Source organism: Microbacterium sp. (assembly GCF_043427715.1).
Taxonomy (GTDB): Bacteria; Actinomycetota; Actinomycetes; order Actinomycetales; family Microbacteriaceae; genus Microbacterium.
Map to the genome: position 1 here is coordinate 1 of NZ_JBHWTD010000123.1, position 56,813 is coordinate 56,813.

General features: G+C 68.6%; 56 protein-coding genes (1 of these 56 running past the window's edge). 14 read left to right on the plus strand and 42 right to left on the minus strand.

Annotated features, from left to right (window positions below):
* On the minus strand, positions 1-443 hold a 443-nt coding region (locus ACHFGS_RS13005), incomplete at its 3' end, for a S1 RNA-binding domain-containing protein (protein ID WP_394289536.1).
* Between the two features lie 146 nt (positions 444-589).
* Positions 590-1,003 carry a YchJ family protein gene (locus ACHFGS_RS13010; RefSeq protein WP_394279441.1) on the minus strand — a complete coding sequence of 138 codons (414 nt, stop codon included), beginning with the start codon at positions 1,001-1,003 and terminating at the stop codon, positions 590-592.
* A 90-nt stretch (positions 1,004-1,093) separates the two neighbouring features.
* Here ACHFGS_RS13010 and ACHFGS_RS13015 point away from each other — a divergent pair, with 90 nt between their 5' ends.
* The 3 genes from ACHFGS_RS13015 (at position 1,094) to ACHFGS_RS13025 (ending at position 3,382) form a co-directional block, all read left to right on the plus strand.
* On the plus strand, positions 1,094-1,624 hold the full coding sequence (locus tag ACHFGS_RS13015) for a hypothetical protein (RefSeq protein ID WP_394279442.1): 531 nt from the start codon (positions 1,094-1,096) through the stop codon (positions 1,622-1,624).
* An 80-nt stretch (positions 1,625-1,704) separates the two neighbouring features.
* The gene (locus tag ACHFGS_RS13020; protein ID WP_394279443.1) at positions 1,705-2,451 is read left to right on the plus strand and encodes a hypothetical protein; all 747 of its coding nucleotides are present in this window, start codon (positions 1,705-1,707) and stop codon (positions 2,449-2,451) included.
* Between the two features lie 16 nt (positions 2,452-2,467).
* Entirely contained in the window at positions 2,468-3,382 is a 915-nt protein-coding gene (locus tag ACHFGS_RS13025; RefSeq protein ID WP_394279444.1) for a 5'-3' exonuclease H3TH domain-containing protein, read from the plus strand.
* Positions 3,383-3,400: 18 nt separating this feature from the next.
* Here ACHFGS_RS13025 and ACHFGS_RS13030 read toward each other — a convergent pair whose 3' ends face one another.
* From ACHFGS_RS13030 to trpD, 3 genes are all read right to left on the minus strand, one after another.
* Entirely contained in the window at positions 3,401-4,393 is a 993-nt protein-coding gene (locus tag ACHFGS_RS13030) for a PHP domain-containing protein (protein WP_394279445.1), read from the minus strand.
* A 4-nt stretch (positions 4,394-4,397) separates the two neighbouring features.
* Positions 4,398-4,883, minus strand: a complete 486-nt coding sequence (locus ACHFGS_RS13035; RefSeq protein WP_394279446.1) for an aromatic ring-opening dioxygenase LigA — start codon at positions 4,881-4,883, stop codon at positions 4,398-4,400.
* A gap of 82 nt (positions 4,884-4,965) precedes the next feature.
* On the minus strand, positions 4,966-6,036 hold the full coding sequence (gene trpD / locus ACHFGS_RS13040; protein ID WP_394279447.1) for an anthranilate phosphoribosyltransferase: 1,071 nt from the start codon (positions 6,034-6,036) through the stop codon (positions 4,966-4,968).
* Between the two features lie 92 nt (positions 6,037-6,128).
* Here trpD and ACHFGS_RS13045 point away from each other — a divergent pair, with 92 nt between their 5' ends.
* The 5 genes from ACHFGS_RS13045 to ACHFGS_RS13065 all read left to right on the plus strand — a co-directional run bounded on the left by ACHFGS_RS13045 (position 6,129) and on the right by ACHFGS_RS13065 (position 11,105).
* The gene (locus ACHFGS_RS13045; RefSeq protein WP_394279448.1) at positions 6,129-6,803 is read left to right on the plus strand and encodes a heme-copper oxidase subunit III; all 675 of its coding nucleotides are present in this window, start codon (positions 6,129-6,131) and stop codon (positions 6,801-6,803) included.
* 25 nt (positions 6,804-6,828) lie between these two features.
* Positions 6,829-7,629 (plus strand): c-type cytochrome, encoded by an 801-nt coding sequence (locus ACHFGS_RS13050; RefSeq protein ID WP_394279449.1) that lies wholly within the window; start codon positions 6,829-6,831, stop codon positions 7,627-7,629.
* A 39-nt stretch (positions 7,630-7,668) separates the two neighbouring features.
* Positions 7,669-8,754, plus strand: coding sequence for a Rieske 2Fe-2S domain-containing protein (locus ACHFGS_RS13055; protein WP_394279450.1), 1,086 nt, complete (start codon positions 7,669-7,671; stop codon positions 8,752-8,754).
* The gene (locus ACHFGS_RS13060) at positions 8,751-10,601 is read left to right on the plus strand and encodes a cytochrome bc complex cytochrome b subunit (protein WP_394279451.1); all 1,851 of its coding nucleotides are present in this window, start codon (positions 8,751-8,753) and stop codon (positions 10,599-10,601) included. The genes ACHFGS_RS13055 and ACHFGS_RS13060 overlap by 4 nt, the downstream gene beginning before the upstream one ends.
* Positions 10,602-10,679: 78 nt before the next feature.
* Positions 10,680-11,105 carry a rhodanese-like domain-containing protein gene (locus tag ACHFGS_RS13065; RefSeq protein ID WP_394289537.1) on the plus strand — a complete coding sequence of 142 codons (426 nt, stop codon included), beginning with the start codon at positions 10,680-10,682 and terminating at the stop codon, positions 11,103-11,105.
* 73 nt (positions 11,106-11,178) lie between these two features.
* Here the strand turns inward: ACHFGS_RS13065 and istB are convergent, their stop codons facing one another.
* The 8 genes from istB to ACHFGS_RS13105 all read right to left on the minus strand — a co-directional run bounded on the left by istB (position 11,179) and on the right by ACHFGS_RS13105 (position 19,310).
* Positions 11,179-11,994: an IS21-like element helper ATPase IstB gene (gene istB / locus ACHFGS_RS13070; RefSeq protein ID WP_394289538.1), complete on the minus strand. Its 816-nt coding sequence runs from the start codon at positions 11,992-11,994 to the stop codon at positions 11,179-11,181.
* Positions 11,991-13,319, minus strand: a complete 1,329-nt coding sequence (locus ACHFGS_RS13075; RefSeq protein WP_394289539.1) for a transposase — start codon at positions 13,317-13,319, stop codon at positions 11,991-11,993. Before ACHFGS_RS13075 ends, istB begins: the two co-directional genes overlap by 4 nt.
* A gap of 145 nt (positions 13,320-13,464) precedes the next feature.
* Entirely contained in the window at positions 13,465-14,313 is an 849-nt protein-coding gene (locus tag ACHFGS_RS13080; RefSeq protein WP_394279709.1) for a PP2C family protein-serine/threonine phosphatase, read from the minus strand.
* Positions 14,274-14,708, minus strand: a complete 435-nt coding sequence (locus ACHFGS_RS13085) for a cytochrome c oxidase subunit 4 (protein WP_394279708.1) — start codon at positions 14,706-14,708, stop codon at positions 14,274-14,276. Before ACHFGS_RS13085 ends, ACHFGS_RS13080 begins: the two co-directional genes overlap by 40 nt.
* Entirely contained in the window at positions 14,709-16,451 is a 1,743-nt protein-coding gene (gene ctaD / locus ACHFGS_RS13090) for a cytochrome c oxidase subunit I (RefSeq protein ID WP_394279707.1), read from the minus strand. It abuts the gene before it with no gap.
* On the minus strand, positions 16,451-17,353 hold the full coding sequence (coxB, locus tag ACHFGS_RS13095; protein WP_394289540.1) for a cytochrome c oxidase subunit II: 903 nt from the start codon (positions 17,351-17,353) through the stop codon (positions 16,451-16,453). The genes ctaD and coxB overlap by 1 nt, the downstream gene beginning before the upstream one ends.
* Before the next feature lie 115 nt (positions 17,354-17,468).
* Positions 17,469-17,834, minus strand: a complete 366-nt coding sequence (erpA, locus tag ACHFGS_RS13100) for an iron-sulfur cluster insertion protein ErpA (protein ID WP_394279705.1) — start codon at positions 17,832-17,834, stop codon at positions 17,469-17,471.
* Positions 17,835-17,915: 81 nt separating this feature from the next.
* A complete protein-coding gene (locus ACHFGS_RS13105) occupies positions 17,916-19,310 on the minus strand; it encodes a dipeptidase (RefSeq protein WP_394279704.1) in 1,395 nt (464 codons plus the stop codon).
* A gap of 51 nt (positions 19,311-19,361) precedes the next feature.
* Between ACHFGS_RS13105 and ACHFGS_RS13110 the strand changes: the two genes are divergently transcribed.
* Entirely contained in the window at positions 19,362-19,922 is a 561-nt protein-coding gene (locus tag ACHFGS_RS13110; protein ID WP_394289541.1) for a DUF3043 domain-containing protein, read from the plus strand.
* Positions 19,923-19,980: 58 nt separating this feature from the next.
* Here the strand turns inward: ACHFGS_RS13110 and ACHFGS_RS13115 are convergent, their stop codons facing one another.
* The 5 genes from ACHFGS_RS13115 to dnaE all read right to left on the minus strand — a co-directional run bounded on the left by ACHFGS_RS13115 (position 19,981) and on the right by dnaE (position 27,648).
* The gene (locus tag ACHFGS_RS13115) at positions 19,981-21,009 is read right to left on the minus strand and encodes a quinone-dependent dihydroorotate dehydrogenase (protein ID WP_394280352.1); all 1,029 of its coding nucleotides are present in this window, start codon (positions 21,007-21,009) and stop codon (positions 19,981-19,983) included.
* 85 nt (positions 21,010-21,094) lie between these two features.
* Positions 21,095-21,559, minus strand: coding sequence for a transcriptional regulator NrdR (gene nrdR / locus ACHFGS_RS13120; RefSeq protein WP_394280353.1), 465 nt, complete (start codon positions 21,557-21,559; stop codon positions 21,095-21,097).
* 11 nt (positions 21,560-21,570) lie between these two features.
* Positions 21,571-22,872, minus strand: a complete 1,302-nt coding sequence (gene hisD, locus ACHFGS_RS13125) for a histidinol dehydrogenase (protein WP_394280354.1) — start codon at positions 22,870-22,872, stop codon at positions 21,571-21,573.
* A gap of 20 nt (positions 22,873-22,892) precedes the next feature.
* Positions 22,893-24,035, minus strand: coding sequence for a hypothetical protein (locus tag ACHFGS_RS13130; protein WP_394280355.1), 1,143 nt, complete (start codon positions 24,033-24,035; stop codon positions 22,893-22,895).
* A gap of 94 nt (positions 24,036-24,129) precedes the next feature.
* On the minus strand, positions 24,130-27,648 hold the full coding sequence (dnaE, locus tag ACHFGS_RS13135; protein ID WP_394280356.1) for a DNA polymerase III subunit alpha: 3,519 nt from the start codon (positions 27,646-27,648) through the stop codon (positions 24,130-24,132).
* Between the two features lie 124 nt (positions 27,649-27,772).
* On the opposite strand from dnaE, the gene ACHFGS_RS13140 reads away from it, so the two are divergent.
* A complete protein-coding gene (locus tag ACHFGS_RS13140; protein WP_394280357.1) occupies positions 27,773-28,246 on the plus strand; it encodes an NUDIX domain-containing protein in 474 nt (157 codons plus the stop codon).
* A 72-nt stretch (positions 28,247-28,318) separates the two neighbouring features.
* Here ACHFGS_RS13140 and ACHFGS_RS13145 read toward each other — a convergent pair whose 3' ends face one another.
* From ACHFGS_RS13145 to ACHFGS_RS13235, 19 genes are all read right to left on the minus strand, one after another.
* Positions 28,319-29,239, minus strand: coding sequence for an RluA family pseudouridine synthase (locus tag ACHFGS_RS13145; RefSeq protein WP_394280358.1), 921 nt, complete (start codon positions 29,237-29,239; stop codon positions 28,319-28,321).
* 1 nt (position 29,240) lies between these two features.
* On the minus strand, positions 29,241-29,825 hold the full coding sequence (gene lspA, locus ACHFGS_RS13150; RefSeq protein WP_394280359.1) for a signal peptidase II: 585 nt from the start codon (positions 29,823-29,825) through the stop codon (positions 29,241-29,243).
* Between the two features lie 11 nt (positions 29,826-29,836).
* The gene (locus ACHFGS_RS13155; protein ID WP_394280360.1) at positions 29,837-30,442 is read right to left on the minus strand and encodes a DivIVA domain-containing protein; all 606 of its coding nucleotides are present in this window, start codon (positions 30,440-30,442) and stop codon (positions 29,837-29,839) included.
* Positions 30,443-30,576: 134 nt separating this feature from the next.
* Entirely contained in the window at positions 30,577-30,879 is a 303-nt protein-coding gene (locus ACHFGS_RS13160; RefSeq protein WP_394280361.1) for a YggT family protein, read from the minus strand.
* A 4-nt stretch (positions 30,880-30,883) separates the two neighbouring features.
* A complete protein-coding gene (locus ACHFGS_RS13165) occupies positions 30,884-31,330 on the minus strand; it encodes a cell division protein SepF (protein WP_394280362.1) in 447 nt (148 codons plus the stop codon).
* Between the two features lie 31 nt (positions 31,331-31,361).
* Positions 31,362-32,048 (minus strand): YggS family pyridoxal phosphate-dependent enzyme, encoded by a 687-nt coding sequence (locus ACHFGS_RS13170; protein ID WP_394280363.1) that lies wholly within the window; start codon positions 32,046-32,048, stop codon positions 31,362-31,364.
* Between the two features lie 16 nt (positions 32,049-32,064).
* Complete coding sequence (ftsZ, locus tag ACHFGS_RS13175; protein WP_394280364.1) at positions 32,065-33,225, minus strand: cell division protein FtsZ; 1,161 nt, start codon at positions 33,223-33,225, stop codon at positions 32,065-32,067.
* Positions 33,226-33,383: 158 nt separating this feature from the next.
* Positions 33,384-34,355 (minus strand): FtsQ-type POTRA domain-containing protein, encoded by a 972-nt coding sequence (locus tag ACHFGS_RS13180; protein ID WP_394280365.1) that lies wholly within the window; start codon positions 34,353-34,355, stop codon positions 33,384-33,386.
* 2 nt (positions 34,356-34,357) lie between these two features.
* Positions 34,358-35,755 (minus strand): UDP-N-acetylmuramate--L-alanine ligase, encoded by a 1,398-nt coding sequence (gene murC / locus ACHFGS_RS13185; protein ID WP_394280366.1) that lies wholly within the window; start codon positions 35,753-35,755, stop codon positions 34,358-34,360.
* 73 nt (positions 35,756-35,828) lie between these two features.
* The gene (locus ACHFGS_RS13190; RefSeq protein WP_394280367.1) at positions 35,829-36,902 is read right to left on the minus strand and encodes a glycosyltransferase; all 1,074 of its coding nucleotides are present in this window, start codon (positions 36,900-36,902) and stop codon (positions 35,829-35,831) included.
* A 10-nt stretch (positions 36,903-36,912) separates the two neighbouring features.
* Positions 36,913-38,136, minus strand: coding sequence for a putative lipid II flippase FtsW (gene ftsW / locus ACHFGS_RS13195; RefSeq protein WP_394280368.1), 1,224 nt, complete (start codon positions 38,134-38,136; stop codon positions 36,913-36,915).
* Positions 38,087-39,628 carry a UDP-N-acetylmuramoyl-L-alanine--D-glutamate ligase gene (gene murD / locus ACHFGS_RS13200; RefSeq protein ID WP_394280369.1) on the minus strand — a complete coding sequence of 514 codons (1,542 nt, stop codon included), beginning with the start codon at positions 39,626-39,628 and terminating at the stop codon, positions 38,087-38,089. The genes ftsW and murD overlap by 50 nt, the downstream gene beginning before the upstream one ends.
* Positions 39,625-40,734 (minus strand): phospho-N-acetylmuramoyl-pentapeptide-transferase, encoded by a 1,110-nt coding sequence (gene mraY / locus ACHFGS_RS13205; protein ID WP_394280370.1) that lies wholly within the window; start codon positions 40,732-40,734, stop codon positions 39,625-39,627. Before mraY ends, murD begins: the two co-directional genes overlap by 4 nt.
* Positions 40,731-42,143: a UDP-N-acetylmuramoyl-tripeptide--D-alanyl-D-alanine ligase gene (murF, locus tag ACHFGS_RS13210; protein ID WP_394280371.1), complete on the minus strand. Its 1,413-nt coding sequence runs from the start codon at positions 42,141-42,143 to the stop codon at positions 40,731-40,733. The genes mraY and murF overlap by 4 nt, the downstream gene beginning before the upstream one ends.
* Positions 42,144-42,171: 28 nt before the next feature.
* Complete coding sequence (locus ACHFGS_RS13215; protein WP_394280372.1) at positions 42,172-43,983, minus strand: peptidoglycan D,D-transpeptidase FtsI family protein; 1,812 nt, start codon at positions 43,981-43,983, stop codon at positions 42,172-42,174.
* 5 nt (positions 43,984-43,988) lie between these two features.
* Complete coding sequence (locus ACHFGS_RS13220) at positions 43,989-44,564, minus strand: hypothetical protein (RefSeq protein WP_394289542.1); 576 nt, start codon at positions 44,562-44,564, stop codon at positions 43,989-43,991.
* The gene (rsmH, locus tag ACHFGS_RS13225; RefSeq protein ID WP_394279659.1) at positions 44,561-45,520 is read right to left on the minus strand and encodes a 16S rRNA (cytosine(1402)-N(4))-methyltransferase RsmH; all 960 of its coding nucleotides are present in this window, start codon (positions 45,518-45,520) and stop codon (positions 44,561-44,563) included. The genes ACHFGS_RS13220 and rsmH overlap by 4 nt, the downstream gene beginning before the upstream one ends.
* A 99-nt stretch (positions 45,521-45,619) precedes the next feature.
* Complete coding sequence (mraZ, locus tag ACHFGS_RS13230) at positions 45,620-46,051, minus strand: division/cell wall cluster transcriptional repressor MraZ (protein WP_394279658.1); 432 nt, start codon at positions 46,049-46,051, stop codon at positions 45,620-45,622.
* A gap of 225 nt (positions 46,052-46,276) precedes the next feature.
* The gene (locus ACHFGS_RS13235) at positions 46,277-46,660 is read right to left on the minus strand and encodes a DUF3040 domain-containing protein (RefSeq protein WP_394279657.1); all 384 of its coding nucleotides are present in this window, start codon (positions 46,658-46,660) and stop codon (positions 46,277-46,279) included.
* Positions 46,661-46,744: 84 nt separating this feature from the next.
* Here ACHFGS_RS13235 and ACHFGS_RS13240 point away from each other — a divergent pair, with 84 nt between their 5' ends.
* Complete coding sequence (locus tag ACHFGS_RS13240) at positions 46,745-47,821, plus strand: polyprenyl synthetase family protein (RefSeq protein ID WP_394279656.1); 1,077 nt, start codon at positions 46,745-46,747, stop codon at positions 47,819-47,821.
* 37 nt (positions 47,822-47,858) lie between these two features.
* On the opposite strand, the gene ACHFGS_RS13245 is transcribed toward ACHFGS_RS13240, so the two are convergent.
* Positions 47,859-48,203: an Rv2175c family DNA-binding protein gene (locus ACHFGS_RS13245; protein ID WP_394279655.1), complete on the minus strand. Its 345-nt coding sequence runs from the start codon at positions 48,201-48,203 to the stop codon at positions 47,859-47,861.
* Between the two features lie 174 nt (positions 48,204-48,377).
* On the opposite strand from ACHFGS_RS13245, the gene ACHFGS_RS13250 reads away from it, so the two are divergent.
* Both ACHFGS_RS13250 and pknB read left to right on the plus strand, forming a co-directional pair.
* Positions 48,378-49,580, plus strand: a complete 1,203-nt coding sequence (locus ACHFGS_RS13250; RefSeq protein ID WP_394279654.1) for a LysM peptidoglycan-binding domain-containing protein — start codon at positions 48,378-48,380, stop codon at positions 49,578-49,580.
* Positions 49,581-49,649: 69 nt separating this feature from the next.
* Positions 49,650-51,587 (plus strand): Stk1 family PASTA domain-containing Ser/Thr kinase, encoded by a 1,938-nt coding sequence (gene pknB, locus ACHFGS_RS13255; protein WP_394279653.1) that lies wholly within the window; start codon positions 49,650-49,652, stop codon positions 51,585-51,587.
* A gap of 95 nt (positions 51,588-51,682) precedes the next feature.
* On the opposite strand, the gene ACHFGS_RS13260 is transcribed toward pknB, so the two are convergent.
* From ACHFGS_RS13260 to ACHFGS_RS13270, 3 genes are read right to left on the minus strand one after another with little or no spacing between them, the layout of a single operon-like run.
* Positions 51,683-53,011 carry a class II 3-deoxy-7-phosphoheptulonate synthase gene (locus tag ACHFGS_RS13260; protein ID WP_394279652.1) on the minus strand — a complete coding sequence of 443 codons (1,329 nt, stop codon included), beginning with the start codon at positions 53,009-53,011 and terminating at the stop codon, positions 51,683-51,685.
* Between the two features lie 60 nt (positions 53,012-53,071).
* A complete protein-coding gene (locus tag ACHFGS_RS13265) occupies positions 53,072-53,761 on the minus strand; it encodes a lysophospholipid acyltransferase family protein (RefSeq protein WP_394289543.1) in 690 nt (229 codons plus the stop codon).
* A 1-nt stretch (position 53,762) separates the two neighbouring features.
* Entirely contained in the window at positions 53,763-54,698 is a 936-nt protein-coding gene (locus ACHFGS_RS13270; RefSeq protein ID WP_394278121.1) for an ROK family protein, read from the minus strand.
* A 152-nt stretch (positions 54,699-54,850) separates the two neighbouring features.
* Here ACHFGS_RS13270 and ACHFGS_RS13275 point away from each other — a divergent pair, with 152 nt between their 5' ends.
* On the plus strand, positions 54,851-56,686 hold the full coding sequence (locus ACHFGS_RS13275) for an AMP-dependent synthetase/ligase (RefSeq protein WP_394278119.1): 1,836 nt from the start codon (positions 54,851-54,853) through the stop codon (positions 56,684-56,686).
* A 58-nt stretch (positions 56,687-56,744) separates the two neighbouring features.
* Here the strand turns inward: ACHFGS_RS13275 and ACHFGS_RS13280 are convergent, their stop codons facing one another.
* Positions 56,745-56,813, minus strand: the end of a protein-coding gene (locus ACHFGS_RS13280) for a peptide deformylase (RefSeq protein WP_394278118.1). 420 nt of this gene lie beyond the right edge of the window; the window shows 69 of its 489 coding nt (coding positions 421-489); the start codon falls outside the window, past its right edge; the stop codon is at positions 56,745-56,747.

Below are 56,813 nucleotides of genomic sequence, written 5' to 3' on the forward strand. Positions count from 1 at the left end.
AGTCTGAGGCCGATGTCGACGATGAGGCCGCCCTTGACGACCTCGATGACCGAACCGGTCACGACGCCGTCGTTCTCCTTGATCTTCTCCACGTCGCCCCACGCGCGCTCGTACTGCGCACGCTTCTTCGACAGGATGAGACGGCCTTCCTTGTCCTCCTTCTGGAGAACGAGGGCCTCGACCTGGTCGCCGACGTTGACAACCTCGTTGGGGTCGACGTCGTGCTTGATCGAAAGTTCGCGGGAGGGGATGACACCCTCGGTCTTGAAGCCGACGTCGAGGAGGACCTCGTCGCGGTCGACCTTCACGACGGTGCCTTCGATGAGGTCTCCGTCGTTGAAGGACTTGATGGTCAGTTCGACCGCGGCCAGGAAGTCTTCAGCGGACCCGATGTCGTTGATCGCGATCTGCTTGGTGGCCGGGGCGGTCGTTGCGTTAGTCATGTAGGGGGTTGTCCTTGGATGGTTTTGTCGTCGGGCCTCGGGACCGTGCGCACGAGGACGTGCGGAAGCCGACCGAGGCGTGGTGGATGATGTTGCGATGTCGCGCGGGCGTGGCTGAAGAGCCACATGCGTGACGCTCCAGGGTATCAGAGGGCGTCGAGGTAGTACCAGCGCCCCGCGACGCGGTGGAACCGGCTGTGTTCGGCGAGTTCGCCGCGCTCTCCGGAGGTCGAATCCCGCCACTGAGCTCGGAACCGGACCGTCCCTCGCGCACCGTCTTCCGTCGCCTCTTCCACGGTGAGCCCGAGCCACTCGGTCGTCTCGTCGAGGGTCATCTCGTCGGGCCGCGTGCGCGGCGACCAACTCTCCTGCAGGTGACGCGCGTCGCCGAGGGCGAATGCGGTGTAGCGGGAGCGCATGACCTGCTCGGGGCCGGTCGCCGGTCGGCCGTCGAGGATCGGTCCGCAGCACGTGCCGAACGAGCCGCCTCCGCACGGGCAGGGCGCGGTCTCCACGAGGCGCCGTCCTCGGGGAAGGGATGCCGCGGCTCCGAACGACATCTTCTCCCCCGATCCTCGAAACGTCGCGCCCGAGCCTACGCGCTGTGGACAACACCCGACCGCGGCAGGCGGCGTGGCTACGGTGGTCGCATGCGCGCACGATGGACCACCGCCGGCACGATCGCCCTGCTTCTGTCGATCGCAACCGTGACCGCGTGCTCGCCGGAACCGACGCCGACCCCCACCCCGACCGGCTTCGCCTCGGAGGAGGAAGCCTTCGCTGCGGCCGAGGAGACCTACCGGGCGTACGTGGATGCGCTCAACGAGGTCGATCTTTCCGACCCCGCGACGTTCGAGCCGGTTTACGAGAATTTGACAGGGGAAGCGCGCGACTCGTCTAAGCGCGAACTCACCGGTTATCACGCGGACGGATTGCGCAAGATCGGCCCGACACGGCTCATCGCATTTGACGGGGACTCCTTTGACGCCAACGAGGGGCGCCTATCCGGGGAAGTCTGCCTCGATGTCACCCAGGTGGAACTTGAGAACAGTGAAGGCAGATCGGTCGTGCCTTCCGACCGAAACAACTTCCCCCTGCTCGAAGTGGAGTTCACCGTCGACGTTGCCCGCCAGGTCCTCATCACATCGAGCAATCTCGTAAGTGACCAGCCATGTCAATAGCGCTGAGCGTCGCCCTGCCCCTAGCTCTAGCCGCGTCGGCCAGTTCATGCGGCGGGGAATCCGTATGGACATCGTGCGAGGTGGTCAACCGCGACTCGTCCGTTTCGATCGGCGCCGTCGACACCCAGCCCGGAGATCGTGCCGATCCAAAGCTCCCCGCCGATAACACTCCCCGTAACACCCGCCACGCTCCGTCAGTCCCCGTCGAGGACCCCGACGTCGTCTATCCCGGTGGTCTCAGCTCCGAGGAATGGTTCGAGCGCTGCCCGTACGACAGTCTGTGCCGCGGGACGATCCCCGAGCCGGAGGAAGACGACGAGGACGAGCCCGCCGGTGTCGACATCCGGACGGCGACGATCGAAGACGTCGCCGAGTACGCGCCGACGGTCCCCGACGTGGTCGCCGAGCCCGGCGGGATGGGCGTCGTCGGGATGCCCACCAACTTCGTCCTCGACATCGGCCCGCAAGAAGTCTCCGGCGAGATCTTCGACGTGCCCGTCACGGTGAGATTCACGCCGGTCTCCTACCTCTTCCATTACGGCGACGGCGCGACGCAGGAGACCTCCTCCCCCGGCACCTCCTGGACCGACCTCGCCGCCGCGCAGTTCACGGCGACGCCGACGAGCCACGCCTACTCCTCGCCGGGCGAGTTCGACGCGCACGTCGACGTCCGCTACACGGCAGCCGCCAGCGCCGGCACGGGGTGGTTCCCGGTTCCCGGCACCCTGACCCTTCCCACGGATGTGACGACGGTCCGGATCGTCGAGGTCGAGACCGCCTTGGTGGAGCGCACCTGCACGGAAGACCCGGGCGGACCCGGCTGCTGAGTGTCAGGATGGTCGCGTGACCGACCGCCTCATGCTCCTCGACACCGCGAGCCTCTACTTCCGTGCGTTCTACGGCGTCCCCGACTCCGTCAAAGCGCCCGACGGAAGACCCGTCAACGCCGTACGAGGGCTCCTCGACATGATCGCGAAGCTCGTCACCACCTACGAGCCGACGCATGTCGTCGCCTGCTGGGACGACGACTGGCGACCCCAGTGGCGCGTCGACCTCATCCCCAGCTACAAGACGCACCGCGTCGCCGAGGTCACCGCGACCGGGCCCGACGTCGAGGAGGTCCCCGATCCGCTCGAGGCGCAGGTGCCGATCATCCGCGAGGCACTCGGAGTGCTCGGCATCCCGATCATCGGCATCGCCGAGCACGAGGCCGATGACGTGATCGGCACTCTCGCCACCCGCGGCGATGTCCCCGTCGACGTCGTCACCGGGGATCGCGACCTCTTCCAGCTCGTCGACGATGAGCGCGACGTGCGGGTCATCTACACCGGCCGTGGCATGAGCAATCTCGAGGTCCTCACCGACGAGGTGGTCGTCCAGAAGTACGGCATCCTCCCCAGCCAGTACGCCGACTTCGCGGTCATGCGCGGCGATGCGTCCGACGGTCTCCCCGGCGTCGCCGGGGTGGGCGAGAAGACCGCGGCCACGCTCCTCGCCGCGCACGGCGACCTCACCGGCATCCGTGCCGCCGCCGAGGCGGGCGAAGGGATGAGCGCGGGCCTGCGGGCGAAGATCCTCGCCGCGTCGGACTATCTCGAGGTCGCGCCGACGGTCGTCGAGGTCGTTCGCACACTCGACCTGCCCGAGCCGGACCGACTCGCCACCCCTGACGCCGACGAGGTCAGGACTTTCGGTGACGCCTGGGGCCTCGGTTCCTCGATGGCGCGCGCCGCTGACGCGATCTCCGCGCGAGCCTGACACCACCGGGGCGTCAGGTCAGCGTCCCCGCGTCCACTCCCTCAAGCGGTCGAGAGGCCACGTCGTGACGATCCTTTCGGGATCCACGCCCAGCCGCTCCGCCCGCACCGCGCCGTAGTCGAGCAGCGACAGCTGACCAGGCGCGTGCGCGTCCGAGTCGATCGCGAACAGACATCCGATCTCGACAGCCAGTGCGAGCAGGTCGTCGGGCGGGTCCTCTCGCTCCGGCCGCGAGTTGATCTCGACCGCCACCCCGTGCTCCGCACACGCTTCGAACACCGCCGCCGCGTCGAATGTCGACGGCGGGCGCGTGCCCCGGGCGCCGCTCACCAGTCGGCCGGTCACGTGCCCCAGGACGTCGACGCGAGGATTCGACGCCGCCGCCACCAGCCGCTTCGTCATCGACCTGGGTTCCATGCGCAGTTTGGAATGAGCGGATGCCACGACCACATCGAGCTCGTCGAGGAGCCCGTCCTCCTGGTCGAGCGACCCGTCGTCGAGGATGTCCACCTCGATCCCGCTGAGCAGCGTGAACCCCGGTCGAGAGAAATCGGGCAGGAGCGCCAGCTGCTCCCGCAGCCGCTCCGCAGTCAGACCGTTCGCGACGCGAAGGCGGGGCGAGTGATCGGTCAGGGCGAGGTACTCGTGGCCGAGGGAGGCGGCGGCATCCGCCATCAGATCGATCGAGGTGAGTCCGTCCGACCAGTCGGAGTGCGAATGCAGGTCGCCGCGGAGCCGGGCACGGAGTGCGGAATCGGTGACGGGAGCGACGCGGGCCCGGAGATCTACCAGGTACTGCGGCACAACGCCCGAAAGGGCCTCGGTGATGACCGCGAAGGTCGAATCACCGATGCCCTTTCTGGTCTTCAAGCGTGCGGTGTCGGCGAGCTCGGCTTCGCTCAGCCCCGATACGGTCGCCGCAGCCGCGCGGAAAGCCCGCGAGCGGTACCGAGACGACCGATCCCGCTCGAGCAACTCGGCGATCTCCGTGAGCGCGGCGACCGGATCCATCGCGTCAGACGACGGTCGACCGCCGGACGACGACGGGTATCGAGGCGAGTCGGTTGACAGCCGCGCCGAAGAGGATCGACAGGACGCCGACCCCCATCGCGAACGCCGCAACGCCGAACGAGACGACAGACGTGAACAGCGACGCTCGCAGGAACGACGCGTTCATCATGACGGCGCGCACCGGGTCGTCCTGCTCGAGCTCGGCGTACGTCTTGCCGCCGGAGGCATCGAGGGCGTGGTGCTGGATGATGTCGGCCTGCACGTACGCGGTCAGCGGTCCTGCGACGGTCTGTCCTTGGAAGGCCATCGCATCGTCGGGGATCGTGATGTTCTCTGCCCGGAGCTGCGCGGACACGAGAGCCCAGACGATCACTCCAACGATGATCAGCGCGATGCCTCCGAGGATCCCGAGCGTTCCGAGGACTTTGACGAGTCCCGCCTTCTTCTGCGGTGCTTCGAGGGTGTCTGCGGTGGTGACGGTGTCGGTCATGAGCGGCTTCCTCTTCTCGTGAGCCTGTGATTTCTTCACGCTAACGTCGCCGGATGCCGCGCCGCCAGGCGTCGGGCCGGAATTAACCCGCTCGTCGCTCACCCGCATTCGACGCTTCGATCCACGCGTCGAGGGTGCGCAGCGCCGCGCCCGAGTCGACTGCCGCAGCTACGTCGGTGAGCGCATCGCCGAGGCGTTCGACGAAGGGCCGCTGCAACTGCGCGGCATCCTGCGACAGTCGGTAGGAGACGATGCCTGCCGCAGCGTTCAGGAGCACGATGTCGCGGACGGGTCCGGGCTCGCCCTCGAGCACGCGACGGACGATGCCGGCGTTGTGGGATGCGTCGCCGCCGAGGAGATCGGCGATCTCGGCGCGGGCGATGCCGAGATCGCGCGGGTCGAGGTCGTGCTCGCGCACGTCACCACGGCTGATCTCCCACACGCGGCTGTGGCCGGTCGTGGTGAGTTCGTCCATGCCGTCGTCGCCGCGGAAGACGAGCGCGGTGGCGCCGCGCGTGCGGAAGACGCCCGTGATCAGCGGGACCCGGTCGAGCTGCGCAACGCCCACGGCGTTCGCCTCCGCACGGGCCGGGTTGCACAGCGGGCCCAGGAAGTTGAAGACGGTGGGGATGCCGAGCTCCGCCCGGGTCGCACCGGCGTGACGGAATCCCGGGTGGAAGGCGGAGGCGAAGGCAAAGGTGATGCCGACCTCGTCCAGCACCTCGGCGACACGAGCAGGCGTCTGCGCCAGATCGATACCGAGCGCCGCCAGCACATCGGACGAACCCGACTTCGAACTCGACGCCTTGTTGCCGTGCTTGACGACGGGCACCCCGGTGGCGGCGACGATGACGGATGCCGTCGTGGACACGTTCACCGTTCCGTAACGATCGCCACCCGTGCCGACGATGTCGAGCACGTCAGCCGGAACCGGGAGGGGCACGGCCGCCTCCAGGATCGCGTCGCGGAAGCCGACGATCTCATCGACCGTCTCCCCCTTGGCCCGGAGGGCGACGAGGAAGGCGGCGAGCTGCGACGGACTCGCGTCTCCGCTCATGACCTGCCGCATCGCCCACGTGGATTCGGCGACGCTGAGGTCGGTCCGCGCGAGCAGAGCGGTGAGCAGTTCCGGCCACGAGAAGTTGTCCGCCATGACCCCCGATCCTACTCAGCACACTGTCAGGTGACTCGCGGCGGGGCCAAAGCGCGCGCTCACACCCCCGAAAGACGGAACCACCTTCAGGGATGCGAAACCTTCCGCCCAGAATCGGCCATAATGGGGAGGTGACGACCACTCCTGCGACCTACAACCAGGCACTGCGTTCGGTGAAACGACCGGACCCGGTTGCCGTCGGCACCATCGTGTGGCTCGGCAGTGAGGTGATGTTCTTCGCGGGTCTGTTCGCGATCTACTTCACCATCAAGAACACCTCGCCGGGCCTCTGGGACGACCGCACCGAGCTGCTGAACATTCCGTTCGCCGCGGTGAACACGCTCATCCTGGTGCTCTCCTCCTTCACCGCGCAGGCCGGCGTCTTCGCCGCCGAGCGCTTCCAGCCGTACCGCAAGGGTTCGTTCTGGAACTTCCGCCAGTGGGGCATGGTCGAGTGGTTCTTCCTGACCTTCGTCATGGGCGCGGTCTTCGTCTCCGGTCAGGTCTGGGAGTACGCGACCCTTGTGGCCGAGGGGATGCCGATCAGCGCTGACTCGTACGCCTCCGCCTTCTACCTGACGACCGGCTTCCACGCCCTCCACGTGGCGGGTGGCCTCATCGCCTTCCTCCTCGTGATCGGTCGCGCCTTCGCCGTCAAGAACTTCGGCCGCAAGGAGATGACCTCGGCGATCGTCGTGTCCTACTACTGGCACTTCGTCGACGTCGTGTGGATCATCCTGTTCGCCGTCATCTACTTCATCCAGTAATTCAAGAGCGGAGCTGAGTTCCTTCATGGCATCCAAGACCCCGCGTCGACAGACGGGACGTCGCAGCAAGTGGGCTGCCGCGGCACTGATCGGCGTAGGCCTCCTGCTGACCGGAGGCATCTACGCCGGTGCGTCCGCCGCGATGGCGTCCACCGAGTCGAGCACCACCGAGTCGACGCTCACTGTCGAAGACGGTAAGAAGCTCTTCCAGGCCAACTGCGCGACCTGTCACGGCCTCGACATGGAGGGCACCCCCGACGGGCCGTCGCTCTACGGTGTCGGCGAGCTCTCCGTCGAGTTCCAGATGGCGACCGGTCGCATGCCGCTGCAGGCCCAGGGCCCGCAGGCACCGCAGAAGACCCCGCAGTTCACGCAGGAGCAGATCGAGGCGATCGCCGCGTGGGTGCAGTCCGTCGCCCCCGGCCCGAGCTACCCCGATCCCGAGGTCCTGGACGGCGAGGGTGACCTCACCGAGGGTGCCGAGCTTTTCCGCATCAACTGCGCCATGTGCCACAACGTCGCCGCCGCCGGCGGTGCGCTGACCGAGGGCAAGTACGCCCCGGGCCTGACGGAGACCAGCCCGCTGCACATGTACGCGGCAATGGTCACCGGCCCGCAGAACATGCCGGTCTTCAACGACATGACCCTGACCCTCGAGGAGAAGCGCGACATCATCTCCGCGCTGATGTATCTCCAGGAGAGTGAGCCCGTCGGTGGCTTCACACTCGGTTCGCTGGGTCCGGTCTCCGAGGGTCTGTTCATCTGGATCTTCGGTATCGGCACGCTGATCGGCATCACCGTGTGGATCACGGCGAAGTCCAACTGATCCCCCACTGACGTAGAGAATTTCGAACCGAGGAGCACAATGTCACACGAGGAAGAGCCGCAGGGGGTCGAGAGGGCCGCACTGGCGCCTTCGTCGGGACTCGCCGTCGCGGTGACCGACCCCGTGCAGAACCCGGGCCTTCCGCCGCACCGCGAGCGGATGACCGACAAGGACCCGGCCGCCATGAAGCGCGCCGTGCGGACCGTCTACACGCTGTTCTACATCTCGCTCGCAGCCAGCCTCTGGGCGGTTGCCGCGTACATGCTGTTCCCGATCGAGAGCGGCGATTTCGGAGACATCCGGAACAACAACCTCTTCATCGGCCTCGGCATCGGATTCGCGCTGCTGGCGATCGGCATCGGCGCGATCCACTGGTCCAAGGCGATCATGTCGGACAAGGAGCACATCGAGCTCCGCCACCCGACCCGCGGCACCGAGGCGACTCGCGAAGCGGCCGTCAACGTGTTCCGCGAGGCGAATGAGGAGTCCGGCTTCGGACGCCGCACCGCCCTGCGCGGTTCGCTGATCGCGGCCCTGGTCGCCTCGATCATCCCGGGCGTCACGCTGTTCCGCGGCCTCGCACCGCACGGCTCGAACAACCCCGACCACCCCCTCGTCGGTGACCCGGTGGCTCTCCTGTCGCACACGATGTGGAAGAAGGGCGACCGTCTCGCGCACGACCCCTCGGGCCTCCCGATCCGTGCCGCGGACGTCGCACTCGGCTCGGCCGTGCACGTCATCCCGGAGAAGCTGAAGGACCTCAGCCACCACGACGGCTACCTCGAGGAGAAGGCAAAAGCCATCGTTCTGCTCATGCGTCTACTCCCCGAGCAGCTCCCCGCTGAGCACAACAAGCTGGAGTGGTCGTACGACGGCATCGTCGCCTACTCCAAGGTCTGCACGCACGTCGGCTGTCCCGTCGCGCTGTACGAGCAGCAGACCCACCACCTCCTGTGCCCCTGCCACCAGTCGCAGTTCGATGTGTCGCGCAGCGCCGAAGTGATCTTCGGCCCGGCCGCGCGGCCGCTCCCCCAGCTGCCGATCACCGTGGACGCTGAGGGCTACCTCGTCGCGCAGAGCGACTTCGAAGAGCCCGTCGGGCCGAGCTTCTGGGAGCGTCATTGAGCACCGCGACTGAGACCGCACCGGCATCCGCTGCGAAGCCGGCTGAAAAGCCCCTCGGCGGCCGCTTCATTGGCGCTACCGCCAACTACCTGGACGAGCGCACGAGCATCTCCGGGCTCATGAAGGAACTGGGTCGGAAGATCTTCCCCGACCACTGGTCCTTCATGCTCGGCGAGATCGCGCTGTGGAGCTTCGTCGTCGTCTTCCTCTCGGGAACGTTCCTGACGTTCTTCTTCGAGGCGTCGATGGCTCCCACGCACTACAACGGCGCGTACCTCCCCCTCCGAGGCATCGAGATGTCGGCGGCGCTCGAGTCGACGCTGGCGATCTCGTTCGACCTCCGTGGTGGCCTCCTGGTTCGCCAGATGCACCACTGGGCCGCACTGCTGTTCGTCGCCTCGATCGGCGTGCACATGCTGCGCGTGTTCTTCACGGGTGCGTTCCGCAAGCCGCGTGAGCTCAACTGGGTCGTCGGCTTCGTCCTCTTCGTGCTGGCGATGGCCGAGGGCTTCACCGGCTACTCGCTCCCCGACGACCTGCTCTCGGGCAACGGCCTCCGCATCATCGACGGCATGATCAAGGGCATCCCGCTGATCGGCACCTGGACCTCGTATCTCCTCTTCGGTGGCGAGTTCCCGGGCATGGCGATCGTAGGCCGCCTCTACACGCTGCACATCCTGCTGCTCCCCCTGATCCTCATCGCGCTTCTGGTCGTGCACCTGATGCTGATGATCATCAACAAGCACACGCAGTACGCCGGCCCGGGCCGCACCAACGACAACGTCGTGGGTTACCCGATGGTCCCGATCTACATGACCAAGATGGGCGGCTTCTTTTTCATCACGTTCGGTGTGATCGTGCTGATCGCGTCGCTGTTCACGATCAACCCGATCTGGAACTACGGCCCGTACGACCCGTCACCCGTGTCCGCCGGCACCCAGCCCGACTGGTACATCGGCTTCGCCGACGGTGCTCTTCGCCTGGCTCCGTCGAACTGGGATGTCGTCCTCTTCGACCGCACGTGGGCCTTCGGCATCCTGGTGCCGCTGGTCGTCCTGGTCGTGTTCATCCTGCTCGTCGCGATCTACCCCTTCATCGAGGCGTGGATCACCGGCGACAAGCGTGAGCACCACATCGCGCAGCGTCCCCGCCACGCGCCGACCCGCACCGCCATCGGTGTCGCCGGTGTCATCTTCTACGCAGTCCTCTGGGCGGCGGCATCCTCCGACATCATCGCAACGCACTTCTCGCTGACGATGGAAGGCGTGATCCACTCGCTACAGGCGCTCCTGTTCGTGGGCCCGATCGTCGGATACTTCGTCGCGAAGCGGATCGCGATCGCCCTCCAGAAGAAGGACCGCGAGATCGCCCTGCACGGCTACGAGTCGGGCCGTATCGTCCGCCTCCCCGGGGGCGAGTACATCGAGGTCCACCAGCCGGTCGACGCTTACGAGCGCGTCAAGCTGATCGACTTCGAGATCAACGAGCCGCTCGTCGTGCGTCCGAACGACAAGGGACGCATCCCGTGGCACCAGAACCTCCGTGCCGCCCTGTCGCGCTGGTTCTTCGAGGACCGCCTCTCCCCCATCACACAGAGCGAGATCGCGGCAGCCGAGGCGCACCAGCACCACACGCTCGATCACACCGCCGCTGAGGAAGAGGCCGAGATCCGCGGTGCACACGAGCGGGCTGGTGTGCCGGACGCTCCGCTGCACCCGATCGAGGACGGCCACAACCCGGAGACGGCCAACCGTCCGTCGAACATCATCGTCCCCGATGAGGGCGATGCCGGGAAGAAGCCGAAGAAGTCCGCCGAGACGAAGGACCGTTCCGAGAAGGACGACTGACGTCGCTGGCAGAAAAGCGGCGAGGACTGACCGTCAGGTCCATCCTCGCCGCTTTCTCGTTGCCGTAGCGTCGATCCCATGACCCACCCCGACCCGCTGTCGTACTTCGAGCACAAGCTCCGCCATGAGACCGACCCGAGCGACGTGTACGCCGCGCAGCGCGCCGGTGAGGATGTCGTCCTCGTAGACGTGCGCAGCGAGGAGGCGTGGAACCAGGGGCACGCGCGCGGAGCTCTGCACATCCCCTACCGCGAGATCGCCGCACGAGCCGATGCAGAGATCCCCCGAGACGCGAACGTCGTCGTCTACTGCTGGAGCCCCGGCTGCAACGCCGGGGCGAAGGGCGCTGTGGAGTTCGCCCGCCTCGGCTACGCCGTCAGGGAGATGATCGGCGGGTACGAGTACTGGGCGCGCGAGGGCTACCCCGTCGACGGAGCAGAGGGGGCCCTCCCCCGCACGTTCGACCCGCTCGTCATGGTGGTGCGCCCGTCCGCGTCCGCCTGACGCGGCGCAGTGACGGCGCTCACCGAAATTCCCCAGAGTTGCTCACCGAAGATCCCCAGGTCGCGTGGTCAGGTTAGCGCAGGTTGGTGCCGGTGGTGACGCGGCGGAGTTGCTCGGCTGCGGCGTGGTGGTTGCGGAGGCGGTAGGAGGCGCCGTCGAGGGTGATCACGACGGAACGGTGGAGGAGGCGGTCGAGCATCGCGGCAGCGACGGTGGTGTCGCCGAGGATCTCGCCCCATGCTCCGACGGGCCGGTTCGTGGTGATCACGATCGAGGTCTTCAAGTAGCGCTGGTTGATGACCTGGAACAGTGCGGACGCGGCTTCGCTGGGCAGCGGCAGGTAGCCCAGTTCGTCGATGATGAGGAGCGTGGGTCCGGCGAAGAACCGCATCATCGTGGCCCATTTCCCCTCGATCGCGGCGCGGTGGCAGCGGGCGGCGAGGTCGGCGGCGGAGGTGAAGTAGACCCGGTAGCCGGCGGTGACGGCGGCGTGGCCGAGGCCGGTGGCGATGTGGGTCTTCCCGACGCCGGGCGGGCCGATCAACAGCACGTTGGTGGCGGTGTCGATGTAGCGGCAGGTGCCGAGTTCTTGCAGCAGTGACCGGTCTATGCCGCTGGCGGAATCTAGGTCGAAGTCGTCTAGGGTGGCGCCGGTGGGGAGGTTCGCGAACCGGAACCGACCAGTCAGGCGGCGCGCTTCGGTCGCGGTCACCTCGATGCGCAGCAAGTGCTCGAGGGCGTGGGTGAGGGTCCAGCCTTCGGCTTGTGCCTGGTCGAGGACTTTCGGGAGGGCGTCGGCGGCGTCGGTGAGTTTCAGGTCGGCCAGGTGGGTCCGCAGCTGCTGGTAGACGCTCGCTGCGGTCGTCGTCGTGGGGGTCGTGGTGGTCATGAGAGGGTGTTCCTGTTCTTCGCGGCCTGCTCGTAAGCGGCCAGGCTGATCACGGTCGTGGTGGGTTCGGTGGTGCCGGTCAGGGCGGCGGCGGCGCGGAGCGCGGCGGCCCCGGGTGGGATGCGTTCCTTGCGGCGGTGCGAGCGTCCGGGTGGCGCGGATGCCATCGCGACCTGTTCGAGGGCGGTGACGTGTCCGGTGTCGCGGGTCGTGACGCCCAGCCCGGGCTCGGCGACCCGGTGCCGGGCGACGACCGCGCCGGTGACGGTGGCGATGTCGATGATGTCGGCGCCGAGCCGCTGCTGAACGATGACTTTCGTCGCGGCCAGCTCCGGTGGCACCGAGTACCGGTTCCCGCGCCAGTCGATCAACGCCTGCCTGGTCGCGGTGCGTTCCTCGGTCACGATCACGGGGAACACGGCTGGCGGCAGCGGCCGCAGTCGCTCCGCGGCGAGCATCGCCTTCGCGGTCGTCTTCCCCGTCTCGGTCTGGCGTGGCCGGTTGTCTTGCCCCCTGGCGAACGCTTCGAAGCTGGCTTGCGCCTGCTCGACGGTCAGTTCGTCGGGGACGGTGCGCCACCAGCGCTGCGCGGCGGTGTGGTTGTTCTTCTCGACCACGCCCTTCCGGTTCCCGCTGCGGGGCCGGCACGCGATCACCGTGACGGCGTGGTGCTTGGCGAAAGCGGCGAACATCGGCGTCAGATCACTAGTGCCCTGCTTCAGGACCGTGGTCATCCGGTCGAACCGCCAGTCGCGGGTCAGTCCGCCCAACAGCCCGAGCAGGGTCGTCATCGCGGCCAGCAGGTGCGGTAGATCCGTCGACGGGGACAGCACGCCCCGCCAGATCCCGGAGTGCGCGAGCGAACCGACCAGCGCGTATGCCTTCTTGTGAGGAAACCCCCACTGCGCGGGCGGGTCGGGCAGCTCGACCCAGTCGAACTGGGTCTCCTCGCCGGGCGGATGCGCGATGATCGCGTTGGGTCGCTTCGTGACATGCGCGCAGGCCGTGCACGGCGGCCGCAGCCCACGGTCACGGATCTGCCGCGTCAACGTCGGATACGAGCCCCCGAAGCCGAGCGGGCGCAGCTCATCGAGCAGCGTCATCGCCCACAAGTGCGGGTCCTCGGCAAGCCGCGCAGCGACGTAGTCGGCGAACGCGTCGAACGAGTCCGGCACGGCGCGTTCACGCCGACCAGGGACGCGATCACCCTTCAAGTAGGCACGGATGGTCTTACGGTCATGGTCGGTGCGGCGGGCGATCTCGCTGATCGTCATCCCCTGCCGTCTGAGCGCGTGGATGTCCACGTCGTCCTCCTCTGAAAGCATGAAGAACAGGGCCTCTCTCGAGCTGGTGCGTGGTCAGAGACCACCAGCATCGAGGGAGGCCCGCCTCACGCGGCGGAGCGACCCAGGGTGGGGAACTTCGATGAGCAGAACTGGGGAATTTCAGCGAGCGCCGTCAGCAGTCGCCTCACGCCGTCGCGAGACCGGCCTCGAGCACCTCGGGATACCGATGCGCCGCGGCGCCCGCCAGGACGGGGACGGCGGCCTCGTACGGGGCGCCAGACTCAACGTCGCACACAATCGCGGTGATGTTGTCGCGTGACGACGCCTCGAGCGCGACATCGACCAGCTGTCGCGCCGCCTCCGTCACACCCTCTGTCGACGAGAGGATGCCGAGGATCTCCGCCTCTGGCACGTAGTCCGTCAGACCGTCACTGCACAGCAGCCATCGGTCGCCCAGGGCCGCCGCCCGCGACTCCACGCGGACGACGTCTCCATCAGCTCCGCTGAGGGACGCGGTGATGATGTTCCGCCGCGGGTGCGACCAGGCGGCATCCGACGTGATGAGGCCCCGGTCGACGAGTGCCTGGACGAACGAATCGTCGCGCGTCTCCCGCGTCAGCTCCCCGTCGCGGAGGAGATATGCGCGGGAGTCGCCGGTGTGAGCGAGAAGCAGACCCGCGTCCTTCACCAACCAGATTCCGGTGAGGGTGCTCGCCATCCCCGCGAGGTCGGGATCCCGCCGGATGAAGGCGCCAAGATCCCAATTCGCCATCCGCAGACGGACGATAAGGTCCTCCGCGTCTCGCACAGAGAGGCTCGAGGCGATCAATCGGTGGATCAGTGCCGCCGACGCGAGGTCGCCGGACGGGCCGCCACCGACACCGTCGGCGACCGCCGCAGCGAGCTGCGACGTGAAAGCGGCATCCTGATTGACATCGCGAAACGCGCCGACGTCTGAAGCGACGCCGGCGCGTATGCGCAGAGATGAGGTGCTCAGCGTGCGAAGTATCCGCGGTAGTACTCGTAGACCCATCCCACGATGGCGACGACGAATACCGCGAGACCGATCGGGACCATCCACTCGCCCACGGCGAGACCGATGAACGCGAGGGCTGCCGAACCGGCGAGGACGAGCGGCCACCAGGACCAGGGCGAGAACTCACCCATCTCCGGGTCGCCGTCATCGATGTCAGCGGTGAGCGAATCCTCGGGCAGCAGGCCGCCCTGTGCCTCCTGGACTCGGGCGGTGTAGAACCCGATCATCGCAGCCATCATCATGACGAACACGAGGGCGACGGATCCGACCCACTCGATCGCGTTGTACCAGACGAGCGAGGGGTGAGCGAGGATGCTCCAGACCGTGTAGACCACGGCCATGAGGCCGAAGAAGGCCGCCAGGATCCACCAGAGGTTGACGTTGGTCTTCACTTACTTGACCTCTCCGTCGTTCAGGTCCACAACGGGCGCATCGGGTGCGTCCTTGGCAGGTCCCACACCGACGGGGATGCCGGCCTCGGGGTGGTTCAGGTCGAACGCGGGCCGCTCGCTGCGGATGCGCGGGATCGACGTGAAGTTGTGGCGCGGCGGCGGGCAGCTGGTGGCCCACTCGAGCGATCCGCCATAACCCCACGGGTCGTTGACCGTCACCTTGGGCGCCGTGCGGGTGGTGATCCAGACGTTCAGGAGGAACGGCACCATCGAGGCCGCGAGGACCATCGAGCCGATCGTCGAGACCTGGTTCTGCCACGTCCAGCCGTCCGCGGCCGAGTAGTCGGCGTAGCGGCGGACCATGCCATCCGCGCCCAGCCAGTGCTGGATGAGGAAGGTCATGTGGAAGCCGATGAACAGCAGCCAGAAGTGCACGAGGCCGAGGCGCTCGTTCAGCATCTTGCCGGTCCACTTCGGCCACCAGAAGTAGAAGCCCGCGAACATCGCGAACACGACGGTGCCGAAGACGACGTAGTGGAAGTGGGCGACGACGAAGTACGAGTCGGACACGTGGAAGTCGAGCGGCGGCGACGAGAGGATCACACCGGTCAGTCCACCGAAGACGAACGACACGAGGAAGCCGAGCGCGAACACCATCGGCGTCTCGAAGGTGATCGAGCCTCGCCACATCGTGCCGATCCAGTTGAAGATCTTCACACCCGTCGGGACGGCGATGAGCATCGTCATGAGGGCGAAGAAGGGCAGCAGGACCGCGCCGGTGACGTACATGTGGTGCGCCCACACCGACACCGACAGCGCCGCGATGGCGATGGTCGCGTAGACGAGGGTCTTGTATCCGAAGATCGGCTTGCGGCTGAAGACCGGGAAGATCTCCGACACGATGCCGAAGAACGGCAGCGCGATGATGTAGACCTCGGGGTGGCCGAAGAACCAGAAGAGGTGCTGCCACAGCAGCGCACCGCCGTTGGCCGGGTCGTAGATGTGGGCACCGAGGACGCGGTCGGCGGCGGCGGCCAGGATGGCCGCGGCCAGCACGGGGAACGCCATCAGGATCAGGATGCTGGTGACGAGGGTGTTCCAGCTGAAGATCGGCATGCGCCACATCGTCATGCCGGGGGCGCGCATCGTCATGATCGTCGTGATGAAGTTCACGGCGCCGAGGATCGTGCCGAAACCGCTCACGCCGAGGCCGAGCATCCAGAGATCGCCACCCGCACCCGGCGAGAACGTCTCATTGGCGAGCGGCTGGTAGGCGAACCAACCGAACGCCGCGGCACCCTGCGGGGTGAGGAAGCCGGCGACCGCGATGAGCGAGCCGAAGGTGAACAGCCAGAAGGCGAACGCGTTCAGACGGGGGAACGCCACGTCGGGGGCGCCGATCTGCAGCGGCAGCAGGGCGTTGGCGAAGCCGGCGAACAGCGGCGTCGCGAACATCAGCAGCATGATCGTGCCGTGCATCGTGAAGAGCTGGTTGTACTGCTCCTTGGTCGGCACGACCTGCATGCCGGGCTCGAACAGCTCCGCACGGATGATCAGCGCCATGACGCCGCCGAGCATGAAGAACATGACGGAGGCGATCAGGTACATGTAGCCGATCGTCTTGTGGTCGGTGGAGGTGATCCATTTGACGATGATGTTGCCCTTTTGCTCGACACGGCTGCTGCTGAGCAGCGCGGCTTGCCGCGGGGGCAGGGTCGGAGCGGGGGGTGTGATGGTGGCCATCAGTTCTGCTCTTCCTCAGCGTTGCTCGCGCCGTCGGTCCCGGGCGCGTTCTGCAGACGGTCGTTTTCCTCGTCGATGTCGCCGGTCTGCCCGGCGGCCTCGAGCGATGCGAGGTAGTCCTCGTACTCGGCCTCGGAGACGACCTTCACGTTGAAGAGCATCATCGAGTGGTACTGGCCGCAGAGCTCGGCGCACTTGCCGGCGAACTCGCCCTCCTTGGTGGGGATGAACGACCAGTAGTTGTCGCGCGCCGGGATCATGTCCTTCTTGTAGAGGAAGTCGATGATCCAGAAGGAGTGGATGACGTCGCGCGAGGCCAGCTTGAGGGTGACCTTCTTGTCGACCGGGAGGACGAGCTCGGGGACCTCGTTGATCACGTTGCCCTGCGCGTCCGTCTGCGCCTGGACACCCATGGTCCACACCGAGTCCTCGGTGTCTTCGCAATCGGTGCCGTTGTACTGGAAGTCCCACGCCCACTGCTTGCCGATGGCGGTGATGCAGACGTCGGGCTCTTCGTGCTGCGCCTCGAGGATGGCCTGATCACGCGCGGTGAAGGCGAAGAAGCCCAGCACCAGGATGACCGGCGCGATCGTGAAGAACATCTCGATCGGCATGTTGTAGCGCAGCTGCACCGGCAGCCCCGACTGACCCTTGCGGCGTCGGTACGCGATGGCAGCGAAGCCCATGAGGGTCCACGTGATCACGCCGACCGCGAGGATAACGATCCACGAGGTGGTCCAGAGGCCCGCGATCATCGAGGTCTGGTTGGTCGCCTGACCGCCCTCCTCGTCGAAGCCGGGGAGGAAGCCGTTCGCAGTGGTGGGGCTGCAAGCTGCCAGCGAGACCGCAGTAGCGATCGCGAGGGGGACAGCGGCCCAACGGAGGCGGCGTTTGACGCGCACGGTGCACCTTTCGGGGACATGAAGGTCAGACTCATGCCAGTCTAGGGCAACCTCTCACACGATTCCGGCCATCCGTTCAGGATGACCGGCCGAAAGTGGGGGCCCTGGGAATGGATCAGTGGAAGCTGTCGCCACAGGCACAGCTGCCGGCGGCGTTGGGGTTGTCGATCGTGAAGCCCTGCTCGGAGATGGTGTCCTTGAAGTCGATCTTCGCGCCGTCGAGGTAGGGCACCGACATGTCGTCGACGATGACCTCGACGCCGTCGAAGTCGACCGTCTTGTCGCCGTCGAGGTAGCGCTCGTCGAAGTAGAGCTGGTAGATGAGGCCGGAGCATCCGCCCGGCTGCACGGCGACGCGCAGGCGCAGGTCGTCGCGGTTCTCCTGCTCGAGCAGGCTCCGCACCTTCGCTGCAGCGGCGTCGGTGAGGGCGACACCGTGCGCGGGCGCGGTGTCCGTGGTGGACGTGGCGATGTCGGTCATGACTCTCCCCGGAGGTTCGGGCCGCCAATGCTCTTCAGGAGCGGGGGCGGCGTGCTCATTCGATTCTACGCCGGGCTCCGGTCATCGGACGGTCGCGTCGAGGCTTTCGAGCAGAAGCGCCTCGGAGACGAGCGCATTGCGGAAGGTCTCCACGTGCAGCGACTCGTTGGGGCTGTGCGCGCGGGCGTGCGGATCTTCGACGCCGGTGACCAGGATCTGCGCGCCTTCGAACTCGCGGACGAGGTCGGCGATGAACGGGATGGAGCCTCCGACGCCGATGTCGACGGGGTCGACGCCGTAACCCGTTGTGAGCGCCGCACGCGCCTGCTCCACGGCCCATCCGGTCGTGTCGACGAGGAACGGGTTGCCGAAGTCCACGTCGCGGAAGGTGAGCCGTGCCCCGAACGGGGCGTTGGCGCGCAGGTGCGTCTCGAGCGCCTCGTACGCCTCGCGGGCATCCTGGCCGGGCGCGATGCGGCAGCTGATCACGACGCTCGTCTTCGGGGAGAGCGTGTTGGAGGCATTCCGCACCGTCGGCGCGTCGATGCCGGTGACGGTCACGGACGGCTTGTTCCAGATGCGGCTCAGGATGCTGTCTCGCCCGATCGGGCTGACCCCCTCGGGAAGGCCCGCTTCGTCGCGAAGCGTCGCCTCGCTGTAGTCGGGGGTCTCGGCATCCCGCTCGATGAGGCCGGGGACCGCCACGGCACCGTCCTCGTCCCACAGCGAGTTCAGCAGCCGGATGGTCGCGAGCATCGCATCCGGCACGGCACCGCCGAACATCCCCGAGTGCGAGGCGTGCTCGAGGGTTTCGATGTCGAGGGTGAACCGCACGTTGCCGCGGAGGGAGACCGTGAGCGCGGGCGTCGTGGCATCCCAGTTGCCGGAGTCGGCGACCACGATCACGTCCGCACGGAGCGCGTCGGCATTGTCGCCGAGGAACTGTGCGAAGGACGCGGAGCCCGCCTCCTCCTCCCCCTCGAAGAAGATGTTGACGCCGAGGTCGAAGTCGGCGCCGAGGGCCTCCCGGATCGCGCGAAGCGCACCGACGTGCGCCATGATGCCGGCCTTGTCGTCTGCCGCACCGCGTCCGTAGAGGCGACCGTCCCGGAGCGTCGGCTCGAACGGCGGCGACTCCCACAGATCCTCGTCGCCGACGGGCTGCACGTCGTGGTGCGCGTAGAGGAGGATGGTCGGGCGACCGTTGCGCGCGGGACGGGAGGCGAGGACAGCCGGCATCCCCTCTGCGCCCGTCTCCGGGATCACGGCCGTCTTGACCTCGACTCGCTCGAAGATCTCCAGACCGTCGAGGAGCCCCTTCACGGCGGCGGCGCTCCGCTCCACCTCGGCCCGGTCGAAGCCCGGGAAGGCGATGGACGGGATGCGCACGAGCGCACCGAGATCTGCGAGGGCAGCGGGCACGGCGGCGAGGCCGGCCTCGCGCACCGCCTCGGGCCGGGAGGTATCGGAGGTCATGCGGGTAATCTTATGTGGCACGCTTCTCTCCAAATCCGAGGACCCTCCCCCGTGGCCAAGACCCCGCCCCCCGCTGACACCGCTCCCGAGACCCCCGCCGGTCCGGGCAAGAACCGCCCGACGCCCTCGCGCGCCGAGCAGGAGGCGGCTCGCAAGCGGCCTCTCGTTGCGAACACGAAGGAGGCCCGCGCTCGCGCGAAAGCCGAGCTCGCCGCGCAGCGCGAGAAGGCCCGCATCGGCATGGCCAACGGCGAGGAGCGTTACCTGACCCCGCGCGACCGCGGGCCGCAGCGCCGCTTCGCGCGCGACTACACGGATGCCGGATGGCACGCCGGCGAACTCGTGATGCCGCTGCTGATCCTCGTCATCCTGGTGGCACTGGTTCCCAATAACACCGTCGTCTTCTATGCCTACATCGGTCTGTGGGCCTACATCCTCTTCGTCGTCGCCGACATGGTGATGCTCAGCCGCAAGGTCAAGAAGCTCGCCAAGGACAAATGGGGCGACCGCCGCGAGAAGGGTCTCGGATGGTACGCCGCCATGCGCTCGGTGCAGATGCGCTTCATGCGCCTCCCGAAGCCGCAGGTCAAGCGCGGTCAGTACCCCGCCTGACCTCAGAGACACGAATCGGCCCGCACCGATCCGGTGCGGGCCTTCTTCGTGTCGCAGATCAGCGAATCGTCCGCGCCAGGTCCCTGTTGATGCGACGCCCCCAGAACGGGCCCTGGTAGATGAAGGCGCTGTACCCCTGCACGAGGTCGGCGCCGGCCGCGAGACGCTCGGCGACGTCGGCGGCGGTCTCCACTCCCCCGGCAGCGATGACGCAGAAGCCGTCGGGCACCGACGCGCGCACCAGGCGCAGCACTTCAAGGGCACGGCCTTTGAGCGGAGCGCCGGAGAGGCCGCCCGCTCCGTAGTCGGCCACGGTGTCGGCATCCGTGCGAAGGCCCTCGCGAGAGATCGTGGTGTTCGTGGCGACGAGGCCGGCCAGCCCCACGTCGACTGCCAGACGGGCGATCGCCTCGACCTCGTCGTCGGGCAGGTCCGGGGCGATCTTCACGAGCAGCGGCGTCGACCCGGCGGCGTCGCGCACGGCCTCCAGCAGCGGTCGAAGGGTCTCGGCCGCCTGCAGGCCGCGCAGGCCGGGCGTGTTCGGCGATGACACGTTGACCACGAGGTAGTCGGCGACCGGCGCGACCAGGCGCGTGCTGGCGACGTAATCGGCGGTCGCGTCGGCCACGTCCACGACGCGGGACTTGCCGATGTTGGCGCCGAGGACGGGGCGCGGAATGCGCCGCCGCATCCGCTTCAGCCGCTGGGCGGCGGCGGCCGCGCCCTTGTTGTTGAAGCCCATGCGGTTGATCAGAGCGCGGTCCTCGACGAGACGGAAAAGGCGCGGGCGCGGGTTGCCGTCCTGCGCGTGGGCGGTCACCGTGCCGACTTCGATGTGACCGAACCCGAGGGCGTGGAGCCCGATCGCGCCGACCGCGTTCTTGTCGAAGCCTGCGGCGATCCCGAAGGGCGACTCGAAGGTCAGCCCCAGGGCGCGGGTCTGCAGACGCGGGTCCGGACGGGTGAAGCGGCGGAGGACGGATGCCACGGGACGCACCCCGGCGGCACGGATGACGGCCATGCCGAGGTGGTGGGCCGTTTCGGGGTCCATACGGCGCAGGACGGTGCGGAAGACGAAGGGATACATCGGAATCCAGCCTAGAGCTCCCGCTCCGCGCTCACGCTCGACAGGGTTCTCCGTGCGGATCAGCCGGCCGCCGGAGGACGATCCCTCACTCGGGGGACGACGCGGCCCGGTCGGCGCGCAGCTGAGCCACCGCCGACTCGAAGTCTTCGAGTGTGTCGAACGCCTGGTAGACGCTCGCGAAGCGCAGGTAGGCGATCTCATCGAGCTCGCGAAGCGGCCCGAGGATCGCCAGTCCGATCTCGTTCGTGTCGATCTGAGAAGAGCCGGTCTGGCGCACGGTCTCCTCGACCGCCTGAGCCAGCATCGCAAGATCGGCTTCGGTCACGGGGCGTCCCTGGCATGCCTTCCGCACACCGGACATGACCTTCTCGCGCCGGAACGGCTCGACCACGCCCGATCGCTTGATCACGTTGAGGCTCGCGGTCTCGATGGTCGAGAACCGGCCGCCGCACTCGGGGCACTGCCGACGGCGCCGGATGCTGAGACCGTCGTCGCTCGTGCGGGAGTCGATGACGCGGGAGTCGGAGTGTCGGCAGAACGGGCAGTGCATGACAGACCAGGTTACGCGTCGAATCGAGCCGTGACCGCTTCACCGTGCGCCGGCAGCGCCTCCGCGGTGGAGAGCGTGACGATCGCGTCCGCGACCTGCGCCAGCGCGTCACGGTCGTAGGTGATGACCTGCTGCGGGCGGAGGAAGGTGGACGCCGACAGTCCCGACGCGTAGCGCGCCTGGCCACCGGTCGGCAGAACGTGGTTGCTCCCCGCGAGGTAGTCGCCGAGGCTCACCGGGGTCCACGGACCGACGAAGACGGCGCCGGCGTTGACGAAATCGTCGGGCCGAGGGTCCGCCACGTGGATCTCGAGGTGCTCGGGCGCGTACGCGTTGCTGAACGCGGTGGCCGCGGAGAGATCGTCGACCAGCACGATGGCCGACTGCGGTCCGGCGAGGGCGACGGCGACGCGGTCGGCGTGGCGCGTGGTACCGGCACGCCGGGCAACGGCATCCGCCACATCGTTCGCGAGTCGCTCCGACGGGGTGACCAGGACCGCAGCAGCCTGTTCGTCGTGCTCGGCCTGACTCACCAGGTCGGCCGCGACGAGGTCGGGGTCGGCGGAGTCGTCGGCCACGATGAGGATCTCGGTGGCCCCGGCCTCGGAGTCCGTGCCGACCATGCCGGCGACGACGCGCTTGGCGAGAGCGACGAAGTTGTTGCCCGGTCCCGAGATGACGTCGACCCGCGCGAGGTCGATGCCCGGCACGCCATGTGCGTAGGCGCCGATCGCACCGGCCCCGCCCATCGCATACACCTCGTGGATGCCGAGGAGTTCGGCGGCCGCGAGGATCACCGGGTGCACGCGTCCCCCGTGCTCACGCTGCGGGGGCGAGGCGAGCGCGACCTCGGTGACACCGGCGACCTGCGCGGGGACGACGTTCATGACGACGCTGGAGGGATAGACGGCTTTGCCGCCGGGAACGTACACGCCGACGCGACGCACCGGACGCCAGTGCTGTTCGACGCGCGCGCCCGGCGCGATCTCGGTGACCACCGGGGCGGGGACCTGGGCGGCGGACGCGCGACGCACCCGGTCGATCGCCTCTTCCAGCGCGGCGCGCACGGCGGCATCCAGGGAAGCGAGCGCCTCGATCAGGTATTCGCGGGGCACGCGGATCTCATGCCCCTCGACACCGTCGAACCGGGCCGCCTGCTCGCGCAAGGCGACATCTCCGCGCGCGGCGACGTCGGAGACGATCGCGGCGGCGGTGGCCAGCGCCTCATCGCGGGCGGCAGCCGCGCGAGGAACGGCCGCGAGCAGGTCGTCGGGTCCAGCGGCCTGGCCGCGGAGGTCGATCGTGCGGAGCATCCCTCCAGGCTACCGGGGCGTCAGCCGCGTGTGACGCCCGAGACGTCGGTGAGGAAGCCGATCCGACCGTCCTCGTGACGCACCACGAAGCTGTCGCCGCGATCCTCGATCACGAGTGCCCATGCGGTCGGGCCGATGCGGAACAGCGGGATGCCGTTCTCGTCGACCACGTCCCGGTCCGCCGGCACGAGTGCCCAGAACGCCTGGTGAGTGGAGGCGGCGACCGGAGCGGGCTCGTCGTCGTCGATCGGGTCGCCCAACGGGGCCGGCTCCGGATCGACGGAGGGAGCAGCCATCGTGAACCGCGCGTCAGAGATCGGGCGGGCGACGACGGGCCGCGCGCGGCGCGCAACGCGATGCGCGACCTTCTCGTCGCGGTGCAGGAAGTCCTCGTGGAACGGCGGGATGAAGGGAGCGAACACGGTCAGTGCGACCGCGGCGAGGAAGAGGATCGCCTCGGCCCACACCACCCAGCTGCTCAGCCAGAAGCCGCTGGTCGCGCCCCGGGCGATGTTGTTCCACAGCCAGCCGACCCAGACGACCGCGGCCACCGAGAACGCCACAGAGGCGAACTGGTCGATACCCAGCGATCCCACGCGGCGGATGCCATCAGGCGAGAAGCGGCGCAGGGCCAGCAGGAAGACCGCCACGGTGGGGACGCCGATCGAGAGGATCCAGTCGATGCCGGAGGTCCACACCGTCGCGCCGCCGAACACGTCGTTGTAACGGTCGTCGACATAGAGCGGGAAGAAGGAGAAGAGGAAGGCGAGAGCCCAGACCCCGCCGAGCACGACCTCGCGCAGCGAGAACGGGCCGATGCCGTACTGCGGCGGGACGCCGCCGGTCGCCTCGTGGCTTTCGTCGAGGGGGGCGGCTGCGAGAACCGGCTCCTCGTCGTGCCAGGGCTCGTCTGCGACGGGGTCTGCCACGACGGCGTCGGAAGCGGCATGGGACTCCACCGGCTCCGCCATGGGGTCCGGGGTGAACGCGTCGGAGAACGCATCCGGTGCGAAGGCCTGCGTGGCGTTCTCGTCGGCCGGTACGGCGGACGCCGCGTACTCGTCGACCGTGGTGTCAGGCTCGCGTACGACGGTGTCGTTCAGGTCATCCCCTGCCGAAACGGCATCCTCGGGGTAATCGGGGTTCGTCTTCTCGTCGGTCACGATGCTCCTTCCGAACGGCGCCGTCCGCGCCGCCTGTGATCCTACCCCTCGCCCGCACGCCGCCCGGGCGGGTGTCCCCCTCAGCCGGTGCGGGTCAGCCCAGGCACTGCGGCCCGAGGAGACCCTTCAGTTCGCCGTACAAATCGACCGTCACGTCGACCTGAGCGGGAACCTCGAACACCTTCGCGGTCCCGCCACGATGCAGCTTGAGGAGGACCTCGGTGCTGCCGGGATGCCGGTCGAGAACGGCAGCGAGCCCGGCGATCGTGGTCTCCGATGCGCGGTGTTCGGGGAGCATGAGCACGAGCGGCCCTGCCGCGTCGACCGCGCCGAGATCGGGCACGAACGCCGACTGCCCGTGAAGGTTGCGACCGTCGTCACGTTGGGAGACGCGCCCGCGCACGACGAGGATCGCGTCGGCCTGGAGCATCGATTGGAACTCGGTGTAGGTCTTCCCCATGAACATCACGGTGACTTCGCCGTCGAAATCCTCGACGGTGATCATGCCGTAGGGGTTGCCGCTCTGCTTCGCGACGCGGTGCTGCACGCTCGTCACAAGCCCGGCGATCGTGACGATGTCGCCGTCGTTGATGTCCTCGGAGGCGAGCAGATCGTGGATCGATGTGGAGGCGTGCTTCGCGAGCGGGATCTCGAGGCCTGCGAGCGGATGGTCCGACACGTAGAGGCCGAGCATCTCGCGCTCGAACGCGAGCTTGTCCTTCTTGGTCCACTCCGGGCGCTCAGGCACGCGGACGACCTGCTGGGGTTCGTCGTCGCCCCACAGGCTGTCGAAGTCGAAGCCGACCTCGCCATTCGCTTCGCGGCGCTTGTCGAGGACGGCCTGCTCCGTGGCATCCTCGTGGATCTCCATGAGCGCCCGGCGCGTGGAGCCGAGCGAATCGAATGCCCCGGCCTTGATGAGCGATTCGACGGTGCGCTTGTTCGCGACGTGCGCGGGCACCCGGGCGAGGAAGTCGTGGAAGCTCGTGTAGGCGCCCGACTCGCGCGCCGCGACGATGCCGTCGACGACATTCGCACCGACGTTGCGGACCGCGCCGAGTCCGAAGCGGATGTCCTCGCCGACGGCGGCGAAGAACCGGATCGACTCCCCCACATCGGGCGGGAGCACTTTGATGCCCATGCGGCGGCACTCGTTGAGGTACACCGCCATCTTGTCTTTGGAATCCCCGACGCTCGTCAGGAGTGCGGCCATGTACTCGGCCGGGTAGTGCGCCTTGAGGTAAGCGGTCCAGTAGGAGACGAGACCGTACGCGGCGGAGTGGGCTTTGTTGAAGGCGTAGTCGGAGAAGGGTAGCAGGATGTCCCACAGCGCCTGAATGGCGCCCTCCCCGAAGCCGCGCTCCTTCATCCCTCCGGAGAAGCCCTCGTACTGCTTGTCGAGTTCGGACTTCTTCTTCTTGCCCATCGCGCGTCGGAGGATGTCGGCTTGGCCGAGCGAGAAGCCGGCGACTTTCTGCGCGATCGCCATGACCTGCTCCTGATAGATGATCAGGCCGTAGGTGGTGTCGAGGATCTCCCGGAGCGGCTCTTCGAGCTCGGGGTGGATCGGGGTGATCGGCTGCAGTCCGTTCTTTCGGAGTGCGTAATTGGTGTGCGAGTTCGCGCCCATGGGGCCGGGGCGGTACAGGGCGATGACGGCCGAGATGTCCTCGAAGTTGTCGGGCTTCATGAGGCGCAGGAGCGAGCGCATCGGGCCGCCGTCGAGCTGGAAGACGCCGAGCGTGTCGCCGCGGCTGAGCAGGTCGTACGCGGCGCGGTCGTCGAGCTCGAGGTGCTCGAGGTCGAGTTCCTCGCCGCGGTTGCTGCGGATGTTGTCGAGGGCGTCCGAGATGATCGTGAGGTTGCGGAGCCCCAGGAAGTCCATCTTGATGAGCCCGAGGGTCTCGCAGGACGGATAGTCGAACTGCGTGACGATCTGGCCGTCCTGCTCACGGCGCATGATCGGGATGATGTCGATCAGCGGTTCGCTCGACATGATGACACCGGCGGCGTGGACACCCCACTGCCGCTTCAGGCCCTCGAGGCCGATCGCGCGGTCGAAGACGGTCTTCGCCTCGGGATCGGTGTCGATGAGCGAGCGGAACTCGCTCGCCTCCTTGTACCGCGGATGCTTCGGGTCGAACATGCCGCCGAGCTCCATGTCCTTGCCCATGACGGGCGGCGGCATGGCCTTGGTGAGCCGCTCGCCCATGGAGAAGGGGAAGCCGAGGACACGACCGGCATCCTTCAGCGCCTGCTTCGACTTGATCGTGCCGTACGTGACGATCTGCGCGACGCGCTCGGAGCCGTACTTCTCGGTCACGTAGTCGATGACCTCGCCACGGCGACGGTCGTCGAAGTCGACGTCGAAGTCGGGCATCGAGACGCGGTCGGGGTTGAGGAACCGCTCGAAGATCAGACCGTGCTCGAGCGGGTCGAGGTCGGTGATGCGCATGGCGTACGCGACCATCGAGCCGGCACCGGAGCCGCGGCCGGGACCGACGCGGATGCCGTTGTCCTTGGCCCAGTTGATGAAGTCGGCGACGACGAGAAAGTATCCCGGGAAGCCCATCTGGAGGATGATGCCGGTCTCGTACTCCGCCTGCTTGCGCACCCGGTCGGGGATGCCGTCGGGGTACCGGTAGTGGAGGCCGGCCTCGACCTCCTTGATCAGCCAGCTGTCCTCGGTCTCGCCCTCGGGCACCGGGAAGCGGGGCATGTAGTTGGCGGAGGTGTTGAACTCGACCTCGCAGCGCTCGGCGATGAGGAGCGTGTTGTCGCAGGCCTCGGGATGGTCGCGGAAGAGCTGACGCATCTCCTGGGCTGTCTTGATGTAGTACCCGTCACCGTCGAACTTGAACCGGTTGGGGTCATCGAGCGTCGAACCCGACTGTACGCAGAGGAGCGCTTCGTGCGCGTCAGCCTCGTGCTGGTGCGTGTAGTGCGAGTCGTTGGTCGCCACCAGCGGGATGTCGAGATCCTTCGAGAGCCGGATGAGGTCGGTCATGACACGACGCTCGATCGACAGCCCGTGGTCCATGATCTCGGCGAAATAGTTCTCCTTGCCGAAGATGTCCTGGAACTCGGCGGCCGCGGCGCGCGCCGCCTCGTACTGCCCGAGACGCAGGCGGGTCTGCACCTCGCCGGACGGGCAGCCGGTCGTCGCGATCAGTCCTTTGCCGTAGGTCTGCAGCAGCTCGCGGTCCATGCGCGGCTTGAAGTAGTAGCCCTCGATGCTCGAGAGCGAACTGAGCCGGAACAGGTTGTGCATCCCCTCCGTGCTTTGGCTCCACATCGTCATGTGGGTGTAGGCACCGGAACCCGAGACGTCGTCGCTCTTCTGATCGGGCGAGCCCCAGGCGACGCGGGACTTGTCGCTGCGGTGGGTGCCGGGGGTGACGTAGGCCTCGAGCCCGATGATCGGCTTGACGCCGGCGGCCTTGGCCGCGCGGTAGAACTCGAAGGCGGCGAAGGTGTTGCCGTGGTCGGTGACGGCGATCGCCGGCATCCCGTACTCCGCCGCTGCCCGCGTCATCGCGTTGATCTTGGCCGCACCGTCGAGCATCGAATACTCGCTGTGCACGTGCAGGTGTACGAAGGAATCGGATGCCACCCCTCGAGTCTACGAAGGGGTCCGACATCGGAGGCTCGGCTCGCCCCATCACGGCACCAGGACGGCTCACCTTCATGTTGACCGTGAGGCATGGCCATCGGGAGGTGGACCCTAGGCTGGAGGCATGGCCACCCCTGATTTCGTCCTGGAACTGCGCGAGAAGATCGGGACGGCTCCGCTGCCCCTCGTCGGCGTGACCGCGATCGTCTTCCGCGACGAGAAGGTGCTCCTCGGCCGCCGCGCGGACAACGGCGCCTGGCAGCCGGTCTCGGGCATCGTCGACCCCGGCGAGGAGCCGGCCGATGCCGCGGTGCGCGAGTGTCAGGAGGAAGCCGGGATCGTCGTGAAGGCGACCCGGCTCGCCCACGTCCAGCAGGTCCCGCGCATCACCTATGCCAACGGCGATCAAGTCGACTACCTCGACCTCGTGTTCCGCTGCGAGTGGGTCTCGGGCGACCCTCACCCCGCCGACGGCGAACTCACCGAGGTCGGCTTCTACGACCTCGGCGCGATGGGTGAGGTCGCCCCGGAGCATGTGCGGAAGGTCGCGCTCGCCATCGCGGAGGACGACCCCGCGACGTTCCGCGGCGGTCGCTGAGTCTCGATCGCACGGCGCGCGCCGACGTCAGCGCGGGCCGACGCGTGCAGGGTGTGCCGTACGCCGCGGAGGTCACTCCGCTCGGAGCATCTCGAGCGCGTGACGCAGGTCGGCGGGGTAGTCCGACAAGAAGGTCACCCAGTCGCCGGTGCCCGGGTGCGCGAACGAGAGTTCGTGCGCGTGCAGCCACTGCCGGGTGAGGCCGAGCCGTGCGGACATGGTCGGGTCGGCGCCGTACAGCGGATCGCCAATGCAGGGATGCCGATGGGCTGCCATGTGGACGCGGATCTGGTGGGTGCGGCCCGTCTCGAGGTGCACCTCGAGAAGCGACGCGCCCCGGAACGCCTCGAGCGTCTCGTAGTGGGTGACGGAGTCCTTGCCCGTCGGGGTGACGGCGAACTTCCACGAGTGGCTCGGATGACGGCCGATGGGAGCGTCGATCGTGCCGACCAGCGGATCCGGGTGCCCCTGGACGACGGTGTGGTAGATCTTGTCGACCTCGCGCTCTTTGAACGCTCGCTTGAGGAGGGTGTACGCGCGCTCCGTCTTCGCCACGACCATCAAGCCACTCGTGCCGACGTCGAGGCGATGCACGACGCCTTGGCGCTCCGGGGCACCTGAGGTCGCGATCCGGAAGCCTGCGGCGGCGAGGGCGCCGACCACGGTCGGTCCCTCCCAGCCGAGCGAGGGGTGCGCGGCGACACCTGCCGGCTTGTCGACGACGACGATCTCATCGTCGTCGTACGCGATGCCGAGGTCCGGGACGGCGATCGGCACGACTTCGGGCCCGCGCTTCTCGATCCACTCCACGCTCAGCCAGCCGCCGGCGGTGAGCTTGTCGGACTTGCCGAGGGTCCGGCCGTCCACGCTGACGCCGCCCGCCTCGGCCACGTCGGCGGCGAAGGTGCGCGAGAAGCCGAGGAGCTTGGCGAGAGCGGCATCCACTCTCACGCCGTCGAGACCGTCGGGGACGGGAAGGCTCCGGGACTCCACCTCAGGCCGCCGATTCCGACGACGCCTCGCCGGGGGTCTCGTCGTCCTTCTCCCGGGTGCCGTCGAATCGGATGCCGAGGAGGACGAGCACCGCGACGGAGATCATCATCGTGACGATGAAGATGTCGGCGACGTTGTAGATGGCGGAGGGGAATCCGAGCCACATCCACGGCGTGTGGATGAAGTCGACGACGTGTCCGACGAGGAAGCCGGGATCGCGGAAGAGTCGGTCGGTGAGATTGCCCAGGATGCCGCCGAGCAGCAGTCCGAGGACGATCGCCCAGGCTCGGGAGCGGACCCGGGTCACCGCGAGGAAGACGATCGTGATCGCCGCCGCGAGCTGCACGAGGGTGAACGCCCACGTGACGCCCTCACCGAGGGAGAAGGCCGCCCCCGGGTTGAAGGTCAGATACAGCTGGAAGAACTCCCCCAACACCGGAACGGCCTGCCGCTCGGGCAGGTGCTCCAGGGCGAGGATCTTGGTCAACTGATCAGCGGCCAGCACCGTCAGCGCGAGAATCGCGATGAGGGTGCCGGCCGCTGCAGCACGCAGAGTCGTCCGGTTCGAGGACGTACGGCTCGACAACGTGGAGGTGGTCAGGACGCGGAGATGGGCGTCGCGCCCGACGTGCCGGCCACGTCGAGGTCGCGCAGCTTCTCTTCGATGAAGCCGCGCAGCTGCACGCGGTAGTCGCGCTCGAACTGGCGGAGCTCGCTGATGCGAGCCTCGAGGGTGCCGCGCTCGTTCTCGAGGCGGGTCATCTCGCCCTTGGCCTTGGTGCGGGCCTCGCTGAGGATCGCGTCGGCCTCGGCCTGCGCCTCGGAGACCAGCTTCTCCTTCTGAGCCTTGCCCTCGGCGACGTGCTCGTCGTGCAGGCGCTGGGCCAGCTCGATGATGCCCGCCGATGCGGCGGCGGGAGCCTGCGACGCGGTGGCGGCGGGAGCCTCGACGACGGGCTCGGCGGCGGGTGCCTCTTCGACGACCTCGTCGGCGGCGGGCTCCTCCGCGGGAGCGGCGGCGGGCGTCTCACCGGACTCGAACGCAGCGAGCTTCGCCTTCAGCTCCTCGTTCTCGGCGATGGTCTTGCGCCACTCGACGACGATCTCGTCGAGGAAGTCGTCGACCTCGTCGGGGTCGAACCCCTCTTTGAACCGGACGTGCTGGAACTGCTTGGTGACGACGTCTTCAGGAGTCAAAGGCATGTGTCTTTCCTCTTTCTGGGCTCTGGAGGCGGGCCGGTCAGTGACTGACCCGCGGGACGCGAGCCGTACCCCGCCAGCATAGTCGGAGCCCGTGGTGGGTGCGACGGCGCATCACGCACCGTCGCAACGGGCGGTCACAGCGCGCTGAGCACCTGCGTGATGGACAGCAGCACGAAGCAGGTGAGCATCGTGAGGGGGAAGCCGAGATCCAGGGCCACCGGTCCGATCCGCAGCGGCGGGATCAGCCGGCGGAAGAACTTCAGCGGAGGATCGGTCACCGTGAACACGATTTCCGCGATCACCAGGACAGCGCCACGGGGACGCCACTCACGGTTGAACAGCGGGATGTACTCGAAGATCAGGCGTGCCAGGAGGAGCAGCACATAGACCAGGAGCAGCGTGTTGAGGATCCCGGCGATGACGCCGACGATCGTCACGACGTCAGTGGCTGAACGGGGTGGAGTCGGCGTCGCCGGTGGCGATCGCTCCCTCACCCGACACAGCGACGTTCTCCGGCGAGAGCAGGAAGACCTTGCTGGTCACACGCTCGATCCGGCCGTACAGGCCCAGCGACAGGCCACTCGCGAAGTCGATGAGACGGCGCGCGTCGGCGTCGCTCATCTGCGAGAGGTTGATGATGATCGGGATCCCGTCCCGGAAGTTCTCCGCGATCGCCTGGGCGTCACGGTACTGCTTCGGGTGGACGGTGACGATCTCGCTGATCGCAGCCGGAGCGGGCTGACGGACCACGGCGGGACGGTGAATCGGCGTCACCGGAGCGGTCTTGTTCTCGACCTGCTTCTCGCGGCGGGGAGCCGGCTCCTCGTAGACCTCTTCCTCATCGGCGAGGCCCAGGTACACCATGGTCTTCTTGAGCGGGTTCGACATCGCATCCTCCGTTTGCTCGTCTGTTCCGAGGTTAACCGTGCACGGGCCTCGGCCCCGTGATTGCCGACCCGATCCGCAGGTGTGTCGCACCCGCCGCGATCGCGTCGACGAAATCGCCGGTCATGCCGGCGGAGATCCAGGTGGCGTCCGGCGCGGCGCGGCGGACGACGTCGGCCGATTCGGCCAGTCGTGAGAAGGCGGATGCCGGTGCCTCATCCAGCGGCGCCACACCCATGACCCCGCGCAGTCGCAGGGACGGGCACGCGGCGAGCACGTGATCGGCGAGGGCTGAGATGTCACCGGGAGTGACGCCTCCCCTGCCGGCATCCTCGGTGAGGTTGACCTGCAGGAGCACGTCCAACGGGTCGCCCTCCTCATCGGGTCGCGCCGCGTGCAGCGCGTCGGCGAGCCGCGTCCGGTCGACCGAGTGCACCGCGTCCGCCGCTGCGCGGATCGCCCGGGCTTTGTTTGTCTGCGCCTGGCCGATGAAGTGCCAGGTCACCGCCGGGCCCGCGTAGTCCGCCCGTTTGGCGGTGAGCTCCTGCTGACGGTTCTCCCCCACGTGCTGCACGCCGAGAGCGGCGAGCTCCTCGACGAGGCCGACGGGATGGAACTTGGTGACGACGATGCGCGTCAGCCCAGAAGGGTCGCGGCCCGCCGACCGAGCGGCATCCGAGATGCGCGCATCGATGTCGGCGAGCCGCGTCGACAGATCCACGGGTGATCGTGCCGGATTACTTCAGGAAATCGGGGATGTCGAGATCGTCATCGCCGAAGGCCGAGTCGTAGTCGCTGCTGGACGACGGTGCCGAGACGGAGACGGACTCCTTCGGCGCGGTGTTCTCCGCTGCGGCGAGGTCGCGCGCCACCGTGTCGGCGGGCAGCGGCGGCAGGACCGGTGCCGACGCCGGACGCGAGGTCACCATCGGCTCGACCTTGGCGGCGGGTTCGCCCCCGTCGAAGCCGGCGGCGATGACCGTCACGCGCACCTCGTCGCCGAGCGTGTCGTCGATGACCGTGCCGAAGATGATGTTGGCCTCGGGGTGCGCGGCCTCCTTCACCAGCTGCGCGGCGTCGTTGATCTCGAAGATGCCGAGGTTCGACCCACCCTGGATCGACAGCAGCACGCCGTGCGCACCCTCAATGGACGCCTCGAGCAGGGGCGACTCGACGGCGAGCTCGGCGGCCTTGATGGCACGGTCGGCGCCGCGGGCGGAGCCGATGCCCATGAGCGCGGACCCCGCGCCCTGCATGACCGACTTGACGTCGGCGAAGTCGAGGTTGATGAGACCGGGCGTGGTGATGAGGTCGGTGATGCCCTGCACACCGGCGAGGAGCACCTGGTCGGCCGTGGCGAACGCCTCGATCATCGAGATGCCGCGGTCGCTGATCTCGAGAAGGCGGTCGTTCGGGACGACGATGAGGGTGTCGACCTCTTCCTTGAGCTTCGCGACGCCCGACTCGGCCTGCGTCTGACGACGGCGGCCCTCGAACGAGAACGGCTTGGTGACGACACCGATGGTCAGTGCGCCGATCGACTTGGCGATGCGGGCCACGACGGGCGCGCCGCCCGTGCCCGTGCCGCCACCCTCACCGGCGGTGACGAAGACCATGTCGGCCCCCGCGAGGGCCTCCTCGATCTCCTCCGCGTGGTCCTCGGCGGCGCGACGGCCGACCTCGGGGTCGGCACCGGCGCCGAGCCCACGGGTGAGCTCGCGGCCGACGTCGAGCTTGATGTCGGCGTCGCTCATCAGCAGCGCCTGCGCGTCGGTGTTGACGGCGATGAACTCGACGCCGCGCAGGCCGAGCTCGATCATGCGGTTGACGGCGTTGACACCGCCACCGCCCACGCCAACGACCTTGATCACTGCAAGGTAGTTCTGGTTCTGGCTCACGCCGGCCTCCGTATCGTCCCGAACCTCAAGTGCAAACCTTCAACCTCAACCAGAGGTTTAAAGAATTGCCGAGTATGCAATTCCTGAGTTCGAAAGTAGGCGGCAGAGCGCGCGCCGACCGCAACACGCTGGGCGTGTCGTGAGATCGGATCCGAGAGTCAGCGGATGACGACGGCGCCGGGCGACGAGACGTCGTACACGCTGACGTCTGCGGGCGGGTTCTCCACCATCGCGGCAGCCAGCACGACGGCCTTCTCGGCCGAATCCGCCGCCCCTCCCCAGCGCACATCCACGTCGCCGAGCGCCAGGGTCACATCGTTCGGCGTGGTCGCCGTGATCGCGGTCACCTGGGTGCGCAGCTCCTCGGGAAGCGCGCGGTAGACGGCGCCGACCGCCAGGAACGCCCGAGATCCGGCGCCGCCTTCGACATCGAGCGAAGGGAAGCCTGCCGGGGCCTTCTCGGTCGTGGCGAGGGCGACCCCCGCGGCATCCACGAGGGTGTGACCGGCCTTTGAGGAGATCGAACCGATCGGGGTACGTTCGACGATCCGCACGACGAGTTCCTGCGGCGGCCGCGCCTCGAGGGTGTACGTCTCGACGAGGGGGAAGGACACCAGGGCGGCCTTCACCTCACTGGAGTCGACCAGCGCCAGGGGCGTGCCGAGCTGGCCGGCGAGGGCGTCCTCGACGGCCGCGGCATCCAGACGCTCGGTGCCGACGACCGTGATCGACGAGACGGCGAAGGCCGGGCTGTACGCGGATGCCACGGCACCCAGCGCGAGGACAACCACCGCCCCGGAGGCGATCAGCCAGGCATTGCGGCGGCGACGCTGGCGAGCTGTGAACCGGCGGATCTCGCGCCGCAACGCGCGACGGCGCGCGCGCGCGGCGGCCCACACGTCCCGGAGACCGATGGAGCGCTCTTCGGCGGGTGCGTCGTCGTCGCGCTCGGGTTCGTCCGGTGCCGTCCCGGCATCCGCCAGCGGGAGCACCGGTGCGAGGTCCTCGGCGGCCGCGGGCTCGGCAGCGCGGCGAGGAGGGTCGAGCGGCGAGACCTCGAACGGCTCCGGTTCGACCGGTTCCGGGCGGCGCGCCGACGGCGTCGACGGCAGCGGGGAGGGCCGACGCATGGTTACTGCTCCGACCCCAGCGCCTCGAGCACCTGCGGGATGATGCGGTACACGTCGCCGCACCCGAGCGTGATGACGTAGTCGCCGGGACGCGCGACCGAGGCCGTGTAGTCAGCCGCCTGCTGCCAGTCGGCGACGAAGTGGACCTTGTCGGCATCGTCGAACGCGCCGCTGACGAGTTCGCCGGTGACGCCGGGGACGGGGTCCTCCCGCGCGCCGTAGACGTCGAGGACGACGGTGTGGTCGGCGTGCGACTCGAGTACCTCGGCGAACTCGCGGTACATCGCCTGGGTGCGCGAGTAGGTGTGGGGCTGGTGGAGCGCGATGATGCGCCCCTCCCCCACGACCGTGCGGGCGGCTGCGAGGGCGGCGGCGACCTCGGTCGGGTGGTGCGCGTAGTCGTCGTAGACGCTGACCCCCGAGCGGATGCCGTGGAGCTCGAAACGCCGGACCGTGCCGCCGAAGGCCTGCACGGCCGTCATCGCGGCCGCGAGGTCGTGGCCGAGGGCGATCAGCACCGCGACGGCGCCGGCGGCGTTGATCGCGTTGTGCGCGCCGGGGACGGCGAGGGCGCCGGAGACCGAGCGGCCGCCGTGGTGGAGGGTGAAGCCGACGGGACCGGAGGTCGTGATGTCGGTGACGCGGATGTCGGCGTCTTCGGCCTCGCCGAACGTCAGCACGGTGCCGTGCTGGAGCGCCGCGGTGACCTCGCGGGCGCCGGGGTCGTCGGATGAGATGACGACGGCGTCGGTCGCGGCATCCGCGAACCGCACGAAGCCGTCGTAGAAGGCCTCGCGGGAGCCCCAGTGGTCGAGGTGATCCGGGTCGACGTTGGTGATGAGGGCGACAGCCGTGTCGTAGAGCAGGAACGAGCCGTCGGATTCGTCCGCCTCGATGACGAACAGGTCGTCGGAGCCGGTGCCGCTGGAGACGCCGAGTGAGGCGATGACGCCACCGTTGACGAAGGTCGGGTCGGCCCCGACATCGCGGAGCGCCGTCACGATCATGCCGGTCGACGTCGTCTTGCCGTGGGCGCCGGCGACGCTCACGAGCCGTCGACCGCCGATGAGCCAGTGGAGCGCCTGCGAGCGGTGCAGGACGGGGATGCCGCGCTCCACCGCAAGGAGGTACTCGGGGTTCTCAGGCCAGATCGCACCCGTGAAGACGACGGCGTCGACGCCGTCGGGCAGGTTCTCCGCCGCGTGTCCGACGTGCACCTCGGCGCCGCGCGCGGCGAGTGCCTGCAGCGCGGCGCTGTCGGAGCGGTCCGATCCGCTGACCCGCAGCCCGCGGTCGAGGAACATCCCGGCGAGGCCGGACATCCCCGACCCGCCGATCCCGATGAAGTGGGCGGCGGTGATGTCGGCGGGAATGGGCTGCGAGAGATCGGGTCGAATCATGGCCCGACAAGTCTAGGTCGGCGAACCTGCAGGGCCCCTGCGGCGCGCGGACCCGCTCTGCGGCGCGGCGAGGTCAGCGGCCGAGCGCGCGATCGATGAGGGCGACGACGTTCTCGGTGCCGGTGCGGGTGCCGACCTCGGCGGTCGCGGAGCGCATGGCCTCGAGCGCATCGGGGTCGCCCAGAAGCGGCACGATCTCGGCGCGGATGCGGTCGCCGGTGAACGCGGCATCCGGGATCAGACGCGCGGCGCCCGCGCGGACGGCCGAGGCCGCATTGAGGGCCTGCTCACCGTTGCCGACGGCGTAGGGCACGTAGACGGCCGGGATGCCGAGGGCGCTGATCTCGCTGACCGTCGCCGCCCCCGAGCGGCAGACGATCGCGTCCGCGAGCGCGAAGGCGAGGTCCATGCGGTCGAGGTACGGGACGAGGCGGTACCGGGGGTCACCCGGGTCGGCGAGATCGTTGCGCTCCCCCACGGCGTGCAGGATCTGCCAGCCGCCCTCGGCGACATCGCGCCATGCGTCCCCGAACGCCTCGTTGAGACGGCGGGCTCCGAGCGATCCGCCGAACACGAGCAGGACGGGCTTCGATGGGTCGAGGCCGAAGGCGGCCGCGGCCTCGGCGCGCAACCCGGCGCGGTCGAGGGACACGATTTCAGGACGCAACGGCATCCCGACGACTTCTGCACCTCGCAGGGGCGTGCCGTCGAAGGCGACACCGGATGCCGCGGCTCCGCGCGCTCCGAGGATGTTGGCCAACCCGGGCTTGGCGTTCGCCTCGTGGACGACGTACGGGATCCGTGCCCTCCGCGCAGCGACGTAGGCCGGTGCCGACGCGTAGCCGCCGAAGCCGACCAGGACGTCGACGCCGCGCTCGCGGATGTGGCGGCGGACCTGCGCGATCGCACGGGAGAAGGCGATCGGGAAGCGCGCCGCCGCGACATCGGGTCGGCGCGGGAAGGGCACCTTGTCGACGATGAGGAGTTCGTAGCCGCGCAGGGGGACGAGACGGGCTTCGAGGCCCTCCTTCGTGCCGAGGACCAAGACGGTCGCCTCGGGGTCGCGGGCCCGGAGCGCATCGGCCACGGCGAGCAGAGGGTTCACGTGGCCGGCGGTTCCTCCGCCGGCCAGAAGGTACGTCGTCACCGGATCGAGCCTACCGGCGGGTCGGCGCCGTGACGGGCTGCGAGGTCGGCAGCGTGCGCGCGAAAGCGAGGAGAACGCCGCACGCCATGAGGACAGAGACGAGCGACGTACCGCCCTGGGACATGAACGGAAGCGGAACACCCAGCACGGGGAACACGCGGAGGACGACGCCGATGTTGATGAGCGCCTGCCCCACGATCCAGATCGTGATGCCGCCGGCGGCGATCCGGATGAACGGGTCGTGGGTCTTGCGGATGATGTGGAACGCACCGACCGCGAAGAGGGTGAACAGTGCGAGGACGAGGACGCACCCGATCAGGCCCAGCTCCTCCCCCACGATCGAGAAGATGTAGTCGTGCGCCGCCGCGGGGAGCCAGGCGTACTTCTCCCTCGAGTTGCCGAGGCCGAGACCGAAGACACCGCCGCTGGCCAGCCCCCAGATGCCGTGGAGCGGCTGGTAGCAGGAGTCCAGGTAGTCGTCGATGCAGTTCGGGTTGAGGAAACTGGTGATGCGCGCCATGCGGTTCGGGCTGGAGATCGCGAGGAACGCGACGACACCCGCGGCAGCGATCGCCGGGATGATGAACAGCCGCAGCTTCACACCGGAGAAGAACAGGGATCCGAGCAAGATGAGCACGAGGATCATGGCGGTGCCGAGGTCCCGTCCGGCGATGACCGATCCGATGACGATGACGCCGACCGGCACGACCGGGATAAACACGTGCTTCCACGACGCCAGAAGCGTGTGCTTGCGATAGAGCACGTACGCGAGCCACAGCGCGAAAGCGAGCTTGAGGAACTCCGAGGGCTGGGCCTGCACGCCGCCGATCGAGATCCAGTTGCGGTTGCCGTCGAACGAGTACCCGAGGGGTGTGAACACGAGCAGCTGCAGGCCGAGCGCGCCCGCCAGCGCGATCCACGAGATGCGCTTCCAGAACAGCACCGGCAGGCGGCTGAAGACGAACATCAGCGGGATGCCGACGACGGCGAACATCGTCTGCTTCAGGACCGTTTGGAACGGGCCATCGGCGGAATCCGCCGATGTCGCCATCGTGGCCGAGAGCACCATCACCAGTCCGAAAACGGTGAGCAGGAGCGCCGTGGAGGCGATGAGCAGGAATTCGCTCGGGACGGGCGTGAAAACCCGGCCGAGCGTCACCCGCGCGGTGAATCCGCGCCCCGGGTCAGCCGGATCCGTGGGGAGCGGACGGTCGGTCGTCGTTGTCACCGGCATCCCTCCCGATCCATTGGTGCACTGCGGCGGCGAAGCGCCGTCCGCGATCCGAATATGACGTGAACTGGTCGAACGAGGCCGCTGCCGGAGCGAGGAGGACCACGTCTCCGTCACGGGCGACGTCCGCGGCCAGCGCGACGACTTCGGTCATGACATCTTCAGTGTGAGCGCCGTCGACCTCGAACACCGGGATGGCGGGCGCGTGTCGCGCGAACGCCGCCGTGATCTCGGTCCGCTCCTCGCCGATGACGATCGCGGCCTTGACGGCCGGGCCGCGCTCAGCGACGAGTTCGGTGATGTCGACGCCCTTGAGGACGCCGCCCAGCACCCAGACAGCACCCGGGTACGCGGCGAGCGAGGATGCCGCGGCGTGCGGGTTGGTCGCCTTGGAGTCATCCACCCACGTGATCCCCTCGGCGACGGCGACGACCTCGATGCGGTGCGGGTCGAGACGGAACGTCTGCAGGGCGTCGCGGATGTCTGCCGGGGCCACGTCGAGCGACCGCGCCAGTGCGGCGGCGGCGAGGATGTTGGCGACGACGTGCGGCGCGGTGAGCCCCGCGGCGGCGAGGTCGTCGAGAGTGGTCAGCTCCAAGGCGCTCGTCCGGCGCTCATCGAGGAACGCCCGGTCGACGAGGATGCCGTCGACGACGCCGAGGTCGCTGGGACCGGGGACCCCGAGATCGAAGCCGATCGCGCGGCACCCCTCCACGACATCCGCATTCTCGACCATCTCCCGGGTCGCGATGTCGCTCTTGTTGTAGACGCAGGCGACGCGAGTGCGGTCGTAGACCTGAGCCTTCGCCGCCCGGTAGGCCTCGAACGAGCCGTGCCACTCGAGGTGGTCCTCGGCGAGGTTGAGGCAGACGCTGGCGTACGGCGACACCTGGTCGATTCCTGACTGCAGGCCGAGGTACCAGAGCTGGTGGCTCGACAGCTCGACCACCAGCACGTCGAACCCGGCGGGGTCGCGCACGGCGTCGAGGATGGGGACGCCGATGTTGCCGCAGGGCGCCGCGCGCAGTCCGCCCGCCACGAGCATCGTCGCGGTGAGCTGCGTCGTCGTGGTCTTGCCGTTCGTGCCGGTGATGAGCACCCAGTCCGCGGGGGTGCCGTCGGGACGGACCACCTTGTCGCGGACCCGCCAGGCGAGTTCGATGTCACCCCACACCGCGATGCCGGAGGCGCGTGCCCACTCCACGACGGGGTGATGCGGCGGGAAGCCGGGCGAGGCGACGACGACATCGGCGCCGAAGTCCACGAGTGACGCCGGCGCGGCATCCAAGGGGCCCTCGGAGAGCTCCACGCCGATGATCGGCAGCAGGCGGGCGTACTCGGCCGGAGCGGTCTCGGTGACCACGAGCACCTCGGCACCGAGCTCCGCGAGCGTGTCGGCGACGGAGAAGCCGGTGACGGAGAGGCCGAGGACCGCGACCCGCAGCCCTGACCAGTCGGCGTTCCAGCTGATGAGGGTGTCCAGACGCGCGCTCATATCGCTGCCAGCCAGCCCACGTAGAACATGCCCACACCGAAGACCGCGGTGATTCCGGCGATGATCCACATGCGGACGACGATCGAGACTTCCGGCCAGCCCCGCATCTCGAGATGGTGGTGGAACGGACTCATCAGGAACAGCCGCTTCCCCCCGGTCGCCTTGAAGTAGTAGCGCTGCAGGATCACCGAGGCGGGGGCGATGATGAACACGCCCGCGATGATGACCGACAGGATCTGCGTGCGGCTGAGCACGGCCATCGCGACGATGACGCCGCCGATCGCCATGGAGCCGGTGTCGCCCATGAAGATCTTCGCCTTCGGCGCGTTCCACCAGAGGAATCCGACGAGCGCTCCGACGAAGGATGCCGCGATGATCGTCAGCCCCATGGGGTCACGCGTGTCGTAGCAGGCGTTCGTGTACTCCGCGACGAGGGCGGTCGAGTGGCATCGCTGCTGCATCTGCCAGAAGGTGACCAGGCTGTACGCCGAGATGGTGAAGATGCCGGCGCCGGTCGCGAGGCCGTCGAGCCCGTCGGTGAGGTTGGAGGCGTTCGACCACGCCACCGACATGAACGAGATCCACGCGAGGTAGAGGATCCACCCCGCGATGGCGCCGAGGGCCATGAACGAGAGCGTCGGGATGTCGCGGAAGAAGGAGATGTAGGCCGAACCGGGCGTCTCGCCGTAGGCGTTGGGGAAGCTGAGCGCCATGATGCCGAACGGCACGGCGACGGCGACCTGACCGACGATCTTGCGCCAGCCGGAGAGACCGAGACTCCGCTGCTGACGGACCTTCATGTAGTCGTCGATGAACCCGATGGCGCCGAGACCCACCATCATCCAGATGACGAGCATGCCCGACACCGTGGGCGCCGTGCCGCCGGTCAGCGTGCCGACGAGGTAGCCCACGATCGCGCCGAGGATGAAGACGATGCCGCCCATCGTGGGCGTGCCGCGCTTGGCGTGGTGACTGGGGTTGTTCACGTCCTCGGGGGTGCGGATGACCTGCCCCCACCCGATCCTCTGGAACAGGCGGATGAACAGCGGGGTCAGGAACAGGGTGAACGCCAACGAGATCGTCGCAGCGGCTAGCAGGGATCTCACGAGAACGATTCTCCCAGACGATCGCCGAGGAACCGGAGCCCGGCCGAGTTGGACGACTTCACGAGCACACGGTCGCCGTCGCGGAGTTCGCCCTGCAGGTACTCGAACGCCTCATCGGCGGTCTCGAAGAACACCGCCTCGCCGTCCCAGGAGCCCTCGCTGATGGCGGCCAGATAGAGCCGGCGCGCGGCCTGGCCGATGATCACGATGCGCTCGTAGCGCAGACGCACGGCTTGGAGCCCGACGCGGTCGTGCTCCTCCCCCGCCTGCTCGCCGAGCTCGCTCATCGCACCCAGCACGGCGACCTTGCGCTGGCCGGGCTCGGTGATCTGGGCGACGGTCCGGAGGGCCGCGGCCATGGAGTCGGGGCTCGCGTTGTAAGCGTCGTTGATGATGCGGACGCGGTCGCTGCCGAGCGGCTGCATGCGCCAGCGCTCCGCGATCTCCACCGTCTCCAGCCGTGCGATCGCGTCGGCGACGGACACCCCGAAGACCCCGGCGATCGTGATGGCCGCGAGGGCGTTCATGACGTGGTGCTCTCCGAGCACGCGAAGCCGGAGCGGCACCCGCTCGCCGTTCGCGACGACCGTGCACTGGGTTCCGGATGCCGTCACCTCGACGTCCTCGGCCCGCACATCGGCCTCGGGCCCACGCCCGAACCACCGCACCGAGACACCGCGCTCCGCGGCGGCGGCCGCCATCGCGGCGACGCGCGGATCGTCGCGGTTGAGGACGGCGACCCCGCCCGGGCGCACGGACTCGACGAGTTCCTGCTTGGCCTTCTGGGTCGCCTCGACGCCGCCGAAACCGCCCGCGTGCGCGAGACCGACCATCAGGACGGCGCCCACATCGGGCGTGATCAGGGCGGCCAGTTCGGCGATGCGGCCGGGCCGCGATGCGCCGAGCTCGCTCACGAGGAAGCGGGTGTCCTCGTCGACGCGGAGCATGGTGACGGGAGCGCCGACCTCGTTGTTGAAGGAGGCGCGCGGCGCGACCGTCGGGCCCTCATCGCTGAGGATGCGGGCGAGCATGTTCTTGGTGGTCGTCTTGCCGTTCGAGCCGGTGATCCCGACGACTCGGAGATCCCCTCCGGCGCGCACCCGGGCGACGACCTCTCTGGCGAGGTCGGCGAGGGCGGCCACGGCATCGGGCACCACCACCTGGGAGACCGCGGCGTCGACGGGACGCTCGACGATCGCGAGGATCGCGCCCGCAGCCGCGGCGGAATCCACGAAGAGGTGTCCGTCGGTGCTGTCACCGGGTTTGGCGACGAAGACGGACCCGGGGGTCATCTCGCGGGAGTCGGTGTCGACCACACCCGACACGACGGTGACGGGAGTGTCGGAGGCGTGCAGGTGAAGGGTGCCGCCGACGGCATGGGTGACCTCGGCAAGCGTCATGCGGATCATGCGGGGGGTTCTCCTTGTGCGCCCGGTGTCAGCCGTTGACGGGCAGGAGGGGGGTCTCCGAGCCCGACGGCATGACACGGTAGTGCGTGAGCACCTGGGTCATCGCCTTCTTGAACACCGAGCGGTTGGCCGACGACATGCGCTGCTTCTTGGGCTCGTCGAAGACCGTCAGGACAACATACTGCGGATCGTCCGCCGGGGCGTAGCCGACGAGGGACGTGAAGTACAGGTTGGGCTTGTAGCCGCCCTTGCCGTCAGACACCTGCGCGGTGCCGGTCTTCCCCGCCATCCGGTAGCCGTCTATGGCGATGTCATCGGCGAGCGTCCCCTGCGTGAAGACGTTCTCGAGCATGAGCGAGACCTCCTCCGCGGTCTCCTCGCTGACGACCCGCTCGGGCTCGGCGAGCTCGGGCGTCGTCACCGTGCCGTCGTCCGACGTGCAGGATTCGACGAGGGATGCCGGCATCTTCACGCCCCCGTTGGCGAAGGTCTGGTAGACGCTGGCGACCTGCACGGCGGTCACCGTGAAGGCCTGACCGAACGTGGTCGTGTAGTACGTCTGGCTGTCCCACTGATCGACGGGGTGGAGCGTGGTCGCCGGCTCACCGGCCCAGTTCAGCCCGGAGTCGTGTCCGACGCCGAACTTGTCGAGGTAGTCGTACCGGGTCTGCGCGTCGACCATGGCGCCGAACTGCGACATCGCGACGTTCGACGACGTGACGAGGCCGCCCGTGAGGGTGAGGTCCTCCGTGGCGTGGTCCTCGGAGTCGTTGATCACGGCGCCGTTGTCGAAGACCTTCCGGTCCGGAACGCGCACGACCGTGTCGGGGGTGGCGACGCCTTCTTCGATGACGGTCGCGGCGGTGACCGGCTTGAACGTCGATCCCGGCTCGTAGGAGTAGCGCAGCAGACGCGACCCACGGTCATCGGGCTCACTGGCCCCAGGGTCGTTGGGGTCGACGGTCGGGGTCTCGGCCATCGCCCGGATCTTCCCCGTCGCCGTCTCCATGACGATGATCCCGCCCCAGTCGGCCTTATACCGGTCGGTCTCCTCGGCGATGAGCTGCTGCATGTACCACTGCAGGTCGGCGTCGATCGTGAGCGCGAGCGAGCCGCCGTCCACGGCGGGCTCCTCCACGGCAGTGCCGGGGATGGTGACCCCGTCGGCGCCGCGCATGTAGCGGATGCTGCCGTCCGTCGCGCTCAGGCAGGAGTGCTGCAACTCCTCGAGGCCTTCCAGGGGCGCGCCGTCACTCCCGACGAAGCCGAGGAGGTTTCCGGCCACGGCGCCGTTGGGGTAGGTGCGGGCGGGGTGCGCCTCGAAGCTCACGAAGGGCAGTTCGAGATCGGCGAGGGCGCGGAACTCAGCCGTCGTGAGATAACGGCCGAGATACTCGAAGCGATCGGCGGGGTCGGCGGCGATCGCGTCGTTCACGATGGCGCGGACCTCTTCCACGTCCTCTTCGGTGACCTCCGCGATGCGCACGGCGAGTTCGTCCCACGTGATGCGCACCGGGTCACCGTTCTCATCACGGACGAGGGCGCCCTCGGCGTCACGGTCGTTGATTCCCTCGATGGCGAGCATCGGGTCGATCTTCGCGTCGTAGAGGAGGGTGCTGGATGCCAGTGTCACGCCGTTCGCGTCGACGATGTCCCCGCGGGTTCCCTTGAGCGTCGACGTCGTCTCCATGCCCTTGGAACGGGCATCGGCCATGTGCTGACTGGCGTTGACGATCTGAATGTCGACCAGGCGGATCACGAAGGCGACCAGGACGGCGAGGACGACGGCCAGGGCGACCACCGTGCGACGGCGCGGGCTGCGGGTGGCTCGTGTCGTCATGCTTCTCAGTGTGTGGTGGGAGTGGGCAGTCCGTCGGTGATGGCGGGGGGTGTCGGCGTATTCAGCAGGAGCTTCTCATCGATCGCGACACCGGAGCTGAGGCTGGCCTCGGGATCTGTGACGAGGGGCACACCGCTGACGAGGGAATTGGCCACGGCCGCTCGCGACAGCGCCTGGATGCTGGAGCGATCGGAGGCGCCTTCGAGGGCGCCGAGGGTGGTGCCGTCGCTGAGGAGCAGGTAGTTGGGCTCTCCGCCCGCCACGAGGCCCAACGCGCTCGCGTTGGCGGCGAGGAACTGCGGCGAGCTGAGGCCGGCAATCTCCTCCTGCAGGATCTGCTTCTCCCACGTGACCGCACGCTTCTCACTCGTGAGTGCCCGAACCTCGTAGGCGTCCTGCGTCGTGAGGATTGAGAGCCCCATCTGCGTGGCGCCGATCGCGAGCGCGCCCGCGACCGCGATGATGCCGAACACCAGGCGGGGTCGACGTCGGGGCGCGTGGCCGGTGACCGGCCGCAGCGTCGTGCGCGGGGTCTCCGCGGGACGGACGGTGGTGATCGACGCCAGAGCAGGAGCGCTCATACCGCCTCCCTCACTCGTTCAGCCGCGCGCAGGCGCACGGGGGTGGCACGGGGGTTGCGCAGTCTCTCCTCGTCGGAGGCGAGTTCCGCCCCCTTCGTGAGGAGCCGGAACTTCGGCGCGTGCTCCGGAGGCTCTATCGGCAGGCCCTTCGGCGCGGTCGATGCCGTCGCCTCCGCGAACACCCGCTTGACGAGGCGGTCCTCGAGCGACTGGTAGGACATCACGACGATGCGCCCGCCGACCGGCAGGACTCCGAGCGCGGCGGGCATCGCCCGTTCGAGGACGGCGAGTTCACCGTTGACCTCGATGCGCAGCGCCTGGAAGACACGCTTGGCGGGGTGACCGCTGCGCTCCCGCTGGACGGCGATGGGAGTCGCGGCGATGAGGATCTCGACGAGACGCCCCGACCGTGTGATGGGCGCTTCTTGTCGAGCGGCGATGATGGCGCGGGCGTACCTGCCGGCGAACTTCTCCTCGCCGTAACGCTCGAAGATGCGTCGGAGGTCGCCTTCGCCGTAGGTGGCGACGATGTCCGCGGCCGTCTTCTCCGCCGTCTGATCCATGCGCATGTCCAGCGGGGCGTCCTGCGAGTACGCGAAGCCGCGTTCCGCCTCATCGAGCTGCAGGGAGGAGACACCGAGGTCGAAGAGGATGCCGTCGACGTGCGTACGGCCGGTCGAGCGGACGGCATCCGCGATGCCGTCGTAGACGGTGTGGATGAGCGTGACCCGGTCGCCGAAGCGAGCGAGTCGCTCCCCCGCGATGCGCAGCGCGTCGGTGTCGCGGTCGAGTCCGATCAGGTGAGCCTGGGGGAACCGTTCGAGCAGGGCCTCGGAATGACCACCCATGCCCTCGGTCGCGTCGACGAACACCGCACCGTCGCGCTGGAGCGCGGGGGCGAGCAGTTCGACGCAGCGGTCGAGGAGGACGGGGGTGTGGATGTCGTCGAGTGCCATGATGCGAGGGGCCCGTCCCTTCGACTCTGATCCCCATCCGCTCCGACCTGGCGCCGGGGAAGTGCGTCAGGGCGTGCGGCTGGGAGTCACAGCCGAGGGTCAGAACAGTCCCGGGATCACCTCCTGCTCCATGTCCGAGTAGATGTCTTCGTTGCCTTCGGCGTATGCGTTCCAGGCGTCCGCGTTCCAGATCTCGGCGTGGGCGCCGACACCCGTGACGATGAGCTCGCGGTCGAGACCCGCGTACGTGCGCAGGTGCGGGGGGATGGTGATGCGGTTCTGGGAATCGGGCTTCTCCGCACTCGCTCCGGAGAGGAACATGCGCTGGAAGTCGCGGGCCTGCTTGTTGGTGAGCGGGGCTTCGCGCATGCGCTCGTAGACCCGCTCGAATTCCGCCGAGCTGAAGACGTACAGGCAGCGCTCCTGCCCGCGGGTGACCACGACGCCGGGACCGAGGTCGTCGCGGAACTTGGCCGGGAGGATGACGCGGCCTTTGTCGTCGAGCTTGGGGGTGTGCGTGCCCAGCAGCATCGGCTGCTCACCCCCTTCGTCCGGCCCACTCAGGTGTGCACCACTTTACTCCACTTCCCTCCACTTATCGACCCTTGCGCACCAAACAGCGCCGATTTCGTGCCCGGCGAGCCCGCGAGGCGCCACTCGGCGCCGTCGCTGCGCGGCATCCGCATACGTCGGGGCACGAAAAAAGAGCACCGACCCGGAGGTCGGTGCTCTTTGTGGAGGCGAGTGGAGGAGCGGTCAGCGCTCCCCGTTGCGGCGGTCCCAGCGCTCGTTCATCCGGTCCATGAAGGACTCCGAGGAACGCGCATCGGCGGGCTTACGTGCGCCGGACGGCGTGGGCCGGTCGGTCGCAGCGGCGGCGGCACCGCGGGCGGGGGTGAAGGCCAGGACGACACCACCGACCATGACGACGAACGCGATGACACCGATGACGATCAGGGACGTCGCGACACCCACGACGAGGCCGGCGATGCCGAGCAGCACGATGACTGATCCGTAGACGACGTTCCGGTAGCTGAGCGCGGTGGCACCACGATCAGCGCTCACGACGTCGGCGTCGTTGCGCATGAGATGGCGTTCCATCTCGTCCAGCAGACGCTGCTCCTGTTCTGACAGTGGCATGCATCCCCCTCGGGTCAGTGCTTCGATGATACGCGGCCGCGTGCTCACTAGGCTAGGCCCGTGTCCTCCCCTGATTCTCCGATCGTGGCCGTTTCTCAGCGAGTCGAGAGGTTCCTCCAGGAGCAGCGCGAGACAGCCGAGATCCTCGGCGCCGAGGCACGCTCGTTCGTCGAGGCCGGAGCCGCCGCGGCGTCGGGAGGAAAGCGATTCCGAGCCCGCTTCTGCCTTGCCGGCTGGGATGCGACGGCGACGGCCTCGGACGCATCGCTCATCGAGATCCCCGATGCGGTGATCGCGGCGGCCGCCGCCCTCGAGGTGTTCCACGCGGCGGCGCTCGTGCATGACGACATCATCGACAACTCCGACACCCGCCGCGGCGCCCCCGCTGCGCACCGCGCGTTCGAGGCGTCGCATCGGGCTGCCGCGTGGGCGGGCGACGCGGATGCCTTCGGCCGTTCCGCCGCCGTCCTCCTCGGCGACCTCCTCGTCGCCTGGAGCGACGACCTGTTCGAGTCCGGCCTGCTGGCTCACGCCGATCCCGCCGTCGCCGCTGCGGCGCGGCACGAGTACGCCCGGATGCGCCGCGAGGTCACCATCGGCCAATTCCTCGACGTCGCAGAGGAGTCCGCGCACGTCGTCGTCCCCGACGCCGAGCACGCCGAGCGGGCCCTGCGGATCGCGTCGCTGAAGTCGGGGCGCTACAGCGTGCAGCACCCCCTTCTCTTGGGCGCGGTCCTCGCCGGAGCGGATGCCGCGCAGTACGAGGCGCTGAGCGCGTTCGGCCACCCGGTGGGGCTGGCCTTCCAGCTCCGCGATGACGTCCTGGGCGTCTTCGGGGACTCCGCGGTGACGGGCAAGCCTGTGGGCGACGACCTCCGTGAGGGGAAGCGGACGCTGATCGTCGCCTACACGCGCGAACGGCTGGAGCCCGAGGCGCTCCGCGTCTTCGACGAGCTGCTCGGAGATCCCGAGCTCACCGCGGAGCAGGTGGCGTTCCTGCAGCAGACGATGCGCGACACGGGCGCGTTGCGGCGCGTCGAGGAACTCATCAACGGCTGGGTCGAGGAAGCCGACCGCGCTCTCGACGGCGCACGCCTCGGGGACGCAGCGGTCTCGGGGCTCCGGGAACTGGCCCGCGCAGCGACCGCGCGGGCATCCTGACCCTCAGGCCACGATCTGGTTCAGGCCGCGATCCGGTTCAGGCCAACGTCGCCGCAACGCGGCGGACCTCGCTCTTGCGTCCGGCGCGGAGGGCATCGATCGGCGACAGGCCGATGGAGGGCTCGGGCGTCAGCAGCCAGTCGATCGCCTCGTCGTCGGAGAACCCGGCATCCTGCAGCACGATGACGGTGCCGCGCAGAGAGCTGAGCGGGGCGCCCTCGGCGAGGAACACCGACGGCACACGAGCTGCGCCGAACCGGCGCGTGGCGACCAGATGACGCTCGTCGAGCAGTCGGCGGATGCGCCCGAGGGGCTCTCCGGTCAGCTCGACGAGTTCCGGAAAGGTCAGCCAGTCGGTGGGGGTAGGCGTCTCGGTGCTCACCCCTCCATCATTCCACCCCGACGGTGACGGACGGGCTTCGTTCCGCGGCCGACGAGTGAGTCGTCATCTTTCACATGCGCCACTCTGATTGACACGCGATGACATCCGTGACACGTTGTGCCAGACCGAAAACGGCTGGGGCCGTACCTCTGGGGAAGAGACGAAGGACACCTGGTGCGCCGGACCACCCCCCTGACGAACCCGATCCCGCTCGCCGCACCCGCGATGATGAGCTCGCTCGCGCTGGCGCTCTCGTTGCACCCGGCTCCGTCCGCGGCGGCCGAAGGGCCGGCCGCGCACGCCATCCCGCACGCCGCACAGGACGACGCCCAGGAGCCCTCCGTCGACAGCGTCGTCGGATCCCCCGCGGCATCCGCCGCCGTCCGCACCCATACGGTCGCTCTCGGCGACACCGTGAGCGCCATCGCCGTGCGGCACGGTCTGCGGACGGCGGACGTCCTCGCGTGGAACGACCTCTCGTGGCGGAGCGTCATCCGCCCCGGCGACGTCCTGCGACTGGGCGCGCCCACCTCGACTCCGAAGACCACCCAGGCATCTCCGAAGCGCGCACCGAAGGCGCGATCGTCGTACACCGTGCGCAGCGGCGACACCCTCTGGTCGATCGCCGCGCGGCACGGAGTCTCCGTGTCCGAACTCGCCGCGGCGAACCGACTCGGTTCGTCGACGATGATCCGGCCCGATCAGAACCTCACGATCCCCGCCGCCGGGTCGCAGACGCGCGCCGCCGCGACGACGGCCGCGCCCGCGGCATCCGCTCGCGCGACGGCCCATGTCGTGGCAACGGGCGAGACGCTGTGGGCCATCGCGCAGAAGCACGACCTGAGCCTCGGCCGGCTGCTGCAGGCGAACGAGCTCACGTCGGGCTCGATCATCTACCCCGGCCAGAAGCTCGACATCCCGTCGGCGAACGCGGTCGCCGCGGTGATCGCCCCGGACGGCACCACGCTGACGCTGGACGCCGAGCAGATCCGCAACGTCCGGACGATCATCGACGTCGGACGGGAGCGGGGCGTCTCCCGCAAGGGCATCGCCGTCGCCCTGTCGACCGCGATGGTCGAGTCGTGGATCCGCAACCTCGATTGGGGCGACCGCGACTCGCTCGGCGTCTTCCAGCAGCGGCCGAGCGCCGGATGGGGCACGGAGGCCGAGGTGCGCGACGTGCGGCGTGCGGCGGCGGCGTTCTTCGGAGGGTCCGGCGACCCGAACGGAACGACGACGCGCGGTCTGCTCGACATCCCCGGCTGGCAGGACATGTCATTCGGCGATGCCGCCCAAGCCGTGCAGGTCTCGGCCCACCCGGGTCGATACGGACTCTGGGAGAAGCAGGCCTACCGCTGGCTCGAACTCTACGGATGAGCTCGGGAAGCCCCAGGAGAGGGTGAGCCGCTCACCGGCCTCGGCGCTTCGGCTCCGTAGAATCACCCCGTGAGTACGAGCCAGCAGACCGACCCGCTGATCGGCCGTCTGGTCGACAGTCGGTACCGGGTGCGCGCTCGCATCGCGCGCGGCGGCATGGCGACGGTCTACGTGGCCACCGATCTGCGTCTGGAACGCCGGGTCGCGCTCAAGATCATGCACGGCCACCTCTCGGATGACACCGTGTTCCAGAACCGGTTCATCCAGGAGGCCCGCTCGGCCGCCCGCTTGGCCGATCCGCACGTGGTGAACGTGTTCGATCAGGGCCAGGACGGCGAGATGGCCTACCTGGTGATGGAGTACCTGCCCGGCATCACCCTGCGCGAACTCCTCCGCGAGCAGAAGCGTCTGACGCTCCCCCAGACCATCACCATCATGGATGCGATCCTCTCGGGACTCGCGGCCGCCCACCGCGCCGGCATCGTGCACCGTGACGTGAAGCCCGAGAACGTGCTCCTCGCCGAAGACGGCCGGATCAAGATCGGCGACTTCGGACTCGCTCGCGCCACCAGCGCGAACACCGCCACCGGCCAGATGCTCCTCGGCACGATCGCCTATCTCGCCCCCGAGCTCGTCACGCGCGGCACCGCCGACGCCCGGAGCGACATCTACGCGCTCGGCATCATGCTCTACGAGATGCTCGCCGGGGAGCAGCCGTACAAGGGCGAGCAGCCCATGCAGATCGCTTATCAGCACGCCACGCACTCGGTGCCCCGTCCCAGTGCGAAGAATCCGGGAGTGCCGGAGCAGCTCGACGAGCTCGTGCTGTGGTCGACTGAGCGCGACCCCGAAGACCGTCCGACCGATGCGCGCGAGATGCTGGAGCGGTTCCGCGAGATCGAGAAGGAACTCGGCGTGTTCCCCCAGGTGGTCCGCTCCACGCCTGCCGGCGGCTCGGTCGTCGTCGACGACGCGCTCGACTCCGACGAACTGACCCGGGTGATGCCGGGCACCTTCACCGCGCCGACGGTGACCGCCGAGGTCGACAACGCGACCCGCCTGCGCACACGCTCGCGGCGCAAGGCCGTCGCCGGCGGCTGGCTCCTCGTGCTCGTCCTCCTCCTCGCCGGCGCCGCCGGCGGCGCGGGGTGGTGGTTCGGCACCGGACCCGGATCCCTCACCGCCGTCCCCGACGTGACCGGTCTCGATTTCGCCACCGCGGAGGCCCTGCTCGCCGAGCACGACCTGACCGCCGTGCAGGAGGACGTGCACGATCTGAGCGTCCCCGAAGGCGAGGCGCTGGGATCGCAGCCGGACCCCGGCGACCGCGTGGAACGCGAGTCCACCGTCACCGTCGAGATCTCCGCGGGTCCCGCGACCGCCGAGCTGCCGACGCTGCAGGACCGGACGGCCGACGACGTGGCATCCGTCCTCGAAGGGGCGAACATCACCGTCGCCGAGACGAACCTCTTCTTCACGAGCTTCGACGCCGACCGCGTCGTGCGCGTCTACGTCACGCAGGGTGAGGGCTCAGAACCCGTCGAATGCACCGAGGGATGCCGCGTGCTCGAAGGCTCCACCGCCGAGCTGCGCGTGTCGCTCGGTCCCGTGCCGGACGTCGTCGGCGAGTCGGAGGATGCGGCGCGCAGCACCCTTCGCGCCCTCGACCTCGAGGTCGCGACGACCGAGGAGTTCAGCGGATCGGTCGAGGACGGCCGGGTCATCCGCATGCTCGAACGTGAGGGCGGCGGCAGCTTCCGCCCCGGTGACACGGTCACGCTCGTGGTGTCGAAGGGACCGGAGCTCTTCGAGATCCCGAGCGTCGTGGGGCTGACGCGCGACAACGCGGCGCAGAGGCTCCGTGACGCCGGGTTCGAGGCCGGCTACTCCGCGCTCTGGAACGTCTGGCCCGACGCGCTCACCGAGGTGACGGCGCAGGACCCCGGCGCCGGCGCATTCCGTCAGGCCGGCACCGAGATCACCCTGCAGATCACCGCGACGGGCTGATCCGCTTTCCGCCTCGACGGAACCGTCCTCCTGCCATGACACGAGCCCTCGCTCGCGTCACCGTGGTGACACGACGCGAGGGCTCGCGGGAAGGGTCAGCGCTTGCCGAGCTCCTCGGCGACGAGGAACGCCAGCTCCAGCGACTGCATGTGGTTCAGGCGCGGGTCGCACAGCGACTCGTAGCGGGTCGCGAGGGTCGCCTCGTCGATCATCTCGGAGCCGCCGAGGCACTCGGTGACGTCGTCACCGGTGAGCTCGACGTGGATGCCACCGGGGTGCGTGCCGACGGCGCGATGTGCCTCGAAGAACCCGCGCACCTCGTCCACGACGTCGTCGAACCGGCGCGTCTTGTAGCCCGTGGGCGTCGTGATGCCGTTGCCGTGCATCGGGTCGGTGACCCAGAGCGGCGTCGCGCCGGAGTCCTTGACGGCCTGCAGCAGCGGGGGCAGTGCGTCGCGGATCTTCCCGGACCCCATGCGCGTGATGAAGGTGAGCCGGCCCGGCTCGCGTTCGGGATCGAGCTTGTCGATCAGCGCGAGAGCGGTGTCGGTCGTCGTGGTGGGACCGAGCTTCACCCCGATGGGGTTGCGGATCTTCGAGAAGTAGTCGACGTGCGCGCCGTCGAGGTCGCGCGTGCGCTCCCCGATCCACAGGAAGTGGGCCGAGGTGTTGTACGGCGTCGCGGTGCGCGAGTCGATGCGGGTCATGGGGTGCTCGTAGTCCATGAGCAGGCCCTCGTGACCGGTGTAGAACTCGACGCCGCGGAGCGAGTCGAAGTCGGCGCCGGCGGCCTCCATGAACTTGATGGCGCGGTCGATGTCGGACGCGAGCAGCTTGTATCGCTCGTTCGCCGGGTTCTCCGCGAAGCCCTTGTTCCAGCTGTGCACCTCGCGGAGGTCCGCGAAGCCGCCCTGCGTGAAGGCGCGGATGAGGTTCAGGGTCGAAGCGGCCGTGTGGTAGCCCTTGAGCAGACGCTGCGGGTCGGGCTGGCGGGATGCCGCGGTGAAGTCGTATCCGTTGACGATGTCGCCGCGGTAGGCGGGCAGGGTGACCTCGCCGCGGGTCTCGGTGTCGCTGGAGCGCGGCTTGGCGAACTGCCCGGCCATGCGCCCCATCTTCACGACCGGCATCGATGCGCCGTAGGTGAGAACGACCGCCATCTGCAACACCGTTTTGATGCGGTTGCGGATCTGCTCCGCCGTCGCGCCGGCATACGTTTCAGCGCAGTCGCCACCCTGCAGCAGGAAGGCCTCACCGGAGGCGGCCTTCGCGATGCGGGCGCGGAGGTTGTCGACCTCGCCGGCGAAGACGAGGGGCGGGAGCGTGGCGATCTCGGCGGACACCGCGGCAACGGCATCCGAGTCGGGCCACGAAGGCTGCTGCTTGATCGGGAGCGAGCGCCAGTGGTCGAGAGAGGTGGGCATCCGACCAGTCTAGCGTCGGCTGGAGCGGCAGACGTCGCTGTGACGGGGGCGGACGAGACGTCAGGCGGGCGGTGCGGGGCGGCGGTGCTTGACCGTCGAGGCGTAGACGTCCTCGTACTCCTGCTCCCCCATCCGGTGCAGGGCGACCATGATCTCGTCGGTGACCGATCGGAGGACGAAACGGTCCGACTCCATGCCGTGGAAGCGGCTGAAGTCGAGCGGCTCGCCGATGATCATGCCGACGCGGCCGACGCGCGGCACCGACCGCCCGATGGGCATGACGTCGTCGGTGCCGATCATGACGACGGGGATCACCGGGACCCGGGCCTCGAGCGCCATGCGGGCGAGGCCGGTGCGCCCCCGATAGAGCTTCCCGTCGGGACTGCGGGTGCCCTCCGGGTAGATCCCCAGCAGGCTGCCCCGGCCGAGCACCTGGAGGCCGGTGTTGAGGGATGCCTCGGACGCCTTGCCGCCGGTGCGGTCGATCGGGATCTGCCCGGTGCCCTGCATGAAGATGCGGGTGGCCCAGCCTTTGATGCCCTTGCCGGTGAAGTAGTCGCTCTTGGCGAGGTAGCTCATCTGCCGGTCGATCATGAGGGGGAAGAAGATGGAGTCGCTCACCGAGAGGTGATTGCTCGCGATGATCGCCGCGCCCGACGTGGGGATGTTGCTACGGCCCACCACCCAGGGGCGGAAGATCGCCTTCACCACCGGCCCGATGACGAGGTTCTTCAAGATCCAATAGATCATGTCAAACCCGCCCTCCGGCGAGGTCGGCGACGCCGATCAGGCCGGCGTCATTGCCGAGGGTGGCCATCGCGAACGATGCCACGGGGCGCTCGCCGTAACCCGGCAGCGCGGTCGCGTACGCGGCGCGCACCGGGTGGAGCAGGCGCTCCCCCAGCTCGGCGACGCCGCCGCCGATGACGAACAGTTCGGGGTCGAGCACGGCCTGGAATCCGCCGCACGCCTCGCCGAGCGCCGTCGCGACGCGCGTGACGGCCTCGAGGGCACCCGGGTCGCCGGTGGCGATGAGTTCGGACATGGCGGATGCCGGGACGATCCCGTCGGCGGTCCGCGCCGCAGCGAGGCCCGCGCCCACACCACCGGCATCCGCGATCTCCGATGCTTCGCGCTGCAGGGCACGGCCCGATGCGTACTGCTCGAGGCACCCGCGCTGACCGCACCCGCACGCACGTCCGCCGCGCTCGAAGCGGATGTGGCCCAGTTCGCCCGCGATGCCGTGACCGCCGAGCAGGAGCTCGCCGCCGATGATGGCTGCGCCGCCGACCCCCGTGCCGAGGGTGAGCATGACCATGTCGTCGACCTCCCGGCCGGCCCCGAAGCGGAACTCGCCCCAGCCCGCCGCGTTGGCGTCGTTCTCCAGAGTCACCGGGCGCCCGATGCGGGACTCCAGGTCTGCGCGCAGGGGCTCATCGACCCAATCGATGTTGGGCGCGTGGAGGATGACCGACCGCGAAGCGTCGATGAAACCGGCTGCCGCGACACCCACGGCATGCACGTCGTGCTCGCTCGTCAGGTCCGCCACCATCACGGCGACGGCGTCGGCCAGCGCTGACGGATCGGCGGGAGTGGCGACGCGTCGCCGTTCGAGGATCGTGCCCTCGGAATCGACCACACCGCCTGCGATCTTCGTTCCACCGATGTCGATGCCGACGTTGAGCACGCGACTCCCTTCGCCCGCGCACCGGTCGCGCGGCATCCGAGAGTCTAGTCGCGCACGGGTTCGGCCCGTCGTCGTGGGATTGAGGGTCACGTGACTATAGACTCGGTCGCACCATATCCCGACGCCTCTCGGTACCGAAGGAGCTGCCGCCCATGAGCGCCGTACAATTCGACGTCCCCGCCGCTGTACCCGCCGATCCCACGGCGAACACCTCCGACCTGCTGGTCGACCGAGTGAAGGCCACCCCTTCGCTCGCTCTGTTCGCCGTTCCCGATGGCGAGGGCTGGCGCGACGTCACCGCCGCCGACTTCCACCGCGAGGTCACCGCGCTTGCCAAGGGCTTCGCCGCCGCCGGCATCGAGCCTGGCGACAAGGTCGCCTTCATCGCACGGACCACCTACCACTGGTCACTCGTCGACTTCGCTCTGTTCTTCGCCGGAGCCGTCATGGTCCCGGTCTACGAGACGAGCTCGGCCTCGCAGATCAACTGGATCCTGTCCGACTCGGGCGCCGTCGCGGTCATCGCCGAGAGCGAGGCCCATGCCGCTCGCGTCGCGGAGATCCGTGAGCAGACGCCGCTCGTCCGCAACGTGTGGACCATGAGCGCCGGCGACCTCGACACCCTCAGCGGCAACGGCGCGTCCGTCACCGATGAGGAGATCGAACGGCGTCGGACCCTCGCGAACGGCGACGACATCGCCACCCTCATCTACACGTCCGGGTCCACGGGTCGCCCGAAGGGCTGCGTCCTGACCCACAGCAACTTCGTCGAGCTGGCCCGCAACTCCGCCGTCGCCCTCAGTGCCGTCGTCGAGGAGCCGGGTGCGTCGACCGTGCTCTTCCTGCCGCTGGCCCACATCTTCGCCCGTTTCATCGCGGTGCTGAACATCCACACCGGCGTCAAGACCGGCCACGAGCCAGACACCACGAAGCTTCTCGCGGCGCTGGGCTCGTTCAAGCCGACCTACCTGCTCGCTGTGCCCCGCGTGTTCGAGAAGGTGTACAACTCGGCCGAGCAGAAGGCCGAGGCCGGCGGGAAGGGCAAGATCTTCCGCGCCGCCGCGGCGACCGCCGTCGAGCACTCGCGCCGTCTGCAGGACGGCGAGCGGATCCCGCTCGGCATGAAGATCAAGTTCGCTCTCTTCGACAAGCTCGTCTACGGCAAGCTGCGCACGGCGATGGGCGGCAACGTCAAGTACGCGGTGTCGGGCTCCGCTCCCCTGGGCCCGCGTCTGGGCCACTTCTTCCACAGCCTCGGCGTCCACATCCTCGAGGGCTACGGGCTCACCGAGACGACCGCGCCGGCCACCGTGAACCGGACCGATAAGTCCAAGATCGGCACCGTCGGCCCGGCGCTTCCGGGCGTCAGCATCCGCCTCGCCGAGGATGGCGAGATAGAGGTCAAGGGCATCAACGTCTTCAAGGAGTACTGGAAGAACCCGGAAGCGACGGCGGACACCTTCGACGACGGCTGGTTCCGCACCGGTGACATCGGCACCGTCGACGCAGACGGCTACCTCACGATCACCGGCCGCAAGAAGGAGATCATCGTGACGGCGGGCGGCAAGAACGTCGCCCCCGCGGTCCTGGAGGACCCGATCCGCGCCAACCCGATCGTCGGTCAGGTCGTCGTGGTCGGAGACCAGAAGCCCTTCATCGCGGCCCTCGTCACCCTCGACCGCGAGATGCTGCCGACCTGGCTCGCCAACAACGGTCTCCCCGGTGACATGCCGATGTCCGAGGCCGTACACAACGAGAAGGTCATCGCCGAGGTCCAGACGGCCGTCGACCGGGCGAACAAGGGCGTCTCGCGCGCCGAGTCGATCCGGAAGTTCGTGCTGCTCGACACCGAGTGGACGGAAGCCTCGGGTCACCTGACGCCGAAGATGAGCATCAAGCGGAACGTCATCCTCGACGACTTCGCCGCCGACATCGACGAGCTCTACGCCGCGAAGGTGTCGACGACGAACATCTCGCTCGGCAACTGATCCACGCCACAGAGAAGGGCCCGGGAGACCGGGCCCTTCTTCGTTGCGTGGAGGCTGCTCAGAACCAGGCGGATTCGCGCACTTCGCGCATGGCCTGCCGTCGCACGTCCGGCGGCAGCCGGTCGAG

Excerpts from the sequence above, each read along its gene's own strand:
- nrdR (WP_394280353.1), bottom strand. The coding sequence starts at position 21,559 with ATGCACTGCCCGTTCTGCCGACACTCCGACTCCCGCGTCATCGACTCC.
- ACHFGS_RS13015 (WP_394279442.1), top strand. The coding sequence starts at position 1,094 with ATGCGCGCACGATGGACCACCGCCGGCACGATCGCCCTGCTTCTGTCG.
- ACHFGS_RS13265 (WP_394289543.1), bottom strand. The coding sequence starts at position 53,761 with ATGATCTATTGGATCTTGAAGAACCTCGTCATCGGGCCGGTGGTGAAG.
- ctaD (WP_394279707.1), bottom strand. The coding sequence starts at position 16,451 with ATGGCCACCATCACACCCCCCGCTCCGACCCTGCCCCCGCGGCAAGCC.
- ACHFGS_RS13010 (WP_394279441.1), bottom strand. The coding sequence starts at position 1,003 with ATGTCGTTCGGAGCCGCGGCATCCCTTCCCCGAGGACGGCGCCTCGTG.
- ACHFGS_RS13030 (WP_394279445.1), bottom strand. The coding sequence starts at position 4,393 with ATGGATCCGGTCGCCGCGCTCACGGAGATCGCCGAGTTGCTCGAGCGG.
- rsmH (WP_394279659.1), bottom strand. The coding sequence starts at position 45,520 with ATGGCACTCGACGACATCCACACCCCCGTCCTCCTCGACCGCTGCGTC.
- ftsW (WP_394280368.1), bottom strand. The coding sequence starts at position 38,136 with ATGCCGGTGACAACGACGACCGACCGTCCGCTCCCCACGGATCCGGCT.
- ACHFGS_RS13215 (WP_394280372.1), bottom strand. The coding sequence starts at position 43,983 with ATGACGACACGAGCCACCCGCAGCCCGCGCCGTCGCACGGTGGTCGCC.
- ACHFGS_RS13065 (WP_394289537.1), top strand. The coding sequence starts at position 10,680 with ATGACCCACCCCGACCCGCTGTCGTACTTCGAGCACAAGCTCCGCCAT.
- ACHFGS_RS13165 (WP_394280362.1), bottom strand. The coding sequence starts at position 31,330 with ATGTCGAACCCGCTCAAGAAGACCATGGTGTACCTGGGCCTCGCCGAT.
- erpA (WP_394279705.1), bottom strand. The coding sequence starts at position 17,834 with ATGACCGACATCGCCACGTCCACCACGGACACCGCGCCCGCGCACGGT.
- murC (WP_394280366.1), bottom strand. The coding sequence starts at position 35,755 with ATGATTCGACCCGATCTCTCGCAGCCCATTCCCGCCGACATCACCGCC.
- ACHFGS_RS13050 (WP_394279449.1), top strand. The coding sequence starts at position 6,829 with ATGGCATCCAAGACCCCGCGTCGACAGACGGGACGTCGCAGCAAGTGG.
- ACHFGS_RS13275 (WP_394278119.1), top strand. The coding sequence starts at position 54,851 with ATGAGCGCCGTACAATTCGACGTCCCCGCCGCTGTACCCGCCGATCCC.
- hisD (WP_394280354.1), bottom strand. The coding sequence starts at position 22,872 with ATGCTCCGCACGATCGACCTCCGCGGCCAGGCCGCTGGACCCGACGAC.
- murF (WP_394280371.1), bottom strand. The coding sequence starts at position 42,143 with ATGATCCGCATGACGCTTGCCGAGGTCACCCATGCCGTCGGCGGCACC.
- ACHFGS_RS13055 (WP_394279450.1), top strand. The coding sequence starts at position 7,669 with ATGTCACACGAGGAAGAGCCGCAGGGGGTCGAGAGGGCCGCACTGGCG.
- ACHFGS_RS13220 (WP_394289542.1), bottom strand. The coding sequence starts at position 44,564 with ATGAGCGCTCCTGCTCTGGCGTCGATCACCACCGTCCGTCCCGCGGAG.
- trpD (WP_394279447.1), bottom strand. The coding sequence starts at position 6,036 with ATGGCGGACAACTTCTCGTGGCCGGAACTGCTCACCGCTCTGCTCGCG.
- ACHFGS_RS13075 (WP_394289539.1), bottom strand. The coding sequence starts at position 13,319 with ATGCTTTCAGAGGAGGACGACGTGGACATCCACGCGCTCAGACGGCAG.
- ACHFGS_RS13155 (WP_394280360.1), bottom strand. The coding sequence starts at position 30,442 with ATGCCTTTGACTCCTGAAGACGTCGTCACCAAGCAGTTCCAGCACGTC.
- ACHFGS_RS13035 (WP_394279446.1), bottom strand. The coding sequence starts at position 4,883 with ATGACCGACACCGTCACCACCGCAGACACCCTCGAAGCACCGCAGAAG.
- ACHFGS_RS13140 (WP_394280357.1), top strand. The coding sequence starts at position 27,773 with ATGGCCACCCCTGATTTCGTCCTGGAACTGCGCGAGAAGATCGGGACG.
- istB (WP_394289538.1), bottom strand. The coding sequence starts at position 11,994 with ATGACCACCACGACCCCCACGACGACGACCGCAGCGAGCGTCTACCAG.
- ACHFGS_RS13045 (WP_394279448.1), top strand. The coding sequence starts at position 6,129 with ATGCGAAACCTTCCGCCCAGAATCGGCCATAATGGGGAGGTGACGACC.
- ACHFGS_RS13260 (WP_394279652.1), bottom strand. The coding sequence starts at position 53,011 with ATGCCCACCTCTCTCGACCACTGGCGCTCGCTCCCGATCAAGCAGCAG.
- ACHFGS_RS13080 (WP_394279709.1), bottom strand. The coding sequence starts at position 14,313 with ATGGGTCTACGAGTACTACCGCGGATACTTCGCACGCTGAGCACCTCA.
- ACHFGS_RS13180 (WP_394280365.1), bottom strand. The coding sequence starts at position 34,355 with ATGCGTCGGCCCTCCCCGCTGCCGTCGACGCCGTCGGCGCGCCGCCCG.
- mraZ (WP_394279658.1), bottom strand. The coding sequence starts at position 46,051 with ATGCTGCTGGGCACGCACACCCCCAAGCTCGACGACAAAGGCCGCGTC.
- ACHFGS_RS13105 (WP_394279704.1), bottom strand. The coding sequence starts at position 19,310 with ATGACCTCCGATACCTCCCGGCCCGAGGCGGTGCGCGAGGCCGGCCTC.
- murD (WP_394280369.1), bottom strand. The coding sequence starts at position 39,628 with ATGAGCGCGCGTCTGGACACCCTCATCAGCTGGAACGCCGACTGGTCA.
- ACHFGS_RS13115 (WP_394280352.1), bottom strand. The coding sequence starts at position 21,009 with ATGTATCCCTTCGTCTTCCGCACCGTCCTGCGCCGTATGGACCCCGAA.
- ACHFGS_RS13235 (WP_394279657.1), bottom strand. The coding sequence starts at position 46,660 with ATGCCACTGTCAGAACAGGAGCAGCGTCTGCTGGACGAGATGGAACGC.